The 43,238-nt window shown below is 70.1% G+C and carries 44 protein-coding genes; 30 read left to right on the forward strand and 14 right to left on the reverse strand.

The genetic code is table 11. The features are described 5' to 3' along the window. The 8 genes from GA0111570_RS16430 to GA0111570_RS16465 all read left to right on the forward strand — a co-directional run. Positions 1-546 (forward strand): YceI family protein (locus GA0111570_RS16430; RefSeq protein WP_245703268.1); only part of this gene is annotated, 546 nt, incomplete at its 5' end. Between the two features lie 645 nt (positions 547-1,191). After that, positions 1,192-1,581, forward strand: a complete 390-nt coding sequence (locus tag GA0111570_RS16435) for a DUF779 domain-containing protein (RefSeq protein ID WP_092613731.1) — start codon at positions 1,192-1,194, stop codon at positions 1,579-1,581. Between the two features lie 202 nt (positions 1,582-1,783). Next, complete coding sequence (locus tag GA0111570_RS16440) at positions 1,784-2,995, forward strand: helix-turn-helix domain-containing protein (protein WP_092613733.1); 1,212 nt, start codon at positions 1,784-1,786, stop codon at positions 2,993-2,995. 97 nt (positions 2,996-3,092) lie between these two features. Continuing rightward, positions 3,093-4,616 (forward strand): acetaldehyde dehydrogenase ExaC, encoded by a 1,524-nt coding sequence (gene exaC, locus GA0111570_RS16445; protein WP_092613735.1) that lies wholly within the window; start codon positions 3,093-3,095, stop codon positions 4,614-4,616. A gap of 161 nt (positions 4,617-4,777) precedes the next feature. Next, positions 4,778-5,494 (forward strand): hypothetical protein, encoded by a 717-nt coding sequence (locus tag GA0111570_RS16450; RefSeq protein ID WP_092613737.1) that lies wholly within the window; start codon positions 4,778-4,780, stop codon positions 5,492-5,494. Between the two features lie 23 nt (positions 5,495-5,517). Further along, entirely contained in the window at positions 5,518-7,101 is a 1,584-nt protein-coding gene (locus GA0111570_RS16455) for an HD domain-containing phosphohydrolase (protein ID WP_092613739.1), read from the forward strand. An 86-nt stretch (positions 7,102-7,187) separates the two neighbouring features. Then, the gene (locus tag GA0111570_RS16460) at positions 7,188-8,075 is read left to right on the forward strand and encodes an aldo/keto reductase (protein WP_217634239.1); all 888 of its coding nucleotides are present in this window, start codon (positions 7,188-7,190) and stop codon (positions 8,073-8,075) included. A 123-nt stretch (positions 8,076-8,198) separates the two neighbouring features. Beyond that, complete coding sequence (locus tag GA0111570_RS16465; RefSeq protein WP_139283297.1) at positions 8,199-9,128, forward strand: hypothetical protein; 930 nt, start codon at positions 8,199-8,201, stop codon at positions 9,126-9,128. An 83-nt stretch (positions 9,129-9,211) separates the two neighbouring features. Here GA0111570_RS16465 and GA0111570_RS16470 read toward each other — a convergent pair whose 3' ends face one another. After that, on the reverse strand, positions 9,212-9,853 hold the full coding sequence (locus tag GA0111570_RS16470) for a dihydrofolate reductase family protein (protein ID WP_092613775.1): 642 nt from the start codon (positions 9,851-9,853) through the stop codon (positions 9,212-9,214). 748 nt (positions 9,854-10,601) lie between these two features. On the opposite strand from GA0111570_RS16470, the gene GA0111570_RS16475 reads away from it, so the two are divergent. The 5 genes from GA0111570_RS16475 (at position 10,602) to GA0111570_RS16490 (ending at position 17,312) form a co-directional block, all read left to right on the forward strand. Then, positions 10,602-12,992, forward strand: a complete 2,391-nt coding sequence (locus GA0111570_RS16475) for a hypothetical protein (RefSeq protein WP_092613743.1) — start codon at positions 10,602-10,604, stop codon at positions 12,990-12,992. Positions 12,993-13,020: 28 nt separating this feature from the next. Further along, complete coding sequence (locus GA0111570_RS16480; protein ID WP_092613745.1) at positions 13,021-14,490, forward strand: hypothetical protein; 1,470 nt, start codon at positions 13,021-13,023, stop codon at positions 14,488-14,490. Between the two features lie 78 nt (positions 14,491-14,568). Further along, positions 14,569-14,709 (forward strand): hypothetical protein, encoded by a 141-nt coding sequence (locus tag GA0111570_RS17790; RefSeq protein ID WP_175557548.1) that lies wholly within the window; start codon positions 14,569-14,571, stop codon positions 14,707-14,709. Positions 14,710-14,712: 3 nt separating this feature from the next. Beyond that, on the forward strand, positions 14,713-15,915 hold the full coding sequence (locus GA0111570_RS16485; protein ID WP_092613747.1) for a cation:proton antiporter: 1,203 nt from the start codon (positions 14,713-14,715) through the stop codon (positions 15,913-15,915). Positions 15,916-16,031: 116 nt separating this feature from the next. Further along, a complete protein-coding gene (locus GA0111570_RS16490) occupies positions 16,032-17,312 on the forward strand; it encodes an endonuclease/exonuclease/phosphatase family protein (RefSeq protein WP_092613749.1) in 1,281 nt (426 codons plus the stop codon). A gap of 36 nt (positions 17,313-17,348) precedes the next feature. On the opposite strand, the gene GA0111570_RS16495 is transcribed toward GA0111570_RS16490, so the two are convergent. Further along, positions 17,349-18,005: a metalloregulator ArsR/SmtB family transcription factor gene (locus GA0111570_RS16495; RefSeq protein WP_092613751.1), complete on the reverse strand. Its 657-nt coding sequence runs from the start codon at positions 18,003-18,005 to the stop codon at positions 17,349-17,351. Between the two features lie 161 nt (positions 18,006-18,166). Here GA0111570_RS16495 and GA0111570_RS17795 point away from each other — a divergent pair, with 161 nt between their 5' ends. Together GA0111570_RS17795 and GA0111570_RS16500 are read left to right on the forward strand one after the other, a co-directional pair. Then, entirely contained in the window at positions 18,167-18,316 is a 150-nt protein-coding gene (locus tag GA0111570_RS17795; RefSeq protein ID WP_175557549.1) for a hypothetical protein, read from the forward strand. Positions 18,317-18,339: 23 nt separating this feature from the next. After that, positions 18,340-18,690: a DsrE/DsrF/TusD sulfur relay family protein gene (locus GA0111570_RS16500; protein ID WP_092613753.1), complete on the forward strand. Its 351-nt coding sequence runs from the start codon at positions 18,340-18,342 to the stop codon at positions 18,688-18,690. A 100-nt stretch (positions 18,691-18,790) separates the two neighbouring features. On the opposite strand, the gene GA0111570_RS16505 is transcribed toward GA0111570_RS16500, so the two are convergent. Together GA0111570_RS16505 and GA0111570_RS16510 are read right to left on the reverse strand one after the other, a co-directional pair. Next, positions 18,791-20,479 (reverse strand): ABC1 kinase family protein, encoded by a 1,689-nt coding sequence (locus GA0111570_RS16505; protein ID WP_092613755.1) that lies wholly within the window; start codon positions 20,477-20,479, stop codon positions 18,791-18,793. Between the two features lie 127 nt (positions 20,480-20,606). After that, positions 20,607-21,152, reverse strand: coding sequence for a PadR family transcriptional regulator (locus GA0111570_RS16510; RefSeq protein ID WP_092613776.1), 546 nt, complete (start codon positions 21,150-21,152; stop codon positions 20,607-20,609). On the opposite strand from GA0111570_RS16510, the gene GA0111570_RS17465 reads away from it, so the two are divergent. After that, positions 21,151-21,552 (forward strand): hypothetical protein, encoded by a 402-nt coding sequence (locus GA0111570_RS17465; RefSeq protein ID WP_139283298.1) that lies wholly within the window; start codon positions 21,151-21,153, stop codon positions 21,550-21,552. The two genes, GA0111570_RS16510 and GA0111570_RS17465, sit on opposite strands and share 2 nt — an antisense overlap. Here GA0111570_RS17465 and GA0111570_RS16515 read toward each other — a convergent pair. Next, entirely contained in the window at positions 21,476-22,447 is a 972-nt protein-coding gene (locus GA0111570_RS16515; protein ID WP_092613757.1) for a calcium/sodium antiporter, read from the reverse strand. The genes GA0111570_RS17465 and GA0111570_RS16515 overlap by 77 nt on opposite strands. Positions 22,448-22,811: 364 nt before the next feature. Here GA0111570_RS16515 and lhgO point away from each other — a divergent pair, with 364 nt between their 5' ends. Beyond that, positions 22,812-24,023, forward strand: a complete 1,212-nt coding sequence (gene lhgO, locus GA0111570_RS16520) for an L-2-hydroxyglutarate oxidase (protein ID WP_092613758.1) — start codon at positions 22,812-22,814, stop codon at positions 24,021-24,023. A gap of 246 nt (positions 24,024-24,269) precedes the next feature. On the opposite strand, the gene GA0111570_RS16525 is transcribed toward lhgO, so the two are convergent. Both GA0111570_RS16525 and GA0111570_RS16530 read right to left on the reverse strand, forming a co-directional pair. Next, on the reverse strand, positions 24,270-24,938 hold the full coding sequence (locus GA0111570_RS16525) for a response regulator transcription factor (protein WP_217634240.1): 669 nt from the start codon (positions 24,936-24,938) through the stop codon (positions 24,270-24,272). A 3-nt stretch (positions 24,939-24,941) separates the two neighbouring features. Beyond that, positions 24,942-26,306, reverse strand: a complete 1,365-nt coding sequence (locus GA0111570_RS16530) for a sensor histidine kinase (protein WP_092613759.1) — start codon at positions 26,304-26,306, stop codon at positions 24,942-24,944. Between the two features lie 140 nt (positions 26,307-26,446). Between GA0111570_RS16530 and GA0111570_RS16535 the strand changes: the two genes are divergently transcribed. From GA0111570_RS16535 to GA0111570_RS16545, 3 genes are all read left to right on the forward strand, one after another. Then, positions 26,447-27,619 (forward strand): hypothetical protein, encoded by a 1,173-nt coding sequence (locus GA0111570_RS16535; RefSeq protein WP_092613760.1) that lies wholly within the window; start codon positions 26,447-26,449, stop codon positions 27,617-27,619. A 196-nt stretch (positions 27,620-27,815) separates the two neighbouring features. Next, positions 27,816-28,109, forward strand: a complete 294-nt coding sequence (locus GA0111570_RS16540) for a hypothetical protein (protein ID WP_092613761.1) — start codon at positions 27,816-27,818, stop codon at positions 28,107-28,109. A gap of 254 nt (positions 28,110-28,363) precedes the next feature. Beyond that, the gene (locus GA0111570_RS16545; protein ID WP_092613762.1) at positions 28,364-28,843 is read left to right on the forward strand and encodes a hypothetical protein; all 480 of its coding nucleotides are present in this window, start codon (positions 28,364-28,366) and stop codon (positions 28,841-28,843) included. A gap of 407 nt (positions 28,844-29,250) precedes the next feature. Here GA0111570_RS16545 and GA0111570_RS16550 read toward each other — a convergent pair whose 3' ends face one another. Continuing rightward, complete coding sequence (locus GA0111570_RS16550) at positions 29,251-30,576, reverse strand: ammonium transporter (RefSeq protein ID WP_245703269.1); 1,326 nt, start codon at positions 30,574-30,576, stop codon at positions 29,251-29,253. 319 nt (positions 30,577-30,895) lie between these two features. Here GA0111570_RS16550 and GA0111570_RS18310 point away from each other — a divergent pair, with 319 nt between their 5' ends. The 4 genes from GA0111570_RS18310 (at position 30,896) to GA0111570_RS16565 (ending at position 32,988) form a co-directional block, all read left to right on the forward strand. Further along, positions 30,896-31,585 carry a tail fiber protein gene (locus GA0111570_RS18310; RefSeq protein WP_217634241.1) on the forward strand — a complete coding sequence of 230 codons (690 nt, stop codon included), beginning with the start codon at positions 30,896-30,898 and terminating at the stop codon, positions 31,583-31,585. Positions 31,586-31,599: 14 nt separating this feature from the next. Beyond that, entirely contained in the window at positions 31,600-31,743 is a 144-nt protein-coding gene (locus GA0111570_RS17800) for a hypothetical protein (RefSeq protein ID WP_175557550.1), read from the forward strand. Positions 31,744-31,819: 76 nt separating this feature from the next. Continuing rightward, positions 31,820-32,476 (forward strand): TetR/AcrR family transcriptional regulator, encoded by a 657-nt coding sequence (locus GA0111570_RS16560; RefSeq protein WP_139283299.1) that lies wholly within the window; start codon positions 31,820-31,822, stop codon positions 32,474-32,476. Continuing rightward, the gene (locus GA0111570_RS16565) at positions 32,473-32,988 is read left to right on the forward strand and encodes an SRPBCC family protein (protein WP_092613763.1); all 516 of its coding nucleotides are present in this window, start codon (positions 32,473-32,475) and stop codon (positions 32,986-32,988) included. The genes GA0111570_RS16560 and GA0111570_RS16565 overlap by 4 nt, the downstream gene beginning before the upstream one ends. Positions 32,989-33,098: 110 nt before the next feature. Here the strand turns inward: GA0111570_RS16565 and GA0111570_RS16570 are convergent, their stop codons facing one another. The 4 genes from GA0111570_RS16570 to GA0111570_RS16585 form a co-directional block, all read right to left on the reverse strand. Further along, positions 33,099-34,331 (reverse strand): MBL fold metallo-hydrolase, encoded by a 1,233-nt coding sequence (locus GA0111570_RS16570; RefSeq protein ID WP_139283300.1) that lies wholly within the window; start codon positions 34,329-34,331, stop codon positions 33,099-33,101. A 118-nt stretch (positions 34,332-34,449) separates the two neighbouring features. Then, positions 34,450-36,099, reverse strand: coding sequence for an NERD domain-containing protein (locus GA0111570_RS16575; RefSeq protein ID WP_092613764.1), 1,650 nt, complete (start codon positions 36,097-36,099; stop codon positions 34,450-34,452). Between the two features lie 82 nt (positions 36,100-36,181). Further along, positions 36,182-36,736 (reverse strand): DUF1697 domain-containing protein, encoded by a 555-nt coding sequence (locus GA0111570_RS16580; RefSeq protein ID WP_092613765.1) that lies wholly within the window; start codon positions 36,734-36,736, stop codon positions 36,182-36,184. 189 nt (positions 36,737-36,925) lie between these two features. Continuing rightward, on the reverse strand, positions 36,926-38,011 hold the full coding sequence (locus GA0111570_RS16585; RefSeq protein WP_175557551.1) for a serine hydrolase domain-containing protein: 1,086 nt from the start codon (positions 38,009-38,011) through the stop codon (positions 36,926-36,928). A gap of 162 nt (positions 38,012-38,173) precedes the next feature. Here GA0111570_RS16585 and GA0111570_RS16590 point away from each other — a divergent pair, with 162 nt between their 5' ends. Continuing rightward, positions 38,174-38,596: a cupin domain-containing protein gene (locus GA0111570_RS16590; RefSeq protein WP_092613782.1), complete on the forward strand. Its 423-nt coding sequence runs from the start codon at positions 38,174-38,176 to the stop codon at positions 38,594-38,596. A 77-nt stretch (positions 38,597-38,673) separates the two neighbouring features. On the opposite strand, the gene GA0111570_RS16595 is transcribed toward GA0111570_RS16590, so the two are convergent. After that, a complete protein-coding gene (locus GA0111570_RS16595) occupies positions 38,674-39,075 on the reverse strand; it encodes a DUF898 family protein (RefSeq protein ID WP_092613767.1) in 402 nt (133 codons plus the stop codon). 181 nt (positions 39,076-39,256) lie between these two features. Here GA0111570_RS16595 and GA0111570_RS16600 point away from each other — a divergent pair, with 181 nt between their 5' ends. From GA0111570_RS16600 to GA0111570_RS16620, 5 genes are all read left to right on the forward strand, one after another. Beyond that, complete coding sequence (locus GA0111570_RS16600) at positions 39,257-39,649, forward strand: ArsR/SmtB family transcription factor (protein WP_092613768.1); 393 nt, start codon at positions 39,257-39,259, stop codon at positions 39,647-39,649. After that, positions 39,646-40,134: an SRPBCC family protein gene (locus GA0111570_RS16605; protein WP_092613769.1), complete on the forward strand. Its 489-nt coding sequence runs from the start codon at positions 39,646-39,648 to the stop codon at positions 40,132-40,134. Before GA0111570_RS16600 ends, GA0111570_RS16605 begins: the two co-directional genes overlap by 4 nt. 161 nt (positions 40,135-40,295) lie before the next feature. Continuing rightward, the gene (locus tag GA0111570_RS16610; protein WP_245703270.1) at positions 40,296-41,441 is read left to right on the forward strand and encodes a cytochrome P450; all 1,146 of its coding nucleotides are present in this window, start codon (positions 40,296-40,298) and stop codon (positions 41,439-41,441) included. A gap of 66 nt (positions 41,442-41,507) precedes the next feature. Further along, positions 41,508-42,077, forward strand: a complete 570-nt coding sequence (locus GA0111570_RS16615; RefSeq protein WP_175557552.1) for a CPBP family intramembrane glutamic endopeptidase — start codon at positions 41,508-41,510, stop codon at positions 42,075-42,077. A 121-nt stretch (positions 42,078-42,198) separates the two neighbouring features. Then, the gene (locus GA0111570_RS16620) at positions 42,199-42,900 is read left to right on the forward strand and encodes a nuclease-related domain-containing protein (protein ID WP_092613772.1); all 702 of its coding nucleotides are present in this window, start codon (positions 42,199-42,201) and stop codon (positions 42,898-42,900) included. A gap of 18 nt (positions 42,901-42,918) precedes the next feature. Here the strand turns inward: GA0111570_RS16620 and GA0111570_RS16625 are convergent. After that, positions 42,919-43,238, reverse strand: a 320-nt coding sequence (locus tag GA0111570_RS16625) for a transposase (protein ID WP_139283302.1), incomplete at its 5' end; no start/stop codon positions are given.

A 43,238-nucleotide genomic window follows, 5' to 3' on the forward strand; every position in this document is an offset into this window, starting at 1 on the left:
GCCTCGAGCCCGCTGAACGACCTGGAGGGCACCTACACCCTCGACGCCTCCCACACCACGATCGGTTTCGTGGCCCGCCACGCGATGGTGACCAAGGTCCGCGGCTCCTTCGGCGAGTTCGTCGGCACCGCCACCACCGGCCGCAACCTTGAAGGTGCGAAGATCGACGTCACGATCCAGGTCGCCTCCGTCGACACCAAGTCGCCCGACCGCGACGGCCACCTGCAGTCCGCCGACTTCTTCGACGTCGCCTCCTACCCCACCATCACCTTCACCTCCACCGACATCACCGCCTCCGGCGACGTGCTGGCCGTGACCGGGGACCTGACCATCAAGGACGTCACCAAGTCGGTCACCATCGACTTCGAGTACGCCGGTGCCGCCCTGGACCCCTTCGGCAACACCCGCCTCGGCCTGGAAGGCTCCGTCGTCGTCGACCGCAAGGACTTCGGCCTGGTCTGGAACGCCGCCCTCGAGACCGGCGGCGTCCTCGTCTCCGACAAGATCACCCTCGAGTTCGAGATCTCCGCGATCAAGAACGCCTGACCACCCCGGCACCACCGATCCCACCGGACCCGGCCTGACCGGCCCCCCCTGATCGACTGCTGATGCGCGGACACCGTCCGGCCCCCCACGGGCCCGGACGGCGTCCGCGTTTCCACGCCGGAGCCCGAAACCCTGCGTCTGGGCCGGGCGCACGGCGCTGTTCACTGCCCCTCGCCAACTTCACTGCCCACTTCCCAGCTCACTGCCAGTACCCGGGCAGCGAACCCGGCCAACGGCAGCAAGCCCGGCCAACAGCAGCGAGCCCGGCACGGCCAGCGCGCCAGATCGGGCCAGGCCAGCCCACCGGTTCCGGCCAAGCATGGTAGCTGTGGCCAACAGCAGCGAGCACCGGCAGGCTGGGATGCGGGCAAACCACAGGGCGCCACGGTTCTTGATCCCCCGTGCCCCCGGGGGCTCTGGGTTCTTGATCCCCCGCCATCCCGGACGCCCGGGTTCTTGATCCCCCGTCCCAGACAACGGGCAATCAAGAACCCAGAGCCCCCGCAGAGCATCGCCTGTGCCGCCCCGTGTCCCCCGTGCCGCGCCGGTGGCGCGCCAGCCCGGGAGCACCCCCCCAGCGCTCCCCTATCCATCCCCGACCATGCGGGCTAGCATCGCGGCACCAAGGAATGATCGGAGCCAACGATGGCTGGCAACTTCACTCGCGTTGACCTCACCCCCGCCGCGGCCGAGATGCTGCGCAAGCTCGCGGACCAGCACGGCCCGCTGATGTTCCACCAGTCCGGCGGGTGCTGTGACGGGTCCTCCCCGATGTGCTTCCCGGCCGGTGAGTTCCGGACCGGCGGTCAGGACGTCCACCTGCAGGACCTCCAGGTCGAAGGACTCGACCCGATCCCGTTCTGGATGTCCTCCTCGCAATACGAGTACTGGAAGCACACGCACCTCACCGTCGACGTGGTCCCGGGGCGCGGCGCCGGTTTCTCCCTGGAGGCCCCCGAGGGCGTACGTTTCCTCATCCGCTCGCGCCTGATGACCGACGACGAACTGGAGGCGTACGGACTGCTCAGCCGCTGACCCCGCACACCCGCCCACGGCCGCCGACCCCCGCACCCGCCGACCCCCGCACCCGCCGCCCCGCACACCCGCCCACGGCCGCCGACCCCCACGCCCGTCGACTCCCCGGATCCGCCGGGAACGGACCGCAGCGGCTGGCCGGGATTTCGCCCACGGGGTGTAATGGGGGTCACGTCCTTCCGCCGAGGTGAGGAGTAGGCCCATGACCGACCGCCCGCAGCACCTGCGCGCCGAGATCAGTGACTCCTGGCACCGCAGCGCGGCCACCGGCGTGAGGATCGACCTGCCAGCGGCACCCGTCCTGCTCGACGACGTCGCCCTGGAGCGCCGCCGCGGCAACCACCCGCTGAGCCGGGTGCAGCCCCTGCTCGAGGACGTCCTCGGCCAGGCGGTCCGCGACTGCGGCGCGGTGCTGGCCCTCGGCGACGCCGACGGCCACCTGCTGTGGGTCACCGGGACCGGGCAGGCCCTGCGCCGCGCCGAACGGATCGGGTTCGTCGCCGGCAGCAACTGGGACGAGCGCTTCGCCGGCACCAACGCGCCCGGAACCGCCCTGCGGCTCGACATCGGCCTGGTCGTTCGTGGCGGCGAGCACTACCTGGATGCCGTCCGGGCCTGGAACTGCGCGGCGATCCCCATCCACGACCCGGCCACCGGATCGGTCCTCGGGGTCCTCGACGTCACCGGCGGTGAGCAGATCGCGGTCCCGCAGACCCTCGCCATGATCCGCGCCGCCGCCCGGATGGCCGAGACCGAACTCACCCGCACCCTGCCCGCCACACCGCGGCCCGAGGGGCCGGCCGACTTCGTGCTCGAGGCCCTGGGGCGTACGGAGGCCGTGCTCGTCCCGACCACCGACCGTGCCCGGGCCGTACGCCTCGGGCCGCGCCACAGCGAGATGCTCGTCCTGCTGGCCACCCACCCCGGCGGCCTGACCGGCACCGAACTGGCCGAACTCGTCTACCCGCACCGGGTCAGCCCGGCAACGGTCCGCGCCGAGGTCAACCGCCTGCGCGCCCTGGTCGGCGCCGACGTGCTGGAGTCGCGCCCGTACCGCCTGCGGGCGCGGATCAGCGGGGACTGGTCCCTGGTCGAGTGCCTGCTCGCCGCCGGAGACGTCGAGGGCGCGCTGCGCTGCTACCGCGGGCGGCTGCTGCCCCGGTCCACCTCCCCGGCGGTCGAGGCGCTGGCCGACGACCTCGAGTGGTCCCTGCGTGCGGCGGTCCTCGACAGTGGCCGGCTCGACCTGATGGCCTCCTGGACCCGGACCGCGGAGGGCGCGGACGACCTGGAGATGTGGACCGCCCAGGCCCAGCGGCTGCCCGCCACCTCAGCACTGCGCCCCTTGGTGACGGCCCAGGTCAGCCGGCTCGACCGCGAGCTGGCGGCACCGACCCCGCCGCGCCACCGCTGATCGACGGACCGCACGCCCGCGCGCAACGTTCATGCAACCTCGCCGTGACTAGCATCACAGACCACCGGACACCGTGGTTCGGACGAGAGGACATGACATGACTGTGTACGCCCGGCCGGGAACCTCCGGCTCGAAGATCGAGGTCAAGGACTCCTACGACCACTTCATCGGTGGCGAGTGGGTCGCCCCCAAGAAGGGCCAGTACTTCGAGAACTACGCGCCCAGCACCGGCGAGGTGTTCACCCGGGTCGCGCGCGGGACCGCCGAGGACATCGATGCCGCCCTCGACGCGGCGCACGCCGCCGCTCCGGCCTGGGGCCGGACCTCCCCCACCGAGCGCGCCAACATCCTGAACAAGATCGCCGACCGGATCGAGGCGAACCTCGAGGACCTCGCCGTCGCCGAGTCCTGGGACAACGGCAAGGCGGTCCGCGAGACCCTGAACGCCGACATCCCGCTGGCGGCGGACCACTTCCGCTACTTCGCCGGCGCGATCCGCGCCCAAGAGGGCTCGATCAGCGAGATCGACTCCCAGACGTACGCCTATCACTTCCACGAACCGCTCGGCGTGGTCGGGCAGATCATCCCGTGGAACTTCCCCATCCTGATGGCGGTCTGGAAGCTCGCCCCGGCCCTGGCCGCGGGCAACGCCATTGTCCTGAAGCCTGCCGAGCAGACGCCGTGGTCGATCCTGAAGCTGGCCGAGATCATCGGTGACCTGCTGCCGGCCGGCGTCCTCAACATCGTCAACGGCTTCGGCGTCGAGGCGGGCAAGCCGCTGGCGTCCAGCCCGCGGATCCGCAAGATCGCGTTCACCGGCGAGACCACCACCGGCCGGCTGATCATGCAGTACGCGACCGAGAACCTGATCCCGGTCACCCTGGAGCTCGGCGGCAAGTCGCCGAACGTGTTCTTCGACAACGTCGCCCAGGAGAGGGACTCCTACTACGACAAGGCCCTCGAGGGCTTCACCATGTTCGCCTTCAACCAGGGCGAGGTCTGCACTGCGCCGTCGCGTGCCCTGGTGCAGAAGTCCATCTACGGCGACTTCATGGCCGATGCGATCGCCCGCGTCGAGAAGATCACCGTGGGCGATCCGCTGGACACCGAGACGATGATGGGTGCCCAGGCCAGCAACGACCAGCTGGAGAAGATCAAGTCCTACCTGGACATCGGCCGCCAGGAGGGCGCCAAGGTACTGACCGGTGGATCCCAGGCCGAGGTCGGTGGAGACCTCAGCGGTGGCTACTACGTGCAGCCGACGGTCTTCGAGGGCAAGAACTCGATGCGCATCTTCCAGGAGGAGATCTTCGGGCCGGTCCTGTCGACCACCTCGTTCGAGGACGAGGCCGAGGCCCTCCAGATCGCCAACGACACCCTCTACGGGTTGGGCGCCGGTGTCTGGTCGCGCGACGGTGCGCAGGCGTTCCGGATGGGCCGCGGTATCGAGGCCGGTCGGGTCTGGACCAACACGTACCACCAGTACCCGGCGCATGCAGCGTTCGGTGGCTACAAGCAGTCCGGCATCGGCCGCGAGAACCACAAGATGATGCTCGACCACTACCAGCAGACCAAGAACCTGCTCGTGTCGTACGACCCGAAGGCCCAGGGCTTCTTCTGATCCGATCCTGACCCAACGGGCCGGTCCACGTACGCCGCGACGTACGTGGACCGGTCCTGCTGCCCGTGCCCGGTCGGCGTCAGCGGGCCGGTGAGGTCTCGCGCCCCGATGTGAGGCCGATGCCTCAGGTGTTACAGCCGATCCGGACGCACGCTGGAGTCATGAACACCACACCTCGCGAGGCCGTAGCGATCCTGACGGCCGACCCTCGGCTCATCGAGGGCACCGACGAACGTTTCACCGGGTACGGCGTGATGGGCCTGCCGTACGCGACCGGTCACTACCTGGCCCTGCGCTGCTTCGTGGCCACCTCGGTGGGACCGGCCTACCGGGCGGTCTGGCACCGCGCGCCGGACGGGCGCTGGGAGATCTTCACCACCGCCGCCCCGGAGGTGAGCTGCCCCCGGTACTTCGGTTCCGAGGCACCGGGCGAACAGGTGCCGGCCATCGATGTCAGCTGGCCGGATGACTGGACGCTCGAGGTGACGATGGGTGAGCGGCTCTCCTGGCGGCTGGAGCTGGCGAGCACCTCGGCGACCCGTATCATGACGTCGATGGGTGGGGCCATGCCCGACGGCGCCTGGAACAGCAACGCCGTCCTCGGCTCGATGGGCCCGATGGCCTCGGCGTTCCTGGGCATCGGCCGCACCCGGCTGCACGGCGCCACGCCCAACGGGCCGCTCTACAAGGCCGCCCCCCAACAGGTCTGGCGGGTGGTCGGTGGGCAGGCCGGGCTCGACGGCGAGGATCTGGGAGGTATCGGGCCGCTGTCCGAACAGGACCACCTGGGAGACTTCTGGCTCCCCCAGCGCGGCATCTTCTTCGTGGGCCGGGCCAGCTTCACACCCGTCCTGGCGAGCACCACCGCCCTGGCGTGACGTGGAGCGAGCACACTTGAGCCATGGACCCCACCGCGAGGCACCTCGACGGGGCACTGCCGCGCCGCGTCGAGGTCCTGGCCGGCCTGTCGGTGGCGATCGACCTCGGCCTGGGCCAGCCGGCCGAGCACATGCTGCGCTCGGCGATCATCGCCTGCCGCCTGGCCGACCGGCTCGGGCTGACCCGGGACCAGCGGGCGACCACGTACTACACGTCGCTGATCATGTGGATCGGCTGCCACGCGGACTCCCAGGAGTATGCGCGCTGGTTCGGCGACGACATCGCCGTGCGTCGCGACGCCTACCTGGTGGACTGGGCCGGGCTGCCGTTCCTGCGCTTCCTGCTCGGCAACGTCGCCCGCGGTGAGCCCCTCGCCCAACGCCTGCTGACCACAGCGGCCCTGTTCCGAGATGCCCGCGGCCAGCTCGCTGCGCTGATGCACTCGCACTGCTTGTCCGCGGCGGCGCTGGCCCACCACCTCGGGCTGCCGCCGGAGGTGGAGCGTGCGGTCACCTACACGTTCGAACGTTTCGACGGGAGCGGGCTGCCGCAAGGTTGTCCGGGGGCCGCCATCCCGATCGAGATGCGGATCGCCCAGCTGGCCGATACGGCCGAGGTCCACCACCGGCTGTTCGGGGTCGACGCCGCGGTGGCGATGGCGCGCCGCCGTAGTGGCGGGCACTTCGACCCGGCGGTCGTCGAGGCGCTGCTCGCAGCGCCGGGCGAGGTGTTGGCCGACGTGCCCGGCTCGGATGTCTGGACGGCCGCGATCGCCGCCGCTCCCGACGCCGAGATCCGCCTGGACCTGGCCGGCCTGGACCTGCTGGTGTGCGCGGTCGGGGACTTCGCCGACCTCAAGTGTCCGTTCGCGCTGGGACATTCCCGGGGTGTCGCGGCGCTGGCCGCCGGGGCCGGCGAGCAGCTGGGGCTCGATCCGAGCGACGTACGATCCTTGCGTCGTGCCGGCTATCTGCACGACATCGGCCGGCTCGGCGTGTCCAACCAGGTGTGGTCCAAGCCGGGCCCGCTCAGCGCCTCCGAGTGGGAGCGGGTCCGGATGCACCCGTACCTGACCGACCGGGTGCTGAGCCGGATCAACGGCCTGGAGCGGGAACGTACGTACGCGCGGGCCCACCACGAGCACCTCGACGGCAGCGGCTACCCGCTCGGCATCGCGGGCGCCGCACTGGGGAGCGGCGAGCGGATCCTCGCAGCGGCCGTCGCCTACCAGTCGGCGCTGGAACCGCGGCCGTACCGGGCGGCCCTCGACGCCGCCGGGGCGGCGCGCCGGTTGCACGAGCGCATCGCGACCGGACAGCTCGACCCCGAGTGCGCGGAGGCGGTGCTGGCGACGGCTGGCCACCGCATACCCCGGGCAGGGCGGGAGGACGTCCTGACCCCGCGGGAACGCGAGGTGCTCGGCTACGTCGCCCGTGGCCTCAGCAATCGCCAGATCGCCGAAGCGTTGGTCCTCAGCGAGAAGACCGTACGCAACCACGTCGAGCGGACGTACGCCAAGATCGGTGCGACGAACCGGGTCGGCGCGAGCCTGTACGCGCTGGGGCACGGGCTGGTGACGCCGCCCGCGGGAGGGGCCGCCGCCTGATCGGGCAGCGCTGGGCACGACACCCTGGTGAAAGGGGTACCGGCAGGACCTCCCACGGGCGGAGCAGCCCCAGTAACGTCCCATCCATGGTCATGGAACTCACCCTCAACAACGGCGTCACGATGCCCGCCCTCGGGCTGGGCATCTTCCAGAGCCCGCCGGAGCAGACGACGGCGGCGGTCGAGGCGGCGCTGGCCACCGGCTACCGCCACGTCGACACCGCCGCCGCGTACGGCAACGAGCGGGAGGTCGGCGAGGGGGTGCGACGGTCGGGCCTGGACCGGCAGGACGTGTTCATCGAGACCAAGGTCTGGGTCAGCGACTACGGCTACGAGCCGACGCTGCACGCCTGGGAGAAGGCCACGGCCAAGCTCGGCGTCGAGTACCTCGACCTGCTCATCCTGCACCAGCCGGCCCCGGACCGCTTCGAGAAGACGCTGGACGCCTACCGGGCGCTGGAGGCGCTGCTCGCCGACGGACGCGTACGCGCGATCGGCGTCAGCAACTTCATGCCGCACCACCTGGACCGGCTGCTCGCGGCGACCGACGTCGTCCCGGCGGTGAACCAGGTCGAACTGCATCCCTACTTCGCCCAGCGAGGGGTCCAGGAGGCCGATGCCAGCCACGGCATCCTGACCCAGGCGTGGTCACCGATCGGCGGCATCACCTTCTATCCCGGCTGGGGCGAGGACCGCCGCAACGTGATGCAGGACCCGGCGATCGCCGCCATCGCCCAGGAGCACGGGAAGAGTCCCGCCCAGGTCATGCTGCGCTGGCACCTGCAGCAGGGCCGCTCGGCCATCCCGAAGTCGACCCACCCGGGCCGTATCGCCGAGAACTTCGACGTGTTCGACTTCGAACTCGGCACCGACGAGCTCGCCCGGATCGACGCCCTCGACACCGGCGTACGCAACGGACCCGACCCGGACCAGCCCCGTCCGGAGGCCTTCGCGCGGGTCATCCCGGAGGCCTGAGTCCGGGCGACCGGCCCACCGGCCGGGCCTGCGACGGTGTGACCTCGCCCACACCGTCGTACGTCACCGGAGCGGCGGCGGGAGAATTCAAGGACAGTGACGTCCTCGAAGAAGGTGGTCGCCATGACGACCTACATCGCCCCACAGGCCGCTCCGCAGGCAGGATCGACCCCCCGTGGCATCCTGCTCTGGCTGGGGGTCCTCCTCACCGGCGTCCCACCCTTCCTGGGCCTCTCGCTGGCGCTGTCGGCCATCACCGCCCCCACGAACGACGCCGGGAACCAGGCGCTCACTGCCCTCTGGTACATCCCGGCGGCGATCTTCCCGGTCGCCGTCCTGGGTGTGGCCCTGATGCTCGTCGGACTGTGGCATTCCCCCGGCACGCGGCGGGCCGGCTGGCTGTGGACCGCACTGGTCGCCATCGGACTGCTCGGCGTCGTCGGCCTGGCGTTCGGCACCGGGATGAACAACGACCAGGAGGCCCTCCAGGGCGCGGCACGGATGGCGTTGGACATAGGCACCACCACGTTCGGCCTGGTGTACGTCGCCGGGCTGGTCGGCCTGGTCGTGCTCGGCCTGCGACTGCTGCACCCCTCCGACCCGGCGCTGGCCCGGATGGGGATCCTGCTGCTCGCGGTGGCACTGCTGATGTCCGCCCTGCAGGTCGTCCAGGCGGCCGTGATCCGGCGCAGCGCCCCCGGGGCCGGCCGGATGCCCGCACCCGTGGTGATGTCCGGTGTGGGTGACGCCCTGCTCTGGGCGGTGCTCGGGCTCGTGGTCCTGGTCGTACTCGTCCGCCACCTGCACAGGCTGCAGGCGGTCGTCGCCGTCGCCGGCGGCGTGATGCTGATCGGCATGGGCACCCTCAAGGTCCTCGGTGCCACCGCCTGGCGACTCACCGGCGGTCCCGGCGCCACCGGTCCGGTGACCCTGCCGACCGGCCTGACCATGGGGATGACGGTGTCGATGACGGTCGCGCTCCTCGCGGTGGCCACCCTGCTGGGCGCGGCGATCGCCCTGATGGGCCGTACGCGTACGGGCATCGCGACCTGACCCGGCTCAGGCGTACCCATCCCCGTTCTCGTACGGAGGCGGTCCGCGGGCCGCGCGCCGGCACTGCCGGCCGGGGTGTCGGGTCAGCGCTGGAAGGTGAGGTGGATGGTCCCGCTGGGAGCCGTCTCGGCCGTGACCGCGTAGCCGGATTCGAGGCCTCGCAGGCCGTCCCACAGTCGGGCGCCCCGGCCGAGGAGGATCGGTGCGATGGCGACGTGGAGGTGGTCGACGAGTCCGGCCCTGAGGAAGTCATGGACCACCGCGGCGCCCCCGCCGATCCGCACGTCCTTGCCCCCGGCGGCCTCGAGGGCTCGTTCCAGCACCTCGGTGGGACCGGCGCTCAGGAAGTGGAAGGTGGTGCCGCCCGCCATCTCCAGGGCCGGCCGTGGCGTGTGCGTCAGGACGAACACCGGCACCCGGAACGGGGGCTCGTCCCCCCACCAGCCGCGCCAGTCCGGATCGTCCGGGTGGTCGTGCAGGCCGAACATGCCGGCCCCCATGATCTCGGCCCCGACCTCGGCGAAGTACGCCTGGGCGTAGGCGTCGTCGACACCCGTCGTCCCCTCACCGCTCTCGTCGTGGAGCACCCGGCGGCGGAAGGTACGCGTGGCGACGTACGCCCCGACCAGGCGCGGCCAGTCCTCCCCGAACGGACTCTCGGGCGTCTGGTCGGTGGTGGTCATGAACCCGTCAAGGGAGATGTTCAGGTCTACGCGCACGGACATCGTCGGCTCCCGGTGCTGGTGGCGGTCCTCGTGGTCCCCATCATGGCCCATCCTCGCCCGGGCGGCATCACCCATAGGGCGAAGGGCACCTGCGGTGAACTCCGCCAGGCCTCGAGCACGAGCCGATCCTCGTCCGTCAGGTCGTCGCCCGAGTGCCCACCGCTTCGTCGTACGGGTACCGAGCAGGCTCGGAGGGGTCCTCGCAGTAGGAGCAGGTCGGAGCCTGCTGGGCAATATCCGAGTCCCCGCGAACAATGGTATCGGAAGGGTCAGGAATGGCACATTGTCTCCTTTCGATAATACCCTCGACCTTGACCGACCAACCGCACCGGAGGGACCATTTTCTTGTGCGCGAGGGCCATCGACAAGCTCCGCCACATGTATCGAACAGACCCAAAAGTCACGTGAGGGCTGGCTAGAAGTGGCTAGTACGAACGGGGTACCCCTGCAGGATGAATGGGGGACCGGAATAGTCTCGAGTTCATCCGCCATGACCGTCGCGGCGCCCGCGGCCCCAGACGGCCGGAACATCCTCGACAATGCGACGCATTGGACGGATCACCTTCCTGTTGCTGGTGAATAACCCGTCCGATCAATCGGCACTCTGGCAGCAGGCCCGGACCGGAGAAGCGCTGAAACGCCTGGTTTCATCAAGGTGCGGATGTTTCTTCGTACCTGCTACCCGAGCACATCATCAACAGATGGCCGAGCCGCAGCACCCGAGCGCCTACCCCGAAGGAGCAGAACCGTGCCTGAACCCCTCGCATCACTCGACCCCGCCGGCAAGGCGACAGTGCTGAGCTACAACGTCCCGGAGCCGATCTCGTACAGCGGACGGAACTTCGTCGAGATGCCCCTGCGGCCCGAGGCCTTCTCGACAGTGGTCCTCCCGCCACCGACGCTGCCGACCCTGTCCGCAGCGCCGCAGAACGAATCGACGATCGACCCGCCCGACGACCCGCCCGTGGCCCTGGCCGCGGAGTCGATCCGTGCGCCGCAGGACGTCATCGTGGACGGGTCAGGTCCCGGCTCCAGTCCGATCAGGTCGGCTCCCCTGCCGCTGACGGACCGCCTGCAGTCGCTGTCGAGGACGGACGTCGGCAAGGCCGCCGCATCCGGACTGCAGACGGTCCTGTACCCGAACATCGCCGGGCAGCTCGACTTCCGCTTGATGGCCATGCGCGACGACGACGGCCTCGACGGGGGCACGGGCGGCATCGAGCCGGTCATCCCGATGGTCGGAGTCTTCATCGGCAGCCCGGGCAACAACGCGAGCATCCGCGGCAGTGCGGCTGGCGTGAGCATCGCCGTGACCGGTACCTGGGAGGCCGACAACGCGTCCTCCCTGGCCCTGACCGTCAGCGTGGACGGCGGCACCCCCGGCGCCGTGCAACTGCAGTCGGACGGAGGCTGGTCGACACAACTGACCTTCACGAAGCCCGGGGTCCACCAGATCGTGGCCCGGATCACCGGCAGCGGCTGGTCCAGCATCCAGAAGCGGCAGGTCAATGTCCAGGACTCGGCCACGGCCTCGATCTCGGTGACGCTCGACACCGGTGACACCAATCCCGCTCCCGTCCTTCCGACGGTCACGCTCTCGGAGCCGGGACCCGACACGTCCTTCGTCGAGCCGTCCGGCGTCGTCGCTGTGACGGTCGCGGGCACCACGACCTCCGGCCCGGGCACCACAGTCACCGGCGTGACGGTGGTCGACCAGACCACCGGCACGAGTGCCACCGTCGCTCCCGACGGGGCAGGCCAGTGGTCGACCGAGATCCTCCTGGACGGCGTCGGGCGCCACTCCATCAGCATCACAGCGACGGACGGCCTGAAGAGGCAATCCGCCCCGGTCACCGTCATGGCGCGGATCCTCGCAACGCAGCCCTTCCGCCGGCTGAAGAACCGGCTCATGCTGGTGGAGACGCTCAACCTCTCGTCGTTCCTGGGCTCCTTCGGTGCCGGCCGGGTGATCAAGACGTTCTCCTTGCTCCCCGGTGAGGAGACGACCATCAGCTTGAAGTCGTGGACCAAGTCGGCCGAGAGCCGCAAGACCGGGTCGAGCATCGTCGACTCCGACGCCACCGAGGCGGCCGACTCCTTCGAGGACTCGCTCAGTGCGGAGCAGACCAGCAAGGAGGTCCAATCGGAGGCGTTCGCCTACAAGGTCGGTGCGACGGCCTCGGCGACGTGGGGATGGGGATCGGCCTCGATCAACGCGGAGGTCAGCGGCTCGGCCAACTCGGCCCGCGAGGAAGCCGTGAAGAACGTCAGCGCCGCGACCCGCAAGCACTCCATGAAGGCATCCTCGAACCGCAACGTCACCGTGAACACCGAGTACACCGCTTCGCAGGAGACCGGAACCGAGGAGTCGACCGCCCGGACGATCTCGAACATCAACGCGTCGCGGACGCTGAACTTCGTCTTCCGGCAGATGAACCAGGAGCACATCACGCTGATCCACCTCACGAACGTACGGATCGCGCTCTACACCGAGGACCTTGCCCTGGACGCCGAGCACAAGCCGGCCCATGTCACCGATCCCGTCACGGGCGAACAGGTACTGGACATCCGGCGCAACTACCAGGAGGTGCCACTGCCCCAGCTCCAGACCCTCCTCGACACCGCCATCAGTCCCGTCTGGCATGCCAAGGTCCGTGACGCCATCACGTTCGCCCTCTCCGGCATCCCCGACTACCAGGACGAGCTCCGCCAGGTCTTCGAATGGGTGACTCCGACCAAGGACGGCCAGCCTGTCGACGGCGCCACCTACGTGCGCTTCCCCCGCAACCTCAGCACGGATTTCACCGACCCCGTCAGCCACCAGGTGATCTCGGTTCCCGGCATCGTCCTGGCCTACGACCACATCGTCATGCGCACCGAAGGCGTCATGGTCGACTCGGTGCTCGGCCAGGGCCAGGGGCTGGACGACTACTCGCGCAATCTGCAGGACGTGGCCGTGGCGGAACGCCAGGTGGCGGTTGCCGAGCGGCAAGCACAGGTGGAGCGGGAGAAGCTGGCCCGCAAGCTGGTCACGGACAGGGACAAGGCCGGGGCAGAGATCTTCGCCCAGGTCTTCCCGCCCCCACCCCTGGCGCCGACCTCGACCACCACCACGCAGCGCCCGGCCGGCAAGCCCTGACCGCAGGCGATCAGGAGGGAGGGGAACCATGCCCGGGGACGACTGGTCGGACGCGGGGGCCCGCATCCTGCGCAGCACTGCAGCGACCACGACAGTCCTGGAGTCGGGCGCAGCGAGCACCGGCGCACTGCTCCCGGGCAGCCCCGGAAGCGAGGCCGTGGCGGGTACCAAGCCGCTCACTGCGGCCGACATCCGTCCCTTCGACGCCTCGGAACGTGCCCTCTGGGCGGTTCAGCGCGGAGTGGTGGCCGCCCTCGGCGACGACGGTCGTCGCCTGCAGGAGGCCCTGCCCGGGGCTGAGGAGGCGGGCGCGTTCTCCCTCGGTGTCGTGGAAGGCGTCGGAGACGCGGTGCAGGACATCGTCCGCGACCGCGTCCGGCTGATCCTGTCCGGCATCACCAGCGTCGTCGACTTCTACGCCTTCGTCTACGACATCTCGCTGTGGGTGGAGCTCATCAGCGCCTGGACCGCCCCGCAGGGCACCGGCATCGAGGGAGTCGTCGACAGGATCAAGCAGGACCACCCCGCGTTGTACGAGGCCATGCGGAACTTCCGGACGCTCGTCAGGAAGTTCGACGAACTGACGGCCTCCCTCACCGACACCTCCCAGCCGGGCAACTTCAACTGGACCCGGGCGCAGGCGTACGTCGCCGACTGGCTGGTGGACCTGCCCGGCGTCCTGGGCCAGCTCCTCCGGCCGTCGGTGGACCAGCTCGTCGCGGACCGGGGCGATCCGCAGGCACAGGGCCGGACCATCGGCCGTGTCCTGGCCCGTGTCATCATCGAGGCCGTGCTCCTGGCGATGGACCTCTACGCGCTCGTCCGGGGTGCCGCCCACCTGGCCTCCGACGTCCTGCGGGCCGTACGCGAGTCCTTGTCCGCCACCGAGCTGGCCACTGCCGCGGCCCGGGCTGAGAAGGCCGCTCCGGGAATCATCGCGACGGGGAAGGGAACCTCGGGGGCAGCCAGGGAGGCCCAGCAGATCTACGAGGAGCTGGCGACGGAGATCCGCGCCTACGACAGGCTCAAGCGCAAGACAGGCGCCTTCAACTCCGCCGTCCGCGACATCGCGGGTCTGAAGGTGAGCGACACCGGCTACATCGCGATGCGCCTGGACGCACAGCACATCGTCGAGGCCACCTGGTTCGAGAAGCACGCAGCGGAGTTCAAGCGTGTCTTCGGCTGGGAGGCCAGCGGCGACATGGATGCCATCGCGCTGCACACTGAATGGCACATCCGCAGCGGCGAGAAGCTCGCCACGAACCTGAACCTGCTGGGCGCCGAGAAGGAGGTCTCCCTGACCAAGAAGTTGCAGGACTTCCTCAAGGCACGACAGACCGCGCCGGACGGATCGGTGAAGCCGTTCGCCAACCTCACCGAACTCTTCCAGGCCCACGCCGACTTCTACCGGGACTACAGCCCCAGGCTCTCGCAACGGCTGGACGGCTGGTTCGCGCAGCGACTGGCGCAGATCGCCGCCGCCGGGTCACCACCGTGAAGCCCTGACCGGAGCGCCCTGATGGGGCCACTCTGGAAGCAGGCGTTCCTGCCGGAGCTCCCAGGGGAAGGAAGCACCATGTCCCAGTCCGATCCGCCGAAGAGCCACCGCCCGAAGGCCGGCAAGGACGCCGACCCCGGTCCCGTGGTGCGGTGGATCCTGACCCGCGAGGAACACGACTACCCGGGTTCCGCCCCGACCGGCGACGACCAGGCCTGACCGATGAGCTTCTCGGTGCTGGCGCTGATCTGCCTGGTCGCCCTCGCCGGACCGGTGCTGTCGCTCACGCGCGGGTCACACCTGCCGGTGGTGGTCGGTGAGCTGGCCGTCGGCCTGGCGCTGGGGGCCACCGGCCTGCGGGTGCTGCCGGCCTCCGACCCGACCTTCGCGTTCCTGGCCGACATCGGCTTCGGGCTGGTGATGTTCGTGGCCGGCAGCCATGTCCCGGTCCGTGACCCGGCCCTGCGCAAGGGGCTGGGGATCGGCGTCCTGCGGGCCCTGGCCATCGGGGCACTGGCCACGCTGCTCGGCGCCGGCCTGGCCAGGGCGTTCGGAACCGGCCACCCGGCGCTCTACGCGGTCGTCCTGGCCTCCTCGTCCGCCTCCATGGTGATGCCGGCCCTCAGCGGCCTGCCGCTGGATGCGAAGGCGATCGAGCAGATGCTGCCGCAGGTGGCGATCGCCGATGCGTCCTGCATCGTCCTGCTCCCCCTGGTGATCGACCCCGCCCACGTGCTGCGGGCCGGCCTGGGCGCCCTGGCGGTGCTGGTCGCCGCCGTGGCGATCTACGGGGTGCTGTACTGGCTCGAACGCAGCGGCCGGCGCCAGGCCATCCACCACCTGTCCCAGGACCACAGGCTGGCGATCGAACTGCGGCTGGCGCTCACCCTGCTGTTCGCCCTCGCGGCGCTGGCCCGCACCATGCACGTCTCGATCATGCTGGCCGGGTTCGCCCTGGGCCTGGCGTACGCCGCGATCGGTGAGCCCCGCCGGCTCTCGCACCAGATCTTCGCCGTCACCGAGGGACTCTTCTCACCGATCTTCTTCGTGTGGCTGGGGGCCTCGCTGAACCTGCGGCTGCTCGGGGCCCACCCGGCGGCGATCGGGCTCGGCCTGGCGCTGGGCCTGGGAGCCCTCGTCATCCACGCTCTGGCGACCCTGACCCGCCAGCCGTTGCCGGTGGCCGCGATCACGGCCGCGCAGATGGGCGTCCCGGTCGGCGCCGCCACCCTGGGGACGAACCTCGGCGTGCTCCGACCCGGCGAGGACGCGGCGCTGCTGCTGAGCGCCATCGTGACCGTCACCGCGGTCGCCGTCCTGTCGGGATCGGTGGCACGGCTGGCCATCGCCGGATCGCCGTCGAAGGGGGCGGCGAAGGGAGCGGGGTCAGCGGGGGCGGGGAGTGCGCCTCCACCGGCGCCCTGAGGCCGGTCGTGCCGCAGCGGTTACGACGGGCCGGACGTGTCGAGGGGCCCTCCGTGTTCCGCCCTCGTTCTCCGCCAGTTAACCTGAGGTTCCGCTGAGCGCCCTACGGTGCCCCCATGACCTCCTCGTTCTCCCGCCGCGCGGTCGCCGCGGCCCTCCTCTCGACCGGGCTGGCGCTCGGCGCCGTCTCCCCCGCGCTGGCCACCCCCACGTCCGCGACCGCCTCCGTCGACACCGCCGTACGCTTCGCCACCTTCAACGCCTCGCTGAACCGCGGAGCCGAGGGTGAACTGGTCCGTGACCTGTCCACGGGCACCAACGCGCAGGCCGCCGCTGTCGCCGAGATCATCCAGCGCAGCGCCCCCGACGTGCTGCTGATCAACGAGTTCGACTACGTCGCGGGTGGCCAGGCGGCCGAACTGTTCCGGGACAACTACCTCGCGGTCTCCCACCACGGGTCGACCCCGGTCGACTACCCGTACTACTACGTCGCCCCGGTGAACACCGGCGTCCCCAGCGGCAAGGACCTGGACAACAACGGCTCGGTCGGCGGCCCCGGCGATGCGTACGGCTTCGGGCTCTTCCCCGGCCAGTACGGCATGGTCGTCTACAGCAAGTACCCGATCGCCACCGAGCAGATCCGTACGTTCCAGAACTTCCTGTGGAAGGACATGCCGGGCGCGCTGCTCCCCGACGATCCGGCCACCCCGATCCCCGCCGACTACTACTCCCCCGACGAGCTGGACGTCTTCCGGCTCTCGTCGAAGTCGCACTGGGACCTCCCGATCCGGATCGGCACCGGCGCCTCGGCCACCACCGTGCACTTCCTGGTGTCCCACCCGACCCCGCCGGTCTTCGACGGCCCGGAGAAGCGCAACGCCACCCGCAACCACGACGAGATCCGCCTCTGGGCCGACTACATCAGCGGCGGCACGACGGCCTCCTACCTGTACGACGACAACGGTGTCCGCGGCGGCCTGGCCCCGGGCGAGCGGTTCGTCATCGCCGGTGACCAGAACGCCGACCCGTACGACGGCGACTCGATGGACAACGCCATCCACCAACTGCTCGACCACCCGCGGATCAACACCAGCGTCACCCCGGAGTCGCAGGGCGGGGTCGCCGCGGCGGCCCAGGGTGGCAGCAACGACAGCCACGTCGGCCCGGATGCCCAGGACACCGCCGACTTCAACGACGCGCCGGGCACCTCGGGCAACCTGCGCGCCGACTACGTGCTGCCCTCCCGCCAGCTCCCGATCCTTGACGCCGGGATCTTCTGGCCGACTCCGGACGAGGAGTTCTCGTACCTGACCGACCCGACCGGCAACGGCTGGCCGGCCATCTCCAGCGACCACCGGCTGGTCTGGGTGGACGTGCACCTGAACAACAAGAACTGACCCGTAGGGCGGCCCGCGCGGGTCAGCGTGGTCCGGTCAGCGGGTGGGACGTCCCGCATCGCGCCACTGCGGATAGCCGCCCTCCAGCCGGAGGGCCTCGTAGCCGGCTTCGCGGAGCCGGGTGACGGCGGTGGAGGCCATCACGCAGTAGGGGCCGCGGCAGTAGGCGACGACGGTGGCATCGTCGGGCAGCTCGGAGAGACGGTTCGCCAGCTCGGCGAGGGGGATGTTCAGGGCGCCGTCGACATGGCCGCTGGAGAACTCGTTGGCGGGACGGACATCGACCAGAACAACGTCCCCCGACCGGCTCAGCGCATCCAGCTCCTCGAACCCGATCGGGCTGGTGCCGTCCGCATCCGCGAAGAACGCCTCGGTGAGGGCGGCGACCTCGGCGATCCGGCTCTCAGCGAGGGCGACCAACGTACGGTAGGCGGTTTCGACCCCGGGGTCGGCCAGCCGGTAGACGCGGGCGGTCCCCTCCACGCGCCGGCTGACCAGCCCGGCGGCGGACAGGATCTGCAGGTGGCGCGACGTGTTCGCCACGCTGGCAGAGATCTGCTCGGCGAGCGACTCGACGTTGCGCTCGCCCTGGGCCAGCACGTCCACGATCTCGACCCGCTTGGCGTGCCCGAAGGCGGCCCCCATCCGCGCGAAGTGCCCGAAGACCTCGTCCTTGAACTGTCGCCCGTCCATGCTCCACCTCCTCAACGATTCACGTGAATAGTAGTGCACCACGGCGGGACGACTGCTACGCTCCGAACTATTCAAATGAATCATTGAATAAGGAGTGTTGGGCGTGAGACTGAACAACTGGACCTAGATGTCCTGGCCGGCGTGATGGAGCGCGGCCGCTGATGGAACAGATCAGCGTAAGCGTGCAGGTCGCCGCCGATGTCGACGACGCCACCCTCGCCCGCTGGCAGGACGCCGCCCGCGCCAAGTGCCCCTTCGTCTACACCGTCGTCAACCCGATCACCCTCACCACCACCGTCGAACGCGCCTGACCCGCGCCCCGGAAGGACACACCATGAAGGCCCTGATGATCATCAACGGTTCCGCCTACGGGCTGGACTCGACCTACAACGCCCTGCGCCTCGCGGCGTCCATGGCCAAGCGCGACGGCGTGGAACTCACCGTCTTCCTGATGGGCGACGGGGTGACCGCGGCCATGGCCGGCCAGAAGACCCCGGACGGCTACTACAAGCTCGACCGGATGCTCGGTTCCGTGAGCCGCAGCGGCGGGGACATCCTGTGCTGCGGCACCTGCATGGACGCCCGCGGCATCACCGCCGAGATGCTCGTTCCCGGCGCCAGCCGCTCCACGATGGAAGCACTGACCGACCACACCCTGGAGGCCGACAAGGTCCTGGTCTTCTAGGCGCGCTCGTCTCCGGGGCATGCTGGGCTTCCAGGCCTCATCCACGCCGGCGCCGGATGGCACACCTGCCACCCGGCGCCGGCGCGCTCACCGGTCCCGGTCACCGCCCGTGCGGGCCGCCTCTTCCCGCGACCATCGCCCACAGCAGCGGCACCACCGAGGCCCCCATCAGCCACCGGCCGAGCATCGGCTCGGTCCCGGTCACCAGAGCCCCGGCGATCAACAGCGCCGCGAACACCAGGATCCCGTTCGTCCGGCTGACCGTACGTTGCAGCCGGCGGACCTGACGGGTGAGCTGCGGGGTCTGCAGGTTCAGCTCGCCACGTTCGACCTGGGTGAGGACACGGTCGGCGCGCCCTGGCAGGCTGAGCGCCAGCATCGCGAGCTTGCCGGCCTCCGCCACGATCGTCTCGGTCGTGGAGCCGCCCTCCCCCGCCACCAGTTCCTTGGCGTACGGGGTGATCGTGCCCCAGATGTTGAAGTCCGGGTCCAGTCCCGTACACATCCCCGACAAGAGCCCGATCGACCGGCCGAGCATCAACAGGTGCTCCGGCAACTGGAAGGGCATCTCCTGCATCAGCTCGCGGAACTGCAGCCCGAACCGCATCATCTCGGCGTGGTCGACATTGCGCAACTGGTCCATGCTCATCCCGCCGAACCGGTCGAACACCTGCATCGTCGCACGTTCGATCAGCGGCAGGTCGGCGCCGGGCAGCAGCACGTCCAGGGTCTGCATGCTGTGCACCAGTCGGGCCCCATCGCGGGTGCCGACGGCGATCAGGGCCTCGGTCAGCCCCTCGCGCAACGTGTCGGGGACGCGGCCGACCATGCCGAAGTCGATGAACGTCAGCGTCCAGTCCGGCTCCCCTGGCCCGGAGCCCGGGTGGGGGGTGACGAACAGGTTGCCCGGGTGGGGGTCGGCGTGGAAGAACGCGTCGACGAAGATCTGCTGCAGGTAGGTGTCCGCCAGCACGTTCGCGACCTCGCCGCGGTCAATGCCGGCGGCGGTGATGGCGTCGTGGTCGCCGATCCGGATCGCACTGACGTCCTCCAGGGTCAGCACCCGTCGCGTGGTCTGCTCCCACACCACCCGGGGTACCGACACCCGCGGGTCGTCGGCGAAGTTCGCGGTGAAGGTCTCGGCGTTGCCCGCCTCGGCCAGGTAGTCGACCTCGGCCAGCGTCGTGGTGGCGAACTCCTCCACCAGCGCCGGCACATCGGCCCGGGACGCCACCGGCCGGTAGTGCGTCAGCCACTGGCCGACCCGGCGCAGCGCTGACAGGTCCACCTCGATCACCCGCTGGATGTGCGGGCGCTGCACCTTGACCACCACGTCGCCGTAGCCGAGTTCGGCGGCGTCGGCATCCTTCAGCCGGGCCCGGTGCACCTGGCCCAGTGAGGCCGCGGCGAGTGGTTCCTCGTCGAACCAGGCGAAGTGATCGGTGAGGGGCAGGTCCAGCTCGGCCAGGGCGACCTCGCGGATCGCGGCGAACTCCTCCGGCGGCACCTGGTCCTGCAGGTCGGCCAGCTCCTCGGTGATCTCCGGTGGCAGGACGTCGAGGCGGGCCGACATGAACTGGCCGACCTTGATCATCAGCCCACCCATGGAGATGGCGAGCGCCCGGAACCGCGCGGCGGTGCGGACGTTGCGCCGGGACCGCGTACGGTCCGCGAGGCGGCCGAAGCCGAGGCGGCGCAGCACCACCTCCCACCAGATGAAGCTCGCCGTGACCCGGGCGAAGAACCACACGATCCGCCGATAGCGGGCGCGCAGGACCGACTCCTTCATGCATCCTCCGGACGGTGGTGGGCGGGCCGGGTCCGGCCCGCGGGTTGCTGATCGGCTGGTGGCTGGTCAGCTGGGTCGCTGGCCAGCGGGGGCTGGCCAGCCGGTCGCTGGCCAGCCCACTTGCTCGTCAGTCCTGGGCGAGGATGGTGTGGATCTGCTTGCGGGCGGACTCGATCACCTCGTACGCGGCCGCCCGCTGCGCCTCGGTGCCGGTAGTGCCGACCTGGAAAACGGCCTGCGCCAGGCGTGCGGCGGCCTGGCGGTAGCGGCTGATGTCGGGCGTGCTCGCAGCGGCGTCCTCCCACGGCGCGCTCTTCCCCTCCAGGCCAGCGGCGGCCGTACGACCGGCCTCAGTCAGGTGGTAGACCTTCTTGCCGCCGGACTGCTCGGCGTCGACCAGGCCCTCGTCGGCCAGCATCTGGAGGGTCGGGTAGACCGATCCCGGGCTGGGGGTCCAGACGCCGCCGCTGCGGTCGGCGAGCTCGTGGATGATCTGGTAGCCGTGCATCGGCTGTTCGGCCAGCAGCCGCAGGATCGCCGAGCGTACGTCGCCGCGGCGCGCGCGGCCGACACCGGGGGCGAATCCGGGGGCGAAACCCTCGAAGCGGGCGGCCATGTCGGAGAAGGACTGGAAGCCGCGGGCCCGCGGGCCCGGGTGGTGATGGCGGTACATGACGTCTCCCTTGATCGTCGTCACGACATATCGCGACCTGTCGTACAAGAAGCGTAGAACGGGCGGCCAAGAAGTCCCCCACGCCAACACCGTCGGCCAGCCGCGTCAGAATGCCTCCGGCACCCTGTTCGAGGGCATCCGGGTCTGGGCCGACCACAAGGCCGCCGGCCTGGTCGACCACGACAGGGTCTACGCCAACGCGCTCGCGGCCGTACGATCCGAGGTCGCCCACGGCGTCGGGCACATCCGCACCCATGTGGACACCACCGAATCGGGACTGATCGCCCTCGACGCCATCTTGCAGCTCAAGGCGGATGTGGCGTTCAGCTCCGGAGGGCGATCAGGTACGTCAGGTACCCGGCATACACCACGACGAACAGAACACCCTCGGGCCGGGTGATCCGGCGGCCGATGACGAACACGGGGATGCACAACAGGACCGCCGCCACCATGAGCGGCAGGTCCACACGCACGAGGACCGGATCGAGGCCCACTACCCCCGGACCGGACAGCAGGGAGGTGCCGAGGACGAACGTCAGGTTGTAGGTGCTGGAGCCGATGAGGTTGCCGACCGCGATGTGGTGGTTGTGGCGGATGAGCGCAGAGATCGTCGTCGCGAGCTCGGGCAGCGACGTGCCGATCGCGACGACGGTGAGGCCGATCAGGCTCTCGGACACCCCGAACAGCACGGCGATACCGACGGCACCCCTGACGAGCCAGTCCGCCCCCACCACGACGACGGCGATCCCGATGACGAGCAGCACCAGATCGACGGCAACGGCCCTCGGGTCGGGGGCCGGTAGCACCTCCGCCATCCCGCTCTCCACCGTCATCGCCACCCTCGCCCCGGCCTGCCGGCGCGCCGTACGGATCAGCAGGGCGGTGTAGCCGACGGCGACCGCCAGGAGGACGAGGCCCTCCCACCTCGACAGGGCACCATCGAACGACAGGAGGAGGACCAGCACCGAGGAGAGGACCATCGCCGGCAGGTCCAGCCGCAGCGTCTGCCGCTGCAGGACGACAGGCCGGAAGACCGCGGCCAGGCCCAGGACGAGCAGCAGGTTGACCATATTGCTGCCCGAGAGGTTGCCGAGCACCAGCGACCCCTCGCCCCGGCTCATCGCCTGGATGCCCACGGCGAGCTCCGGCGCGGACGTGCCGACCGAGACGACCGTGAGGCCGACTAACAGCGGGGAGACCCCGAGCCTCTCGGCGAGCCTGGTGCCGTACCGCACGATGCCCTCGGCTCCGGCGACCAGGGCGACCAGGCCGCCCAGCAACGCGATGATGGTCACCAGGGCCCCTCCTCTGAAGGCAGGATGTCCTGCCGGGGAACCGTTCGCGGTGGTGGTCGCGGATCAGCGTTCGTCATCGGGGCGCCGGACCGGCGGCAAGGGCTGCGTGTGCTCGTCCCAAACTACCGAGCAATCGGGCGCACCGCTGAAGACCGCGTGATCCACCCGCCAACGAGCGCATGATCAACCCGCTGACGAACGTATGGTCCGCCCGCAGCCCCCGCCCCGACCGGAAGCGGTGGCGCCGTCGGGAACGGGGGCGGACACTGGGGCCAGACCGACCACGCCGCCGGATGCAGGCAGGAGTCGGCGTGACTGGTCGCCGACCCGGCACCGGGGACCGACCGCAGCGACAGGAAGCACGATGACCACAGACGCGACCTTCGACTACTGCATCATCGGCGGGGGGATCGTCGGCGTCGCGACGGCGTGGAACATCCTGCGCGAGACCCCGACAGCGTCGGTCGTGCTGCTCGAGAAGGAGCGACGCCTCGCCGCCCACCAGACGGGGCACAACAGCGGTGTGATCCACGCCGGCATCTACTACGAACCCGGCAGCCTGAAGGCCAGGCTCTGCCGGCAGGGCTCGGCCTGGACGAAGCAGTACGCCACCGAGAAGGGCATCCCGTTCCGCGAGTGCGGCAAGATGCTGGTCGCCACGAATGCCCTCGAGCTCGACCGGATGGCCGGGCTGGTCGACCGCGCCGAGCGCAACGGCATCACGTACGAACGCCTCGACGCCGCCCAACTGGCCGAGCGCGAACCGAACGTGCGCGGCCTCGGGGCACTCTTCCTGCGCGAGACCGGCATCATCGACTACACGCGGGTGACCGAGGCCCTGGCCGAGGACATCGTGCGCGCCGGGGCAGAGGTCGTCACCGGGGTCGAGGTCGACGAGATCGTGGAGCGCCCCGATCTCGTCACCGTTTCGGCCGGCACCGGCACGTGGCGCTGCCGTACGCTCATCGCCTGCGCGGGGTTGCAGTCCGACCGGATCGCGGCGCTGGCCGGGCTGGACATCGACTTCCAGATCCTCCCGTTCCGCGGCGAGTACTACACCTTGCCGCCGGAGAGGTCGGACCTGGTCAGCCACCTGATCTACCCGATCCCTGACCCCGACCTGCCGTTCCTCGGCGTGCACGTCAGCCCCACGATCCACGGGCGGCTGACCGTAGGGCCGAACGCGGTGCTCGGCTTCGCGCGGGAGAAGTACCAGCCCCTCGGCATCGACGTACGCGACGTCGCGGAGATGCTGCGGTTCCCCGGCCTGCTGAAGGTGGCTGCCGCCAACCTCGTCACCGGAGCCAAGGAGATGCGCAACTCGTTGTGGAAGCGGGGTTACCTGCGCGAGTGCCGCAAGTACCTGCCGGCGATCCGGCTGGACGACCTGCAGGAACGCAGTGCCGGCATCCGCGCCCAGGCGGTGATGAACGACGGCACGTTCGTGCACGACTTCCTGATCCGTCGCACCGATCGGATGGTGCACGTGGTGAACGCGCCCTCCCCCGCCGCGACGTCGGCGCTGCCGATCGGGCAGATGATCGCGCGGCAGGCGGCGAATCCGTCGGTTCCGTGAGGCGGGGACCAAGGGCAGACGCTCCACTTCGCCTGCGCTCCTCCGTGGCCGAGCGCCTGCCGCTCACCGTCGGCGATTGGTGGCGCCCCCGGCGAGGCCGTACGAACTGGCATCGGATCGCGCGGCGCCTGGACTACAGGCCATGTCTCGAGGGGATCGCGGTACCGATCCTGGTGGCGTGTGGTCGGCGGGACCCGCAGTTTCCGCCCGCATGTTCGCAGGAGCGACCCAGCGCGCGGCGGGTTCTCACCCCTCCCCGCGCCGCACCAGCCCGGTCTCGTACGCCTCGATCACGATGTGCACCCGGTCCCGCAGCCCCAGCTTGGACAGGATCCGCCCGACGTACGTCTTGACCGTCGGTTCGGCCAGGTAGAGCCGCTCGCCGATCTCGGCGTTGGTCGCTCCGTGGGCGATCTGGACCATCACCTCGCGCTCCCGGTCGGTCAGCACCGCCAACGGCTCGTCCTGCCCGGACACCGGCAGGTCGGCCGCGATGTGCTGCAGCAGCCGACGTGTGGTCGAGGGAGCGATCACCGCATCCCCGGCGACGACCGTACGGATCGCGGCCAGCACGTCCTCGGCCGGAGCGTCCTTGAGCAGGAACCCGCTCGCACCGGCCCGCAGCGCGGCGAAGGCATGCTCGTCCAGGTCGAAGGTGGTCAGCACCAGGACCTTCGGTCCGTCCGGGTCACGCGCGAGCAACTCCCTCGTCGCAGCAACCCCGTCCAGCCGCGGCATCCGTACGTCCATCAGCACGATGTCGCAGGTGGTGGTGGCGGCCTGCTCCAGCGCCTGGTGGCCATCGCCGGCCTGCGCGACGACGCGCATGTCGGGCTGGGAGTCGATGATCATCGCCAGCCCGGTCCGCACCAGCTCCTGGTCATCCACCAGCAGCACCCGGATCTGCTCCTCCACCACTCAGCCCTCCCCCGTCGTCCCGGTCGGTGTCGTCTGGCCCCGCTGCCCCGTGCGGCCCGCGATCCCCCTCGTACGACCGGCAGGCAGATCCGCCTGCACCTGCCAGCCCCCGCCCGGCAGTGGCACGGCACGCAGGGTCCCGCCGGCAAACTGGACGCGTTCGCGCATCCCGAGCAGACCGCCTCCCCCGGCATCGTGCTGGCCGGGCGCACCCGGCCTCTCGGTCCCCTCATCCCCGGGACCGACACGTCCACCGCCGGTGTCGGTCACCTGCAGCCTCACCCCGCGCCGGCTCCAGGTCAGCACGACCTCGGCCTCCGCGGCGGGCCCGGCATGCCTGGCCACGTTGGTGAGCGCCTCCTGGACCAGGCGGTAGCCGGCCAGGTGCGCGGTCCGGTCCAGCGGCCGGGGACGACCCTCGACGACCAACGTGACCGGTTGCCCGGAGGCCCGGATCCGTTCGACCAGCTCAGGCAGGTCGTCCAAGGTGGGCTGCGGTGCGGTCGCCTCGGCGTGCCCGGTCTCGCCCTCGCGCAGTATACCGAGCAGGGCACGCATGTCGGTGAGGGCCTCCCGGCCGGTCTCGGCGATCGTCGACAGGACCGTCGCGGCGGCCGCCGGATCCTCGTGCACCACGTACCGGCCCGCATCGGCCTGGCGAACGATCACCGACAGCGCATGCGCAACCACGTCGTGCATCTCGCGGGCGATCCGGGCCCGCTCGTCGGCCGCGGCCTGGCGGTCGCGCTGCTCGCGGTCGGCCTCGGCCCGGCGCGCCCGTTCGGCCAGGGTGGCGACCTGGTCGGCGCGCAGCCTGCGGTACTGGCCCAGCGCCCACACGGCCACGACCGAGGCCAGGAACGTGGCCAGCAAGGTCAACGAGCCGCCGGGGACGGTGCCGGTCAACGCCTGGTCTGCCACCCACAGCCGCCCCGCCGCGACCAATGAACCGACCGCGCCCACCACCAGCGACACCGCCGGCCAGGGCCGCGGCGCCATCGCACTCACCGTGTGGGCGCCGAGCAGGTAGGCCAGGCTGGCCGGCAGCAGGACCGCCGGATAGACCCCGGCCTGCACTTCGCTGAGCGGCGGGGCGATCGCCAGCACCAGTTCCGCCACGGCGAGCACGCCGAACGCCATCACCGGCCACACGCTGCGGAACGACACCACCACGTGCAGCACCACGATCGCCACCAGCAGCGCCTGCGTCCACGCCGGCACCAGGGACGACTCCAGCACGGCATTGACCGATGCCGGCCCGAGCAGCACGACCAGCACGACTGCGACCAGGGGCCCGGTCAGCCACCAGCTCCTGCCCAGCCAGGCATCGACGCGGTCCAGCCCGTGGCGACCGGCAGTGTCCATGACCACACTCTAGGCAGCACGGGTGCGGGCGGCATCCGCTCGCGGTCGTGCCGTGACCCAGCGCGGGTGATACCGGGGTCGTACGTGCACGGTCCCGCCGGCTGATTCGCCGGCGGCCGAAACGGCGGATCGTCGATGCCATGAACACCAACCAGACCCCCGCCCCTCACACCGAGGGCCGCCACCCCGTCCGTACGCTCCCCGTGCTCTCCCGGCTCGCCGCCCTGTGGTCGGCGGTGGTCGCCGCCCTGGCCCTGTGGTGGCTCCTCGACCCCGGCGCCTACCCGCTCTCCGGCAACGGCGGCGTCAACGGCCTGACCGCCCTGCTGCCGGCACGCCTGGTCACGATCACCCTGGGCGCGCTCGCCCTGGCCGGACTCCTCGTCGCGCACGGTCTCGGGCGCCTCGGTCCGGCCAGGGCCGGGCGCCGCCCCCTGCTGGCCATCGGCTCCGCGTACGCCGTCGTGTTCGGGCTCCTGGTGCCCGACCTGCAGGTGCTCAGCCCGCTGGGCTACCTGCTGGCCCTGACCGGACCGGTCGTGATCGTGGCGCTGTTGCTCCTGGGCGCCCGACGGAACCCGCGCAACCTGCTCTACCTGGCCCTGGTCGGCCTGGTGGTCGCGCTCGGCCTGGCCGTCGCCGGGACCGGCCGCCCCGTGGTCAACCTGCTCCGCGAGGTGGTGGCCGGCTTCGGACGCGTCGGTCCGCGCCCGCTGTACCTGGCCCTGCTGCTGGCCGGTGGCGTGCTGTTCGGCCTGCTGACCTGGGTCGTGTCCCGCCAGGGCGCCGCCGCCCGGACGGTCGAGGAGGAGCGCGAGGCCCGGGTGCGGCTGCAGCGTTGGGGGACGATCGCCACCTGGGTGGCCGCCGCCGGCCCGGTCCCCTACATCCTGGTCCGCGCCACCTGGCTGACCCCGTGGCCGCTGGGCGTGCCGGAGCAGGCCGACCAGCTACCGCCCACGGTGCGGATCATGGGGCTGCTGCTGGGCCTGGCCGCGGTCGGCGGTTCCCTGCTGACCATCGGCCTGGTCGCCCGGTGGGGTGAGGTCTTCCCGGCCTGGCTGCCGGTGATCGGTCGGCGCCCGGTCCCGGTGATGGCGGCGGTCGTGCCCGGCGGGCTGGTCGCCGCGGTGCTGTGCGCCTCGTCGATCAGCATGGTGATGCTGGCGGCCGATAGCACCTGGTTCCTGCTGCCGATGATCCCCACGCCCGTCTGGGGCCCGGCCCTGGCCGTGGCGGTGTACGCGTACTACGTACGTCGCACCGGCTCGGGGGTCGGGAGCCCGGTGACCCAGGCGTCGCCGGTCCACTGAGCCTCGCCGGTCTGCTGGGCCTCGACGGTCTGCTCGGCCGACCCTCTTCCTCCTCCCCGACGCATCGCTCGGTCGGCCGTGTCGGGACGCCCCGGCGCGGCCGGCCGACCCTAGACTCCCCGGGAAGGGGCTCGAGGAGTCAGCCCGAGGGCTCCTCCGCAACCGAGCATCGTCCCGACCAGGAGGAGCGAAACAGATGCATGTCCGTGACGACTCCAATGCCGAGGTGGTCGAGCGCGACCTCGAAACGGCGATGCCGCCGGGAAACCGGCCCCGACGGGAGAGTCGCTGGGACAAGACGCTCCAGGTCCGGCTCCCGGTCGAGGCCTGGGAGGCGGTGGTGGCCGAGGCCGAGAAGCGAGGCCTCCCGGTCTCCACGCTGGCCGGCGAACTGCTGATCGCCCAGCTGGCCACTCTGGACAGCTCGACGCCCGGCGTGATCGCGCGGATCCGCGCCGACCTGGACACCCTGTCGTCCCGGGTGGAGTGATCGGCGGGCGTCAGGCACCGCATTGCAGGAAACGGCGGACCCAGCCATGACTGATACCAGATGACCGAAGTTGTCTGGACTATTTTTCTGGGGATGAGCTGAGGAGGGAATGGGCCTCTGGCCGACGCCACGCAATCCTCCGAGGCGCCGCGTACCGTGATGTGTGAGCCCGCATTTCGACAGGGGGTTCCCTCATGGCCCGAACAGCTGAGGCCCGCAAAGGGGCGGGTTCTGGGATCAAGTGGTTCTTGGCCATGTCGGGTGTCCTGCTTGCTGCGGTTACGTTGATCTACGCGATGGTGAATCACCAGCCGGTCGAGAAGATCACGGTGAACGACGGCGTGATCTTCGGGACACAGGGCGTGTCGACCGACGAGATCACCGAGGCGCAGACGGAACTGCAGCGCAAGGTGGACGCCCTGGAGAAACAGGTCAAGGCTGCACCAACCACAGCTCCGGCCACCACTGCAGATTTCAGCGGATACTGGGTGGGTGGCGATAGCTGGACATATGAGATCGTGCAGTCCGGCAGTACGGGGGCGATCAGCCAGATCAGCCCCTACGGAATCACGCTCTATGGCCAAGGCAATGTAACGGGCACCACGTTTTCCTTCACCTTCCAATCCGTGAATGGCGTGGCAGGTACGGCATCCCTCCAATACATGGCCCCCAACCACCTTGAAGGCTGGATGCAGACCTATGCAGGCACTCAGCCCATCGTCATGAATCGTTGAGCGATTCCCTGTCCGACTGGCTGCAGGTGTGCGGTGGCACCTCAATGAAGCCGGAGCGGCCTTGACGTCGTCAGCCGGCGGCTCCGGCACCGGCTGCCGCGTAGCCGCGTAGCCGCGGCCGACTGTAGACCCAGGTCCATTCCGCTCGCGTCCCCGGGGGTTGCAGACTTCATTCATCGGGACGCGGCCCAGGGCCGGGCACCCGACCTGCAGGTCCCGGGACCGCTGAGCACCACGTGGTCCCTCCTGTGTCCAGTTGGCTACCGGGGGGGAACGTACGACGCATTGGGGGGACGTACGGCACGTCAGCAGGATGCACGTGCGGGCCGTCGACCACATCGGTCGACGGCCCGCACGTGTCATGCCTGGCCGCCAGGCCTGGCGGTCTCGCATTCCTGGGCGGTGCCCTACTCCTGGGCGTCGTGGTGGATGGTGGTGCCCACCCCGATGCCGCGGAACGCCGATTGCTGCGTGAATCCGAGGTCGTAGCCGGCCTCGGAGTGCTCGGCCAGGTCGATGCCGGCGGACTCGGCCTCCGGGCTGACGCGTACGCCCATGGTCCGCTTCAGGATGATGGCGAGCAGCCAGGTCATCGCGAACGAGAAGGTCCCCACCCCCAGCACGGCCACCGCTTGGCGCCACAGCTGGTCCAGACCGCCGCCGAAGAACAGGCCAGCCACGTGAGTGGCGGTGCGGGGGTCGGCGAGGAACCCGATCCCGACGGTTCCGACGATGCCGCCGACCATGTGCACGCCGACCAGGTCGAGGGAGTCGTCGACGCCGAAGCGGTACTTCCAGCTGACCGCCCAGGCACAGATGGCGCCGGCGGCCAGGCCGATCAGCATCGCCCCCATCGGGCTGACCGCACCACCGGACGGGGTGATCGCGACCAGGCCGGCGACCGCACCGGACGCGGCACCCAGGGAGGTGGGGTGGCCGTCGCGGCGCCGTTCGACGAACAGCCAGGCCAGCATCGCCGCGCATGGGGACAGCAGGGTGTTCACCCAGATCAGCGCGGCCGAGCTGCCGGCGACCAGCGCCGAGCCGGAGTTGAAGCCGAACCAGCCGAACCACAGCAGGCCGGTGCCGAGCATCACCAGGGTCATGTTGTGCGGGCGCATCGGGTTGGAGCGGAAGCCGAGGCGTGGGCCGAGCACGATCGCCAGGGCCAGGCCGCCGGCGCCGCAGGCGACCTCGATGGCGGTGCCGCCGGCCAGGTCGATGGCGTGCAGGCGGTTGACGATCCAGCCGCCCGAGGTAGCGGTCAGCCCGTCGACGGCGAACACCCAGTGGGCCAGCGGGGCGTAGACCAGCACCAGCCACAGCACGGACAAGGTGGTCCAGCTGCGGAAGGACATCCGCTCGGCGATCGCCCCGGACAGCAGGGCCACCGCGATGATCGCGAAGCAGCCCTGGAAGGCGGCGAACGCCAGCGCGGGGACGGTGCCCACCGCGGGGTCCCCGGCGACGAGTGGATCGAGGAAGGCGAACTGGAACGGGTTGCCGAAGAGCCCGTGGACCGAGTTGCCGAACGCGATGCTGTACCCGACGACCGCCCAGGCCAGGCCGACCGTGCCGATGCTGATGAAGCTCATCATCATCATGTTCAGCACGCCGTTGGACCGGACCATGCCGCCGTAGAAGAAGGCAAGGCCAGGCGTCATCAGCAGCACCAGCGCAGCGCTGGTGAGGAGCCAGGCGGTGTCGCCCGTGTTGATCTGAAGTTCCACCACGCAGATCAGACTGCACGACACGTATTTCGCGCATGTTGCCGACGATGACGGCCCGATGAGCAGGGTGTTACGGGACCGTTGCGGGGAGCTGAGGGGTCGACTCAGGTGTGCTCCCCAGAGGCGCCGGGAGCCCGCGAATTCGCGCCCCTCCCGTTGGGGAGGCAGCCCGAGCCCGCCCCTGTCGGGCCGGTCGTAGAGGCCAGCCCGGTGGGGACCTAGGTCTATTCCACCGGGCCTGCTCGGAGCCGAGACTTCGACAAGCGGATCCTCATCCGCACCGGCCGCCCTCCTGCGATGGGCCCAGCGAAAGGCAACGAACATGAGTGCAGCCAGCTCCCAGAGCGGCACGAAGTCCGCGCGTACCCCTCGCCCGCAGCCGGGACATACGTTCAGGAATCGCCGTCGTCTCGTCCTCATCGCCGCCACCGTTCCGCTCACCATGGCGGGCGTGGCGGTCTCCTTCGCCCAGACCACCGCGACCTCGGCGGTGTACGCCGGCTGCCTGTCCGACAGCGGACAGCGGACGATCTACAACGTGGGCATCGGGGACGCCTCGGGGGCCTGTCGCTCCGGCGACCAGGCGATCAGCTGGAACCAGACAGGCCCGATGGGCCCCGCCGGCCCCAAGGGAGACACGGGTGCCACCGGCGCGACCGGGCCCCAAGGCGCCAAGGGAGATACCGGCGCCACCGGTCCCCAAGGACCGCAGGGACCTGCGGGTCCGGGAGCCGACCAGTTCGGCACCGGCACACAGCACGCAGCCGCGGGGCGCGGTACGGAATGCACTATCGGCGAGGTCCTCCTCACCGCTGGAAGCGTGGCGAACGGCGTTCCGGCGAACGGCCAGATCCTCCCGATCAGCCAGAACCAGGCCCTCTTCGCCCTCCTCGGCACCATGTACGGCGGCGACGGGCAGACGACGTTCGCGCTGCCGAACCTGGCCGCAGCCGCGCCCAACGGCCTGACCTACTCGATCTGCACCGTAGGCGTCTTCCCGGCCCGTAGTTGACGGAGCGATCGAGCATGGTCGTCGTACGGCACCGCCACGAACCACCAGTGCTCGCCTTCTTCCAGCGACACCTGGGTGGCAACGGACACGCCGACCTGAGTCGGCTCCGCGCCAGCTATCCCGACGTGACGGTGGAGGTGCACGAAGCACCGCTGTGAGCCGGCACGCCGCCGTCACCTGCAGGCATCGCGGCCACCCTTGACATCGCCATCCAGCTGGCTACACCATGTAGCTATGGCTACTCCCATTAGCCCGTCACCATCGTCGTCGCGTACGACCGCCCGCCGACGGGCAACGATGGAGGAGATCCTCGACCACGCCGAGGCGATCCTCCGCGAGAGCGGAGCGGGCGCGATCACTGTCGCCGAGATCGCCCGCCGGATGGACATGCGATCGCCGTCGATCTACAAGTACGTCGACTCCCTCCACACGATCTACGACGGCCTGTTCGCCCGGGGCCAACAGAAGGTCGCCGACCACATCCGACGGGCGGTCGAGGACCAGGAGCCAGGATTGGACCGGCTCCTGGCGGGGCTGCGCGCCTGGGTGCGATGGACCATCGAGCAGCCCGGGTTGGCCTCCTTGCTGTTCTGGCGTCCCGTCCCCGGGTTCGAGCCGAGCCCGGCCTCCTACGCCCCTGCCCAGGAGATCTGGCAGGCGACCCGGAACGAGCTGCACACCGCCGTCGAGCGCGGCGAACTGGCCGAGCAGGCGGACTCCGACGACGCGGCCCGCCTGCTCACGATCCTGGTCTCCGGCGTGTTCTCCCAGCAGGTGTCCAACCAGCCCGGCGTCCCCTTCGACGAGGGCCTGTTCACCTCTCTCACCGACGAGGTGCTCGGCATGTTCGTCACCCACTACTCCCGTGCCCAGAGAAAGGTACGACGATGAGCCAGATCCTGACCAGCGACACCGTGGAGCGGACGATCCAGGCCTCCCCCGGGGTGCTGTACGCGATCGTCTCCGACGTGACCCGGACCCCTGAGCTGTCCCCCGAGATCAAGCGGTGCCGATGGGTACGGGGTGCCACCGGTCCGCAGGTCGGGGCTCGCTTCGTCGCGTTGAACACCCTCGGCGGCTGGAAGACCTGGCCGAACTTCCCGGTCGTGATCGCCGCCGACCCCGGCCGGGAGTTCGCGATCAGCCGGACCGAGCCCCTTTTCGGCACTCTGGAGTGGTCCTACCGCTTCGTCCCCGAGGGGACCGCCACCCGGGTGGTCGAGTCCTACACGGTCACCCGTCCCCTCACCCGCGCCGCGTACGTTCTGCTCCGGCTGTCCGGCAGCGCCGATCGTGCAGCCGAACTGCGGACCGGCATGACCACCACCCTGGAGCGCCTGGCACAGGTCGCCGAGCGCGAGCAGGGCGAGCTCGACCGCAGGGGCTCGGACACGTCGAGATAGCGGCTGACCGGGACGCCGCGCACGACCCACACCCAGAACCGGCGTACGACGGACGCCCGGGCCGGGGTGGGGACGCGGCCCGCGCCCCCGTCATCCCTGGAGCGGACTCCTCACTTGCCCAGCGCAAACTTCTGCAGGTCCAACCCGACGGTGGCCTTGCCCAGGGTGTAGCCGGCCTGCGCCTGCCGGCGCCAGTCGTTCACGTCGATCGGCTGCTGGACCAGGTCGGCGTAGTGGGCCAGCACCAGCCTCTTGGCGCGTGCCGCCTGGGCGATCGCACCCACCTGGTCGACCGGCACGTGTGACTGGAGCATGTGGTCGAGCACGGCCGATGGCAGGCTGGCCCCCTTCACCCCGATGGCCTCGTGGACCAGGATGTCGGTGTCCTGGGCCATGGCGATCAGGTTGTCGGAGTGCCGGGTGTCGCCGGAGAACGTCACCGAGCCGTACTCGGTGTCGAAGCGGAACGCGTACGCCGGGAACACCGGCCCGTGCGGGACCAACGTGGCATGCACGGTGACGTTCTCGTCCTGGTAGATCAGGAACGGGTCCATCGACGGCGCTGTGTTGAGGTAGGTCGCGTTGACCCCCGACGGCAGCGCGATCTCGTGCACCCGCATCAAGTCGCGGATGTCGCGGATGTTCATGTCTCGCAGGAAGACGTTGGTGCTGTACGCGTACGCCGCATGCAGCGACTCGGTCATCTGCGCAGTGCCCGGCGTCCGGTCGCTCGGATTCACCGTCGGTGCGGTCCCTCCGCCGAACTTCGGCTGCAGGCCGCCCGCCGCACCCGGGCCGTAGATCGGGGTCGGTCCGGCGATGTGGTCGCCGAAGGGGTTGGGAATGTGGCCGCCGAGCATGAAGAAGTTGTAGTAGTCGGCCAGGTGATCGGCGTGCAGGTGGGTGAGGAAGAACGCCTTGATCGAGTCGAACCGCAGCCCCGCTTCGGCGAACTGGGTGACCGATGAGCGACCGCAGTCGATGACGTACGTCGCCCCGTTGACCACCAGCGCCGACGCGGCGCCCTTGTGGTTGGCGACGACGGGCGGTCCGGCACGGGTACCGAGCAGCACCAGTTCGGCGTTGTGCTCCTTCTTGACCTGGCCCCTCGGAGCGACCTTCGGCTGGGCTGCGGCCAGCGTGGGGGCGAGGACACCGCCGCCTGCCGCCAGGCCGAGGCCGGCCAGGATCGAGCGGCGGGTCAGGCCGGTGCCCCGACGCGCCTCATCGAGGGCCTCGTCCCGGACCGAGGCCGCGCGATGCTCGGTCTCGTGGCCGTGGACGCAGGCGTGGGCCGCGGGGTCGTGGTCGTGTGCGTCGTGGTGCTGTTCGTGGCGATTCATCGAAGCTCCTTTGCTCCTTGGTCATCCGTCCCAGACCACCGAGCCTAGGTGATGCACATCACATGAATCGTGTAGCGTTCCTGCCTGAGGAACGCCCAGTGCCGGTCGCCGCCCACCATCAGATCCCCAGCTGCCGCGCGACCGCCTCCCCGCCCATCGCCCGAACCACCTGCGGGTCGCCGACCACCACGAGCCGGTCGGTGGCCCGGGACAGCCCGACGTACAGCCGTTCCTTGCCGCGGTCGCGGCTGCCGTGCTCGTTCAGGCACAGGATCACCGCACGCCGTTCCAGCCCCTTGCACCCCAGCACATGCCCGTAGAAGACATCGTCTCCCTCCCAGAACGTGGCCCAGTAGCCCTCCTGGCCGTACGACTGCTGCCGCTCCAGCTGGACCGGGTGCCGCTTGCCGGTGGTCAGCACCATCACGTGCGCCGGGTCCCAACCCTCGTCGAGCAGCCGATCGACCTGGTCGTCGGCGGCATCGAGCGCGTCCTCGGTCGTGGTCGCGACGAACTCGACCTCCGGCCCGGACTCCCCGCGCAGCTCCATCCGCGCGCCGGCCAGCGGCAGGAAGGTTGTGGCGATCTGCTTGGTGTTGCGCAGGTTGTGGTCGAGCACCAGCGGCACCAGGCTGACCGGCGGGCGCCCGAACCGCTGGAACACCCGCTGCTGCTCGTCGCTGTAGACGTGCAGCCGGCCGGTCTCCTCGTCGCGCAGTGCCGCGAGCAGCGGCAGCCACCAGGAGTCGGCGAAGTCCTGGCCCTCGTCGACGATGATCGCGTCGAACTTCTCCTCCCACGGCAGTGCCTCGGCCAGCTCGCGCATCTGCTCGGGGAGCCGGTGTTCCCAGAAGTCGCTGTCCTCCCGGGTGCCGTCGGGCGCACCCCAGGACCTGCCGAGTGCGGCGAAGGTGCCGACGAACGCGGGCCGATGCTTGCGCCCGACCTTGGCCAGCTCCCGCCGGAAGTGCTCGGCCAGGCCGATGGAATAGCAGAGCAGCGCCACCCGCTGCGGAGCGAGGTCGCAGTGGCCGCGGGCCAATTGCTTGGCCTGGGTCAGCGCCAGCACCGTCTTGCCCGACCCGGCGCAGCCGCGCACCTCGGTGCGGGGGACGAACCGGGTGATGCCCAGCAGCATCGCCTGTTCCTTGGTGAGCCGGTCGGCCCGGCCCTCGCGCTGGTCCGCATCGGCCTCCACACTCGCGACCGGGTGGTGGTGGCCGCGCAGGATCGTACGGACCAGGTCGAGGTCCTCGGCGGTCGGCACCCGCCCTCCCCCGCCCCGCTGGATGCACATGTCGCGCAGCCGATCCCCGAGGTGCTTCAGGTCGCGCCTGCCGACGACCTGCCAGCGCTCGAGCCCGGGGGCATGGAAGTCCTCGGCCCAGTCGGTGTACGGAGTGACCAGCACGTGCTCGGTCCGCAGCCGCGACCGGCCCCGCCAGCGCTCGTCGACCTCGACGTAGCCGCGCACCGCGTACTTGTTCTGCTCGGCCTGGTCGATGTGGAACGTACGCCGCTCCGGACCCGCCCCGACGCACCACTCGCCGCCGTCGTGGTACACGCTTCCGCCCTTGACCTCGACCACCGCGATGCCAGCGTCCGGGATCAGGCAGACGAAGTCGACCTCGTGGTCGCGCTCCCCGGTGAACCGCAGCCCGGCGAAGACGACCGACCCGTCCGGCAGCTGCTCGACCAGGCGCTGGCCGACCAGGCGCTCGGACTCGGTGACGTACGTGGGTTCCTCGGGAATGAGTTCGACCGCCATGACCGCACCGTAGCGGGCGTAGGGATCGTCTGCACCGATCAGCCCGCGAGGCGACGCCGGCGATCGACAGGAGCAGCCGGGCTCAGGCCTCCATCTTCTTGACGATCCGCTGCACGGTCAGCCACGTACGCGTGGTGATGTCCTTGCCGTAGGTCCGATCCAGCCACCCCATGAAGTCCGGGGTGGTGCCCGGAGTCCTGTTGTCGATCACGGCGAGGAAGACCCGCGCCGCCGGGTCGCCGACGATCCGGGTCCGCGGGTCGGGCTGCTCGGGCGACTGCTCCGGCGAAGCGCCGTCCTTGAGCGCGCCGTCCTTGAGGAAGGTCGCGGTCAGGTACGTGCCCCGGCCGTGGGTGAGACCGGGGAAGGGGTCGGCGTCCAGGAGGGCACGCAGTTCGGCGTGCGAGCGGATGATGGTCCCGCCCGCGATCCCAAGCTCGTCGTTGAGCGCCTGCTGGATCCGCTCCTCCAGGGCCGGCCCGTCGGTCTCCTCCGTACGGAAGACGATGTTGCCGCTGGCCAGCACCGAGCCGACGTCCTCGTAACCGAGTCCCTCGAACACCCCGCGCAGCTTGTCGTTGGCCATGTTCGGCAGACTCGGCGTGATCCCGCGCAGCAGCGCCACGTACCTGGTCATCTCGGCCGCCTCGTCGTGTCGCACAGCATGCGACGAGCGTACGCACGTCAGCGGGGCACGAGGAGATCCCTGCCTCCCTGACATCGGCGCCGCGGACGCGACTCCCGGGAGCGCCCCCGCCGCGGCGAGATCGCGATGCTCCACGAGTACACCGACGAAATCCGATCGGTGATCCTGTCGAAGGTCGGCCTATGAGGGACGCCCGGGGGCCTGTCGATGGTTCCGGTCCCGTGTCGCGGCCAGGATGGCGTCACTGAGCTGCTGCATGTGCGCCATGTCCCGGTCTGCCCTGGTCATCGCCGCGGTGACGTAGCCGACCGCCAGGCCACGGTCCGGGTCGGCCCAGCCCAGGCAGACGTGGCTGCCGTTGTGGCCGAAGGCACGCGGGCTGCTGGTGGCGCCGAGCGGGATCGGCATCCGCCCGGGACGGGGCCCGCCGAGCTGGAAGCCCTGGGCCCAGCGGATGTGCAGTCGGGCGAACCGGTCCAGTTCGGTCTCGGTGGTGGGGCGGGTCGCCTCGGCGAGGGTCGCGGGGGCGAGGAGCGTGCCCGGGGCGTGGTCGGGCAGCAGCGCCGCGTAGAAGGTGGCCAGGTCGTGGGCGGTGGTGGAGATCCCGCCGGCCGGGATGACCGCCTCGCGTACGTCGCGCCGATTGACCCAGCTGCCGACGACCGCTCCCCCGCCGCGGCGGACCATCAGCTGCGCACGTGGCAGCAGGGCGTCGACCAGGTGGGCGTACGTGTCGGCCAGCCCGGCCGGGCCGCAGACCTCCAGCTGCACCAGCTCGGTGAAGGTCTGCCCGGTCACCCGCTGGACCAGTTCGCCGAGCAGGAACCCGTAGCTCAGGAACTGGTAGGCCGGCACCGAGCCCGGCCGGTAGCGACAGCTCGCGCGCTCCAGCCGCCGGATCGAGGTCTCCCAGTCAGTCATCGCGAACACGTCGCCGAGCAGCGAGCCGGCGGTCGGCAGCCCGGAACGGTGCTGCAGGACGTGGCGGACCGTGATCTCCTCCTTGCCGCCCCCGACGAACTCCGGCCAGCGGCGGCACAGCGGGTCATCGAGGTCGAGCAATCCGCGTTCGACCAGCCGCCACACGATCACGCTGGTCACCGGCTTGCCCGCCGAGAATGCCCAGAACAGCCGGTCCGGCCCGGTCCGGAGGCAGCGGTCCAGGACGACCGCACCCCGGCTGATCACGCACAGCTGGGCCGGCGCCCTGCGCGCCTCGACCAGCGCCCACGCCGCGTCGAGCGCTTGGCGGTCCACCTCATCCACGTCCCCAGCCTTCCCGATAGCTCCCGGCCAGACCAAGAACTGGCGGAAATGGACAGAAGAAGTCCGTACCACCCGGCGCGAGGAGTTCACCGCTTCACGACGGGGCCCGGCACCCCACGCGCTAGTCTCGAAACACCTAGCACCCGAGGGAAGGACGACACCATGGCTGACTCCGGACCGAACCCGTACGTCGTGAACATCGAAGACGCCACGCTGGAGAACACCTACTTCCGCGACACCCTGTGGACCGGCAAGTACCTGCAGATGACCGTGATGGCGATCGAGCCGGGCGGGGAGGTCGGTGGCGAGATCCACGAGGACCACGACCAGTTCATTCGCATCGAGCAGGGCAAGGCACACGTCGTGATGGGGCCGGCCAAGGGCGACTACACGCTCGACCAGGTGGTCGGTGACGACTGGGCCATCCTGATCCCGGCCGGCAAGTACCACAACGTGATCAACGTCGGCGACGAGCCGCTGAAGCTCTACTCGCTGTACGCGCCGCCGGAGCACACCCCCGGTACCCGGCACGAGACCGCCGAGGACGCCAAGAACGATCCGCAGGAGACCGACCTGGTCGACTGAGGTCGATCCTGTCCCTCCCACCCCGGCACCCGCCAGGATTCTGGTCGGGCGCCGGGGTGGTGCGCATCCTCGGGCGCTCAGGCGTACACCTGGTGCTCCAGCCCCCATCGCTCCATCTGGGGAATCACCCAGAAGATGTAGATCCCGAATGTCAGGAACATCAGAACCCACCAGATGATCCACGTACCGAACAGCTCACCACCGGTCCCGGTGAACCGGAGACGACGGCCGCCCAGAATCGTGTGTTCACACCTCCACCGGAACCACATCGAAATGGCCCAGGGATACCCGAGTCCGAGCGTGAGGATCACCAGAAGCGTTGCCTTGACGCGCATCCAGAAGAAGTCGCCGGCGCTTCCGTCGAACCGGAACAGCTGCCCGGGCCAGTGCGGAACCATCGGCGGCGCCTGGTATCCGGTCGGCTGGGTGTAGGACATCCGGGACGGCTGCCCCTGATGCGGATAGTAGTAGCCGGACATGGTCCCCTCGCTGTCGGATGTGGGCCTGACACTAGCCGAGCAGGGGCGCGAACATCGGGGCCCGAGGAGGTGGCGGTCTTCGCCGCCGCAAGACTGGCCACCACATCGAGCAGCTGGTAGGCCGACCCGGTGGAGCCCGCGCTCTTGCCCTATGCGCGGATGAGGCGTAATCTACAACCAAATGGTTGTAGATCAAGTCACGAGCGACGACCTGGATCGCCTGTTCCACGCCCTCTCCGACGCGACGCGCCGGGACATCGTGGCGCGGGTGATGCAGCAGGAGCAGTCAGTGTCATCCCTGGCCGTGCGGTACGACATGAGTTTCGCCGCGGTCCAGAAGCACGTGGCTGTCCTCGATCGGGCGAAGCTCGTGTCCAAGCGGCGGCGCGGACGGGAGCAGATCGTGTCCGGCAATCCCGACAGCATCCTGCGGGCACGCGACGCGCTCGACCGCTTCGAGCAGCTCTGGCGGGATCGTACGGACCGGATGCGCGACATCCTGGCGGAGGCCCCCGACGTCGTACGCCCCGCAACAGCACAGCCCACAGAGGCACCCGGAAGGACAGAACCATGACCGTGACCGACGCACGCAAGAGCACCGAGGAGCTGACCCTCAGCTTCGTGGCCGAGTTCGACGCTCCGGTGGAGCGCGTCTGGCAGCTCTGGGAGGATCCGCGCCAGCTGGAGCGCTGGTGGGGCCCGCCCGGATGGCCGGCCACCTTCGAGACGTACGAGTTCGAGGAGGGCGGCCGGGCGTCCTACTTCATGACCGGACCCGACGGGGAGCAGCCCCGCGGCTGGTGGACCATCACCCGGATCGACGCCCCGCACCGGCTGGAGTTCGACGACGGCTTCGCCGACGAGAACGGGCAGCCCACCGGCGATCTCGGCGCGACCCACGGCGTCGTCACGCTCGCCGAGCGCGAGGGCGGTGGCACCCGGATGACCATCACGACGAGCTTCGAGAGCCGCGAACAGCTCGAGGCGATGAGCCGGATGGGGATGGAGGAGGGCATGCGCGCGGCCATCGGCCAGATGGATGCGATCCTGGCCAGCTGAGGATCCGACCAACGAGCACGCAGCCGCCCGCGGGACCTCCCCGCGGGCGGCCTCGCGCCGGACAGGGATTCAGCGGCGAGATGACCGCCCCACGTCCTGGGCGCCGACGCGCGGCCGTTAGCATGAGGACCCCGAGACCACTGATGCGAAAGGGGTCACCCGTGAGCGCTGATTGGGACCCCGGCTCCCCCGATGTCCACCGCGACCAGCGGGTCGCGTACGACCGGCAACGCACCACCTGCCCGGTGGCCCACGACGGGAGCGGGACGTGGACGTTGTTCGCGCACGGCGACGTGGTGGCCGCGGCGAACGATGCGAAGACCTTCTCCAGTCGGGTCTCGTCGCATCTCAACGTTCCGAACGGGATGGACGGGGACGAGCACGCCGCCTACCGGGGGATCGTCGAGCGGTACATGGGCCCCGATCGCGTCGAAGCCCTCGCCCCCACCTGCCACGCCATCGCCGCCGACGTCATCGCCTCCACCCCGCGGCACGAGGTGTTCCGAGCGGTCACCCTCGGCGCCCGGTTCGCCGTCCGCGCCCAGAGCGCCTGGCTGGGCTGGCCGGCCCAGCTGGAGGACACCCTGGTCGAGTGGATGGCCGACAACCACGCGGCCACCCGTTCGGGCGACCACGTGCTCACCGCCCAGGTCGCCCAGCGCTTCGACACGATCATCCGCTCCCTGATCGACCGAGCCCGGCGTACCCCGGGCGACGACGTGACCACCCAACTGCTCGCCGAGCGGGTCGACGGACGCCACCTCACAGAGGAGGAGGTCGTCTCCATCCTGCGCAACTGGACCGCCGGCGACCTCGGCTCGATCGCGGTCTCCCTCGGGGTCGTCGTGCACTTCCTCGCCAGCCATCCCGACCTGCAGCATCAGTTGCGTACGGCGGCAGTGGCAGGTGACCGGCCGGTCCTCGAGGCGGCAGTCGAGGAGATCCTGCGGATCGACGACCCGTTCGTCGCCAACCGGCGGCTCGCCACAGTCGACGTCGAGGTCGCTGGTCGTACGATCCGGGCCGGCGAGCGCGTGGTGCTCAACTGGACCGCAGCGAACCGCGACCCGGCGGTCCTCGGTGACCCGGACGCCTACGATCCGCCGGCCCACGCCGCCGACAACCTGGTCTTCGGGACCGGTCCGCACGCCTGTCCGGGCAGGGCGCTGTCACTGATGGAGCTGGCGGTCGCGACCAGTGAGTTGCTGGTGGCGACGAGCCGGATCGAGCACGCGCCGGGTCAGGAGGCGGTTCGCGAGACCCCGCCGGTGGGCGGTTGGAGCAGGGTCCCGGTGCTCCTTGGCTGACCGGGAAGACCTCGGAACAGGCGCGTGCGACCGACCATGACGCAACGCCCTCCCCACGCAGGAGTCGTGTGGTCCGCCGTGGCGGGCACCTGGATCGCGTACACCGCCCTGCTCGCCCTGCTCCAGTTCATCATCTATCCCGCGGTCACCGCGCCATGGCAGCTGCGGGCATCGGGCATCGCGGCCGGTCTCGTGGTCACCGCGGGGTGTCTGGTCCTGGCCCGGAGGGTGGTCGCCGACTTCCATGCCCGGCCGTGGCAGTGGCTGGTCGGGATCGGCTGCGTCGTCGCGGGCTCCGCTGTCCGGATCGTCGCGCTCGACCTGTCCTGGGCGGCCGCTCTCGCCCAGGTCTCGTTCTACGTGCTGGCCGTCGGCCTGCCGGAGGAGACGCTCTTCCGTGGGGTGATCTGGCGACAGCTGGAGGCGGTACTGGACCGTAAGGTCTGGGTGCTGCTGGTCAACTCCGCCCTGTTCGGGCTCTCCCACCTGCCGGCGCTGGTCTCCCAGCACTCCCCGCTGTGGATCCTCGCCACCCTGTCCCTGGTCGGAGCGGTGTTCGGCCTGGTCCGCGCGTGTGGCGGCAGCATCCCGCTGCTGGCGGGAATCCACGTCGGCTGGGACCTCGTGCAGTTCTGAGGCCGGGGGCACGGACAATGCACCGTTGCCGTTCCCTTCCCGGAAGGCGGGGAAGCGTCTCCGACATTCCCGGAAGCCCCTTGGCGGGATTCCTGACCCGTCGAGGCAATAGCCTCGGCAGGTGCAGATCACCAGGTGGCGGCGTTACGGGAAGGACCGCCTCTATGTCCGCGAGGACAACGGGGCGGATATCGGCTGGTGGGACCTGGTGACGGGCGAAGGACATTGCGCGGAGCCCTCCACCATGCCCCAGCTACAGGAGGCAGTCCGCGAGTGGCGGTCGGAGCGCGTCGCGGACCCGCAGGCAGCGCAGGCGGCGGCAACCGTCGCGACGGCGCCCACGCCGCCTCCGACAGGGCCGACACCTTCGAGGGGGCCGACGGCGGTCACGCTCAGGCCCGAGCCGATCCCGGCCCCAGCCCCGGCCCCGGTCACTGCGACTGACCCCGTTCCCTTCCCGATCGTCCGCGACCTGATCTACCGGCCACCGGGCGAGGAACTCCTGCCGAACATCGCAGCTGCCCGCGCAGAAGGACAGCGCCCGACGCTGCTCCGCAGGATCGTGCTGGGCAAGGACGCCTATTCCACCTGGGAACGCGGAGCGATCGGTGAACGGTTGGTCTGGGAGGAATTGAGGAAACTGGATTCCCGCGCCGGATGGGGATTCCTCAATTCCATTCCGGTGGGAACGAACGGATCCGATATCGACCACGTGGTCGTCGGTCCGGCCGGCGTGTTCACGATCAACGCCAAGTATCACGATGGCGCCCGGATCTGGGTCGGTGGCGACACCATCCTGGTCAATGGGGCTATTCGTAGTTGACCGTGGTGCCTTGGCTGGTCAATGGGCGGCGCCGCAGGTTCTGCGGGCGCTGCGCAGAAGGATACGTGCCTGGTAGTGCTCGTTGTTGCGGTAGCCACGCCCGGTCCGCTTGATGTGTTTGATCGCGGTGTTCGCCGCCTCGGTGCGGGCGTTGGTGACCCGGCTGGTAATGAACACCTCGATCGCCGACCACCACACGTTCAGCGTGTTCCAGAGCCGGCGGGTCTCGTCGGTGTCAGCGGCCTCCACCCAGTCCTCGAGCCGCGTCCAGGCCTGTCGGGCGGCCTGAAGGGTGGTCGTGTGCAGCAGGAGCCGCAGGCCTTCTTTGACGCCCCAGG

Origin of the sequence: Raineyella antarctica, from assembly GCF_900092135.1 — a bacterium.
Classification (GTDB): domain Bacteria; phylum Actinomycetota; class Actinomycetes; order Propionibacteriales; family Propionibacteriaceae; genus Raineyella; species Raineyella antarctica.

Bases quoted from the DNA above. Each gene is read 5' to 3' on its own strand.
- GA0111570_RS16435 (WP_092613731.1), top strand. From the start codon at position 1,192: ATGGCTGGCAACTTCACTCGCGTTGACCTCACCCCCGCCGCGGCCGAG.
- GA0111570_RS16440 (WP_092613733.1), top strand. From the start codon at position 1,784: ATGACCGACCGCCCGCAGCACCTGCGCGCCGAGATCAGTGACTCCTGG.
- exaC (WP_092613735.1), top strand. From the start codon at position 3,093: ATGACTGTGTACGCCCGGCCGGGAACCTCCGGCTCGAAGATCGAGGTC.
- GA0111570_RS16450 (WP_092613737.1), top strand. From the start codon at position 4,778: ATGAACACCACACCTCGCGAGGCCGTAGCGATCCTGACGGCCGACCCT.
- GA0111570_RS16455 (WP_092613739.1), top strand. From the start codon at position 5,518: ATGGACCCCACCGCGAGGCACCTCGACGGGGCACTGCCGCGCCGCGTC.
- GA0111570_RS16460 (WP_217634239.1), top strand. From the start codon at position 7,188: ATGGTCATGGAACTCACCCTCAACAACGGCGTCACGATGCCCGCCCTC.
- GA0111570_RS16465 (WP_139283297.1), top strand. From the start codon at position 8,199: ATGACGACCTACATCGCCCCACAGGCCGCTCCGCAGGCAGGATCGACC.
- GA0111570_RS16470 (WP_092613775.1), bottom strand. From the start codon at position 9,853: ATGTCCGTGCGCGTAGACCTGAACATCTCCCTTGACGGGTTCATGACC.
- GA0111570_RS16480 (WP_092613745.1), top strand. From the start codon at position 13,021: ATGCCCGGGGACGACTGGTCGGACGCGGGGGCCCGCATCCTGCGCAGC.
- GA0111570_RS17790 (WP_175557548.1), top strand. From the start codon at position 14,569: ATGTCCCAGTCCGATCCGCCGAAGAGCCACCGCCCGAAGGCCGGCAAG.
- GA0111570_RS16485 (WP_092613747.1), top strand. From the start codon at position 14,713: ATGAGCTTCTCGGTGCTGGCGCTGATCTGCCTGGTCGCCCTCGCCGGA.
- GA0111570_RS16490 (WP_092613749.1), top strand. From the start codon at position 16,032: ATGACCTCCTCGTTCTCCCGCCGCGCGGTCGCCGCGGCCCTCCTCTCG.
- GA0111570_RS16495 (WP_092613751.1), bottom strand. From the start codon at position 18,005: ATGGACGGGCGACAGTTCAAGGACGAGGTCTTCGGGCACTTCGCGCGG.
- GA0111570_RS17795 (WP_175557549.1), top strand. From the start codon at position 18,167: ATGGAACAGATCAGCGTAAGCGTGCAGGTCGCCGCCGATGTCGACGAC.
- GA0111570_RS16500 (WP_092613753.1), top strand. From the start codon at position 18,340: ATGAAGGCCCTGATGATCATCAACGGTTCCGCCTACGGGCTGGACTCG.
- GA0111570_RS16505 (WP_092613755.1), bottom strand. From the start codon at position 20,479: ATGAAGGAGTCGGTCCTGCGCGCCCGCTATCGGCGGATCGTGTGGTTC.
- GA0111570_RS17465 (WP_139283298.1), top strand. From the start codon at position 21,151: ATGACGTCTCCCTTGATCGTCGTCACGACATATCGCGACCTGTCGTAC.
- GA0111570_RS16510 (WP_092613776.1), bottom strand. From the start codon at position 21,152: ATGTACCGCCATCACCACCCGGGCCCGCGGGCCCGCGGCTTCCAGTCC.
- lhgO (WP_092613758.1), top strand. From the start codon at position 22,812: ATGACCACAGACGCGACCTTCGACTACTGCATCATCGGCGGGGGGATC.
- GA0111570_RS16530 (WP_092613759.1), bottom strand. From the start codon at position 26,306: ATGGACACTGCCGGTCGCCACGGGCTGGACCGCGTCGATGCCTGGCTG.
- GA0111570_RS16535 (WP_092613760.1), top strand. From the start codon at position 26,447: ATGAACACCAACCAGACCCCCGCCCCTCACACCGAGGGCCGCCACCCC.
- GA0111570_RS16540 (WP_092613761.1), top strand. From the start codon at position 27,816: ATGCATGTCCGTGACGACTCCAATGCCGAGGTGGTCGAGCGCGACCTC.
- GA0111570_RS16545 (WP_092613762.1), top strand. From the start codon at position 28,364: ATGTCGGGTGTCCTGCTTGCTGCGGTTACGTTGATCTACGCGATGGTG.
- GA0111570_RS18310 (WP_217634241.1), top strand. From the start codon at position 30,896: ATGAGTGCAGCCAGCTCCCAGAGCGGCACGAAGTCCGCGCGTACCCCT.
- GA0111570_RS17800 (WP_175557550.1), top strand. From the start codon at position 31,600: ATGGTCGTCGTACGGCACCGCCACGAACCACCAGTGCTCGCCTTCTTC.
- GA0111570_RS16560 (WP_139283299.1), top strand. From the start codon at position 31,820: ATGGCTACTCCCATTAGCCCGTCACCATCGTCGTCGCGTACGACCGCC.
- GA0111570_RS16565 (WP_092613763.1), top strand. From the start codon at position 32,473: ATGAGCCAGATCCTGACCAGCGACACCGTGGAGCGGACGATCCAGGCC.
- GA0111570_RS16570 (WP_139283300.1), bottom strand. From the start codon at position 34,331: ATGAATCGCCACGAACAGCACCACGACGCACACGACCACGACCCCGCG.
- GA0111570_RS16575 (WP_092613764.1), bottom strand. From the start codon at position 36,099: ATGGCGGTCGAACTCATTCCCGAGGAACCCACGTACGTCACCGAGTCC.
- GA0111570_RS16580 (WP_092613765.1), bottom strand. From the start codon at position 36,736: ATGACCAGGTACGTGGCGCTGCTGCGCGGGATCACGCCGAGTCTGCCG.
- GA0111570_RS16590 (WP_092613782.1), top strand. From the start codon at position 38,174: ATGGCTGACTCCGGACCGAACCCGTACGTCGTGAACATCGAAGACGCC.
- GA0111570_RS16595 (WP_092613767.1), bottom strand. From the start codon at position 39,075: ATGTCCGGCTACTACTATCCGCATCAGGGGCAGCCGTCCCGGATGTCC.
- GA0111570_RS16600 (WP_092613768.1), top strand. From the start codon at position 39,257: ATGGTTGTAGATCAAGTCACGAGCGACGACCTGGATCGCCTGTTCCAC.
- GA0111570_RS16605 (WP_092613769.1), top strand. From the start codon at position 39,646: ATGACCGTGACCGACGCACGCAAGAGCACCGAGGAGCTGACCCTCAGC.